At 37.3% G+C, this 57,671-nt stretch carries 49 protein-coding genes (1 of these 49 running past the window's edge); 26 read left to right on the forward strand and 23 right to left on the reverse strand.

All coding sequences use genetic code 11. From position 1 onward, the window contains the following. Positions 1-638 precede the first annotated feature (638 nt). The gene (locus IC610_RS18385; protein ID WP_191738149.1) at positions 639-866 is read left to right on the forward strand and encodes a hypothetical protein; all 228 of its coding nucleotides are present in this window, start codon (positions 639-641) and stop codon (positions 864-866) included. 724 nt (positions 867-1,590) lie between these two features. Here IC610_RS18385 and IC610_RS18390 read toward each other — a convergent pair. The 5 genes from IC610_RS18390 to IC610_RS18410 all read right to left on the reverse strand — a co-directional run bounded on the left by IC610_RS18390 (position 1,591) and on the right by IC610_RS18410 (position 7,907). After that, positions 1,591-2,067 (reverse strand): regulatory protein RecX, encoded by a 477-nt coding sequence (locus IC610_RS18390; RefSeq protein ID WP_191738257.1) that lies wholly within the window; start codon positions 2,065-2,067, stop codon positions 1,591-1,593. 191 nt (positions 2,068-2,258) lie between these two features. After that, on the reverse strand, positions 2,259-3,524 hold the full coding sequence (gene glyA, locus IC610_RS18395) for a serine hydroxymethyltransferase (RefSeq protein ID WP_191738150.1): 1,266 nt from the start codon (positions 3,522-3,524) through the stop codon (positions 2,259-2,261). Between the two features lie 266 nt (positions 3,525-3,790). Continuing rightward, the gene (locus tag IC610_RS18400; protein WP_191738151.1) at positions 3,791-6,052 is read right to left on the reverse strand and encodes a glycoside hydrolase family 3 C-terminal domain-containing protein; all 2,262 of its coding nucleotides are present in this window, start codon (positions 6,050-6,052) and stop codon (positions 3,791-3,793) included. A 419-nt stretch (positions 6,053-6,471) separates the two neighbouring features. After that, entirely contained in the window at positions 6,472-6,846 is a 375-nt protein-coding gene (locus tag IC610_RS18405; RefSeq protein WP_191738152.1) for a VOC family protein, read from the reverse strand. A gap of 38 nt (positions 6,847-6,884) precedes the next feature. Then, positions 6,885-7,907: a 3-oxoacyl-ACP synthase III family protein gene (locus IC610_RS18410; protein WP_191738153.1), complete on the reverse strand. Its 1,023-nt coding sequence runs from the start codon at positions 7,905-7,907 to the stop codon at positions 6,885-6,887. 357 nt (positions 7,908-8,264) lie between these two features. Between IC610_RS18410 and IC610_RS18415 the strand changes: the two genes are divergently transcribed. The 5 genes from IC610_RS18415 (at position 8,265) to IC610_RS18435 (ending at position 13,551) form a co-directional block, all read left to right on the forward strand. Next, positions 8,265-9,164, forward strand: a complete 900-nt coding sequence (locus IC610_RS18415) for a magnesium transporter CorA family protein (protein ID WP_056083913.1) — start codon at positions 8,265-8,267, stop codon at positions 9,162-9,164. 159 nt (positions 9,165-9,323) lie between these two features. After that, entirely contained in the window at positions 9,324-10,919 is a 1,596-nt protein-coding gene (locus IC610_RS18420) for a patatin-like phospholipase family protein (protein WP_191738154.1), read from the forward strand. A gap of 166 nt (positions 10,920-11,085) precedes the next feature. Continuing rightward, on the forward strand, positions 11,086-11,295 hold the full coding sequence (locus tag IC610_RS18425) for a GIY-YIG nuclease family protein (RefSeq protein ID WP_317173454.1): 210 nt from the start codon (positions 11,086-11,088) through the stop codon (positions 11,293-11,295). A 366-nt stretch (positions 11,296-11,661) separates the two neighbouring features. Next, positions 11,662-13,131, forward strand: coding sequence for an FAD-binding oxidoreductase (locus tag IC610_RS18430; protein WP_191738155.1), 1,470 nt, complete (start codon positions 11,662-11,664; stop codon positions 13,129-13,131). A 51-nt stretch (positions 13,132-13,182) separates the two neighbouring features. Beyond that, positions 13,183-13,551, forward strand: a complete 369-nt coding sequence (locus IC610_RS18435) for a glyoxalase (RefSeq protein ID WP_191738156.1) — start codon at positions 13,183-13,185, stop codon at positions 13,549-13,551. Between the two features lie 149 nt (positions 13,552-13,700). On the opposite strand, the gene IC610_RS18440 is transcribed toward IC610_RS18435, so the two are convergent. The 3 genes from IC610_RS18440 to IC610_RS18450 form a co-directional block, all read right to left on the reverse strand. Further along, positions 13,701-14,252 carry a DNA-3-methyladenine glycosylase I gene (locus IC610_RS18440; protein WP_191738157.1) on the reverse strand — a complete coding sequence of 184 codons (552 nt, stop codon included), beginning with the start codon at positions 14,250-14,252 and terminating at the stop codon, positions 13,701-13,703. Next, a complete protein-coding gene (locus IC610_RS18445) occupies positions 14,249-14,569 on the reverse strand; it encodes a nucleoside triphosphate pyrophosphohydrolase family protein (protein WP_191738158.1) in 321 nt (106 codons plus the stop codon). Before IC610_RS18445 ends, IC610_RS18440 begins: the two co-directional genes overlap by 4 nt. A 226-nt stretch (positions 14,570-14,795) precedes the next feature. After that, on the reverse strand, positions 14,796-15,695 hold the full coding sequence (locus IC610_RS18450) for an EamA family transporter (RefSeq protein WP_191738159.1): 900 nt from the start codon (positions 15,693-15,695) through the stop codon (positions 14,796-14,798). Positions 15,696-15,831: 136 nt separating this feature from the next. On the opposite strand from IC610_RS18450, the gene IC610_RS18455 reads away from it, so the two are divergent. Together IC610_RS18455 and IC610_RS18460 are read left to right on the forward strand one after the other, a co-directional pair. Then, positions 15,832-16,341, forward strand: coding sequence for a hypothetical protein (locus IC610_RS18455; RefSeq protein ID WP_191738160.1), 510 nt, complete (start codon positions 15,832-15,834; stop codon positions 16,339-16,341). 10 nt (positions 16,342-16,351) lie between these two features. Then, complete coding sequence (locus IC610_RS18460) at positions 16,352-16,834, forward strand: hypothetical protein (RefSeq protein ID WP_191738161.1); 483 nt, start codon at positions 16,352-16,354, stop codon at positions 16,832-16,834. A 38-nt stretch (positions 16,835-16,872) separates the two neighbouring features. Here the strand turns inward: IC610_RS18460 and IC610_RS18465 are convergent, their stop codons facing one another. Next, positions 16,873-17,403, reverse strand: a complete 531-nt coding sequence (locus IC610_RS18465; RefSeq protein ID WP_191738162.1) for an NAD(P)H-dependent oxidoreductase — start codon at positions 17,401-17,403, stop codon at positions 16,873-16,875. A 90-nt stretch (positions 17,404-17,493) separates the two neighbouring features. On the opposite strand from IC610_RS18465, the gene IC610_RS18470 reads away from it, so the two are divergent. Continuing rightward, entirely contained in the window at positions 17,494-17,856 is a 363-nt protein-coding gene (locus IC610_RS18470; protein WP_191738163.1) for a winged helix-turn-helix transcriptional regulator, read from the forward strand. A gap of 242 nt (positions 17,857-18,098) precedes the next feature. On the opposite strand, the gene IC610_RS18475 is transcribed toward IC610_RS18470, so the two are convergent. From IC610_RS18475 to IC610_RS18490, 4 genes are all read right to left on the reverse strand, one after another. Then, on the reverse strand, positions 18,099-19,676 hold the full coding sequence (locus tag IC610_RS18475) for a DHA2 family efflux MFS transporter permease subunit (protein WP_191738164.1): 1,578 nt from the start codon (positions 19,674-19,676) through the stop codon (positions 18,099-18,101). Positions 19,677-20,056: 380 nt separating this feature from the next. Then, positions 20,057-21,160, reverse strand: coding sequence for an HlyD family secretion protein (locus IC610_RS18480; protein WP_191738165.1), 1,104 nt, complete (start codon positions 21,158-21,160; stop codon positions 20,057-20,059). A gap of 22 nt (positions 21,161-21,182) precedes the next feature. Continuing rightward, on the reverse strand, positions 21,183-22,496 hold the full coding sequence (locus tag IC610_RS18485) for a TolC family protein (protein WP_191738166.1): 1,314 nt from the start codon (positions 22,494-22,496) through the stop codon (positions 21,183-21,185). Beyond that, positions 22,480-23,106 (reverse strand): TetR/AcrR family transcriptional regulator, encoded by a 627-nt coding sequence (locus tag IC610_RS18490; RefSeq protein WP_191738167.1) that lies wholly within the window; start codon positions 23,104-23,106, stop codon positions 22,480-22,482. The genes IC610_RS18485 and IC610_RS18490 overlap by 17 nt, the downstream gene beginning before the upstream one ends. A gap of 129 nt (positions 23,107-23,235) precedes the next feature. Here IC610_RS18490 and IC610_RS18495 point away from each other — a divergent pair, with 129 nt between their 5' ends. Further along, entirely contained in the window at positions 23,236-24,219 is a 984-nt protein-coding gene (locus IC610_RS18495; protein WP_191738168.1) for a hypothetical protein, read from the forward strand. Positions 24,220-24,260: 41 nt separating this feature from the next. On the opposite strand, the gene IC610_RS18500 is transcribed toward IC610_RS18495, so the two are convergent. Both IC610_RS18500 and IC610_RS18505 read right to left on the reverse strand, forming a co-directional pair. Next, positions 24,261-24,851: a hypothetical protein gene (locus IC610_RS18500; protein WP_191738169.1), complete on the reverse strand. Its 591-nt coding sequence runs from the start codon at positions 24,849-24,851 to the stop codon at positions 24,261-24,263. Between the two features lie 101 nt (positions 24,852-24,952). Further along, the gene (locus tag IC610_RS18505) at positions 24,953-26,068 is read right to left on the reverse strand and encodes a DNA polymerase III subunit (protein WP_191738170.1); all 1,116 of its coding nucleotides are present in this window, start codon (positions 26,066-26,068) and stop codon (positions 24,953-24,955) included. A gap of 226 nt (positions 26,069-26,294) precedes the next feature. Between IC610_RS18505 and IC610_RS18510 the strand changes: the two genes are divergently transcribed. The 3 genes from IC610_RS18510 to IC610_RS18520 are packed head-to-tail and all read left to right on the forward strand — an operon-like array spanning position 26,295 to position 29,231. Beyond that, the gene (locus tag IC610_RS18510) at positions 26,295-27,587 is read left to right on the forward strand and encodes a hypothetical protein (RefSeq protein ID WP_191738171.1); all 1,293 of its coding nucleotides are present in this window, start codon (positions 26,295-26,297) and stop codon (positions 27,585-27,587) included. A 7-nt stretch (positions 27,588-27,594) separates the two neighbouring features. Beyond that, positions 27,595-28,176 carry an LPS export ABC transporter periplasmic protein LptC gene (lptC, locus tag IC610_RS18515; protein WP_394368302.1) on the forward strand — a complete coding sequence of 194 codons (582 nt, stop codon included), beginning with the start codon at positions 27,595-27,597 and terminating at the stop codon, positions 28,174-28,176. An 8-nt stretch (positions 28,177-28,184) separates the two neighbouring features. Next, complete coding sequence (locus IC610_RS18520) at positions 28,185-29,231, forward strand: anhydro-N-acetylmuramic acid kinase (RefSeq protein ID WP_191738173.1); 1,047 nt, start codon at positions 28,185-28,187, stop codon at positions 29,229-29,231. Between the two features lie 28 nt (positions 29,232-29,259). Here IC610_RS18520 and IC610_RS18525 read toward each other — a convergent pair whose 3' ends face one another. Beyond that, positions 29,260-29,649 (reverse strand): hypothetical protein, encoded by a 390-nt coding sequence (locus IC610_RS18525; RefSeq protein ID WP_056083850.1) that lies wholly within the window; start codon positions 29,647-29,649, stop codon positions 29,260-29,262. A gap of 29 nt (positions 29,650-29,678) precedes the next feature. On the opposite strand from IC610_RS18525, the gene IC610_RS18530 reads away from it, so the two are divergent. Then, complete coding sequence (locus IC610_RS18530; RefSeq protein WP_191738174.1) at positions 29,679-30,290, forward strand: NUDIX hydrolase; 612 nt, start codon at positions 29,679-29,681, stop codon at positions 30,288-30,290. Here IC610_RS18530 and IC610_RS18535 read toward each other — a convergent pair. Beyond that, positions 30,283-31,554, reverse strand: a complete 1,272-nt coding sequence (locus tag IC610_RS18535; RefSeq protein ID WP_191738175.1) for a UDP-N-acetylmuramoyl-tripeptide--D-alanyl-D-alanine ligase — start codon at positions 31,552-31,554, stop codon at positions 30,283-30,285. The two genes, IC610_RS18530 and IC610_RS18535, sit on opposite strands and share 8 nt — an antisense overlap. Positions 31,555-31,618: 64 nt before the next feature. After that, the gene (gldJ, locus tag IC610_RS18540; protein ID WP_056083845.1) at positions 31,619-33,220 is read right to left on the reverse strand and encodes a gliding motility lipoprotein GldJ; all 1,602 of its coding nucleotides are present in this window, start codon (positions 33,218-33,220) and stop codon (positions 31,619-31,621) included. A gap of 162 nt (positions 33,221-33,382) precedes the next feature. Between gldJ and porU the strand changes: the two genes are divergently transcribed. The 3 genes from porU (at position 33,383) to IC610_RS18555 (ending at position 40,960) form a co-directional block, all read left to right on the forward strand. Continuing rightward, on the forward strand, positions 33,383-37,276 hold the full coding sequence (gene porU / locus IC610_RS18545; RefSeq protein WP_191738176.1) for a type IX secretion system sortase PorU: 3,894 nt from the start codon (positions 33,383-33,385) through the stop codon (positions 37,274-37,276). 56 nt (positions 37,277-37,332) lie between these two features. Continuing rightward, the gene (gene porV / locus IC610_RS18550; RefSeq protein WP_191738177.1) at positions 37,333-38,508 is read left to right on the forward strand and encodes a type IX secretion system outer membrane channel protein PorV; all 1,176 of its coding nucleotides are present in this window, start codon (positions 37,333-37,335) and stop codon (positions 38,506-38,508) included. A 190-nt stretch (positions 38,509-38,698) separates the two neighbouring features. Then, complete coding sequence (locus IC610_RS18555) at positions 38,699-40,960, forward strand: FUSC family protein (RefSeq protein ID WP_191738178.1); 2,262 nt, start codon at positions 38,699-38,701, stop codon at positions 40,958-40,960. Here IC610_RS18555 and IC610_RS18560 read toward each other — a convergent pair. Continuing rightward, positions 40,941-41,555 carry a 4'-phosphopantetheinyl transferase family protein gene (locus IC610_RS18560; RefSeq protein WP_191738179.1) on the reverse strand — a complete coding sequence of 205 codons (615 nt, stop codon included), beginning with the start codon at positions 41,553-41,555 and terminating at the stop codon, positions 40,941-40,943. The two genes, IC610_RS18555 and IC610_RS18560, sit on opposite strands and share 20 nt — an antisense overlap. 344 nt (positions 41,556-41,899) lie before the next feature. Further along, complete coding sequence (locus tag IC610_RS18565; RefSeq protein WP_191738180.1) at positions 41,900-42,430, reverse strand: HugZ family pyridoxamine 5'-phosphate oxidase; 531 nt, start codon at positions 42,428-42,430, stop codon at positions 41,900-41,902. Between the two features lie 163 nt (positions 42,431-42,593). Here IC610_RS18565 and ahcY point away from each other — a divergent pair, with 163 nt between their 5' ends. The 6 genes from ahcY to IC610_RS18595 all read left to right on the forward strand — a co-directional run bounded on the left by ahcY (position 42,594) and on the right by IC610_RS18595 (position 51,763). Then, positions 42,594-43,910, forward strand: coding sequence for an adenosylhomocysteinase (gene ahcY / locus IC610_RS18570; RefSeq protein ID WP_191738181.1), 1,317 nt, complete (start codon positions 42,594-42,596; stop codon positions 43,908-43,910). 503 nt (positions 43,911-44,413) lie between these two features. After that, positions 44,414-44,806, forward strand: coding sequence for an inner membrane protein YiaA (gene yiaA / locus IC610_RS18575; protein WP_191738182.1), 393 nt, complete (start codon positions 44,414-44,416; stop codon positions 44,804-44,806). A 130-nt stretch (positions 44,807-44,936) separates the two neighbouring features. After that, a complete protein-coding gene (locus tag IC610_RS18580) occupies positions 44,937-46,628 on the forward strand; it encodes a BspA family leucine-rich repeat surface protein (protein ID WP_191738183.1) in 1,692 nt (563 codons plus the stop codon). Positions 46,629-46,646: 18 nt separating this feature from the next. Then, on the forward strand, positions 46,647-48,455 hold the full coding sequence (locus IC610_RS18585; RefSeq protein ID WP_191738184.1) for a BspA family leucine-rich repeat surface protein: 1,809 nt from the start codon (positions 46,647-46,649) through the stop codon (positions 48,453-48,455). A gap of 18 nt (positions 48,456-48,473) precedes the next feature. After that, the gene (locus IC610_RS18590; protein ID WP_191738185.1) at positions 48,474-50,072 is read left to right on the forward strand and encodes a BspA family leucine-rich repeat surface protein; all 1,599 of its coding nucleotides are present in this window, start codon (positions 48,474-48,476) and stop codon (positions 50,070-50,072) included. A 17-nt stretch (positions 50,073-50,089) separates the two neighbouring features. After that, positions 50,090-51,763 (forward strand): BspA family leucine-rich repeat surface protein, encoded by a 1,674-nt coding sequence (locus IC610_RS18595; protein ID WP_191738186.1) that lies wholly within the window; start codon positions 50,090-50,092, stop codon positions 51,761-51,763. 289 nt (positions 51,764-52,052) lie between these two features. On the opposite strand, the gene purE is transcribed toward IC610_RS18595, so the two are convergent. After that, the gene (gene purE / locus IC610_RS18600; protein ID WP_191738187.1) at positions 52,053-52,556 is read right to left on the reverse strand and encodes a 5-(carboxyamino)imidazole ribonucleotide mutase; all 504 of its coding nucleotides are present in this window, start codon (positions 52,554-52,556) and stop codon (positions 52,053-52,055) included. A gap of 258 nt (positions 52,557-52,814) precedes the next feature. Between purE and IC610_RS18605 the strand changes: the two genes are divergently transcribed. From IC610_RS18605 to IC610_RS18615, 3 genes are all read left to right on the forward strand, one after another. Further along, a complete protein-coding gene (locus IC610_RS18605; RefSeq protein WP_191738188.1) occupies positions 52,815-53,723 on the forward strand; it encodes a DMT family transporter in 909 nt (302 codons plus the stop codon). Between the two features lie 109 nt (positions 53,724-53,832). Beyond that, complete coding sequence (locus tag IC610_RS18610; protein WP_056084753.1) at positions 53,833-54,402, forward strand: hypothetical protein; 570 nt, start codon at positions 53,833-53,835, stop codon at positions 54,400-54,402. A gap of 6 nt (positions 54,403-54,408) precedes the next feature. Further along, positions 54,409-56,529 (forward strand): cation:proton antiporter, encoded by a 2,121-nt coding sequence (locus tag IC610_RS18615; RefSeq protein ID WP_056084750.1) that lies wholly within the window; start codon positions 54,409-54,411, stop codon positions 56,527-56,529. A 36-nt stretch (positions 56,530-56,565) separates the two neighbouring features. On the opposite strand, the gene IC610_RS18620 is transcribed toward IC610_RS18615, so the two are convergent. Together IC610_RS18620 and IC610_RS18625 are read right to left on the reverse strand one after the other, a co-directional pair. After that, positions 56,566-57,036 carry a thiol:disulfide interchange protein gene (locus tag IC610_RS18620; protein ID WP_228462964.1) on the reverse strand — a complete coding sequence of 157 codons (471 nt, stop codon included), beginning with the start codon at positions 57,034-57,036 and terminating at the stop codon, positions 56,566-56,568. A 296-nt stretch (positions 57,037-57,332) separates the two neighbouring features. Continuing rightward, a protein-coding gene (locus IC610_RS18625; RefSeq protein ID WP_191738189.1) for a TonB-dependent receptor plug domain-containing protein crosses the window boundary here: on the reverse strand, positions 57,333-57,671 show its end. Its footprint extends 1,725 nt past the window's final position; the window shows 339 of its 2,064 coding nt (coding positions 1,726-2,064); its start codon lies off the right edge, out of view; it ends in the stop codon at positions 57,333-57,335.

Consider the following 57,671-nt stretch of genomic DNA (forward strand, 5'->3'; position numbering starts at 1 on the left):
TTTTAAAGTTTTTTGATGACCTTAATTTTTCTTATTTACATTCTCTCAATCAACTCCTGCGCTTCCCCTTAATTGGGTCTGCAAATATACAACTGTTTTTTATTCTTGCAAATTTTTCAGTGTGTATTTTTTCTGAAGTTTCTTTCTTATCTTTATCCTTCTGCGCTACTTACTTCCTCTCGTTTTCAGTGGTGCAAAAGTAGAAACTTTTACATTCCCCACCAAACTTTTATTCATATTTATTTAACATAATTGAGCAACAGCCTGATTGTGTGGAGAGAAAATGTGTTGGAGGGTTGGAGGGTTTTAGCATTGGAGGGTGCGGGGTGAGATTTGAAATTTGATGTTTGAGAAGCGGGATGCGGGGTGCGGGGTGAAATGCATGAGGATTGTGAGTTGGGAATGCGCGGCGCAAGGACGGGATGTAGAGAGATGTGCGAGATGTATGGGGTGTCATGCCGGACGGTGGGAGTTTGGAAAGAATCATTTTGCATGTTTACGTATTATTTTCTGCAGGCTGGTTGGGTGAATTGAGCCGGTTGAATGTGTGTTGTTGGGAATTTTTGAGCATCATTGTTTATTTTGTAAGGCTTTTCGGTGAAAATGATTGTGCATTGCATGATTTGAAAAAATACAAAATGAGTTTTCAGGTCGCTTTTGTGGATGTTTTTAAGATGGCACTCCTACGGAGTGCGGTTATTTTTGGAATGGTGGTTTCTACGCAGATGGCACTCCTACGGAGTGCTGTGGCGTTAGTTGTCGCTTTTGCTACACAGATTTTACTTCTCCGGAGTAAGGTGGAGTTTTTATTTTTGAAAGGTGTGGCCCAATTGCTGACAATATTTAAATGGATTCTTATTGGATGAAAAGTGTTTTTGGGTGAACGGGTGCGAGTTCGTTTTTAAATAGTATCGGTGGTACGTCCGCGGCAGAAGATGGGATGATTTGAAATTTGAAGTTTGAGATTTGAAATTCGGAGTGCAGAGTCCGGATGTGGAATGTGGAATGTGAAATGTGAAATGTGGGTACGGGCGGGACACCCGCACCAGCGGTGAGTGTTCTACTTTGTTGGCTTCATAGCTCGATTCATAAAAGGTTGGTTTTTGCGTGGAAGTGACCACCCCCGTCTAAAATCTGCGATTTCTGACATCCCCTCCAGAGGATGGGAATGGTTCAAAGGGGTATTTGAAATAAGGGAAGTTTGGTTTTTTACTGCTGGCCGAACTGAAAATGTAGTGAGAATCGATGGTTGAAACTTTTGAATTGAAGTTTTGGCTTTCCTATTATAGTTTTTGCTGCTTTTTTTAATGAGATTATTGTAGATTAATTACTTACTGGTGATTACTTATTACCTATTGCTCATTACTTATCAAAATTCAACAGTTCTTAAAAAGCGGAATCGTTACTAGCCCCGATGGCAGCGACATCCTTTTTTGTGGCGGACGTAGCGGAGTGGAGACCGGCACAAAAAAGATACAGCGGACAGCGGGTTCCCGGCTCCTGAAAATTATGTGGAGGATTGGAGGGTTGGAGAGTTTGAGCAGTTGAGGGGAGTGAAATGCAATACAATATGAGTAAGGCCTTCGGCTTTTATGCTTCGGATTCGAGATCTTCAATGGCAAATTGAATTTTGTCGTATTCGAAGCCGCGGCTGATGAGATATTTGATGGTTTTGGATTTTTTCTGGTATTCTTTTAAACCATGCTGTCTGGAAGAATAATCCTGATAGATTTTTGTGATGGTTTTCTGGTAATCTTCTTCGTGAATTTCGTCGAAGCATTTGCTGATCAGCTTATCTGTGATGCCTTTTTGTTTCAGATGGATTTTGATTTTGGTTTTTCCCCAATGTTTGATGTAAAACTTTCCACGGATATAACTTCTGGTGAAACGTTCTTCGTTGAGATAGTTTTCCTTTAATAAGTATAGATAGATTTCTTCCTTCGCCTCATCAATCAGCAAAAAATCTCTCATCTTCTGCTCTACTTCGGCATGACAGCGATCCTGATAAACGCAGTAGTTGACCAGTTTCTGTTTGATTTCCTGAAAGGTGTAGGATTTGCTCAAGATTTGAGATTAGAGATTTGAAGTTTGAGATTCGGGATTCGGGATTCGCGGTGCGAAATTCGGTTTCCGGGTTACGAGATGCGTAAGTTGATGTTCGAGGCTTTTGTTTTAATAAGATTAAAAAAGGTGCAAATAAATCTGCACCTTTATATTATATATAAGCTAAAAGCAATATGCCATCAGCCAGAAGCCTTCTAATAATTGAAAAGTGCTTTTCCTTCCATTAATTCATTTACTTTTTTCTTTACGGAAGTGATTACTTCTTCGTTTTTGATATTGTCAACAACCTCAGAAACCAGTTCAGCAATCGTATCCATATCGTTTTCTTTTAAACCTCTCGTAGTAATCGCTGCAGTTCCGAATCTGATTCCGGAAGTTGTGAACGGCGACTTGTCGTCAAAAGGAACCATATTTTTATTACATGTAATATCAGCCAAAACTAAAGCTTTTTCGGTTTCCTTACCGTTTACTCCTTTATTTCTAAGGTCTACCAACATCAAATGGTTGTCTGTGCCACCACTTACGATTTCAAAACCTCTGTCGATCATCGATTTTGACAAAGCTCTTGCATTGGACTGAACCTGTTTTGCATACGTTTCAAACTGTGTATCCAAAGCTTCTGCAAATGCAACTGCCTTTCCTGCAATTACGTGCTCCAACGGACCGCCCTGAATTCCAGGGAAAACTGCGCCGTCAAGAACCTGGCTCATCATTTTGATTTCTCCTTTTGGTGTTTTGTGACCGTATGTGTTTTCGAAATCTTTGCCCATCATGATCATCCCTCCTCTTGGACCTCTCAACGTTTTGTGCGTAGTTGTGGTTACCACATGACAATGTTCGAATGGATTATTCAGCAGACCTTTTGCCACCAAACCTGCAGGGTGAGCGATGTCTGCCCAAAGCGTAGCTCCGATTTCGTCTGCCACCTCTCTGAATTTTGCATAATCCAAATCTCTAGAGTAAGCCGAGAAACCTGCGATTAACATTTTTGGTTTTTCTCTCAATGCTACTTCTCTCATCTGATCATAATCGATCAAACCTGTTTCTTTCTGAACGCCATAAGAAACAACGTCATACTGAATTCCTGAGAAGTTCACCGCAGAACCGTGAGTAAGGTGACCTCCCATTGAAAGATCCATCCCCATGATTTTGTCGCCCGGTTTCAAAACAGCCAGATAAATTGCTGCGTTCGCCTGAGAACCTGAGTGCGGCTGAACATTAACGTAATCTACTCCGAAAAGTTCTTTAGCTCTGTCTATAGCCAAAGTTTCAACCTCATCTACGACTTCGCAGCCTCCGTAATATCTTTTTCCGGGATATCCTTCTGCATATTTGTTAGTCAAAACACTTCCCATTGCTTTCATCACGTTTTCAGAAACGAAATTTTCTGATGCAATCAGCTCGATACCGTGCGTCTGTCTCTGTCTTTCTTTTTCGATAAGGTCAAAAATAATGTCCATTTACTTTTTAAGTTTTAGATTACTTCAGCAAAAATAAGGAATTTTCGTGTAGATTTAAAATAATAATGTTTGAAGGGCGAGGTTAAGGTTGAGGCTTAGGTTGAGAAACAGGATAAGTGTAGATTTGAATGTTTTTTTCATCACATTAAAACTTTGTCAAAGTTTATCTGCGCTGTAAAAAAACTTTGACAAAGTTGTCTTTTAAAACAAGAAAAGTTCTGCGAAACGAATCACAGAACTTTTAAAAATAATCAATTGAAGAAATTTTATTTTAAAGTAAATTTTACTTTTGTAAGAATATTGTCTGAAGAGTTTCCGATCTGGGCTTCGAAATCTCCCGGCTCGGCAATCCATGCGTGTTTTTCCGCATCGAAGAAACTTAAGGCTTCTTTGTCTATTGTAAATGAAACTTCTTTTTCTTCGCCAGGATTTAAAAATACTTTTTCAAAACCTTTCAGTTCTTTTTCAGGTCTTAAAACGGATGATTTTTTGTCTGAGATGTAAAGTTGAACCACTTCTGCTCCAGCTTTATTACCGGTATTTTTAACTTTTACAGTAAAACTGATTTTATCATTCTGCGAAATGGTCGTTTTATCTGAACCTGCTTTACCAAACTGAAATGTCGTGTAACTTAAACCATGACCGAAACTGAATAACGGTTTGATCTTTTTGGTGTCATGCCATCTGTATCCTACCAAAATCCCTTCGTTGTAGGTAATGTTGATTGGATTTTTCTGATCTTTACCTTTTCCGGCAGCCAGTTCTTCCTTGTTTCCGGGATATTCACCCAATTTGTGAGCAGAATTATCTTCCAGTTTCACAGGGAAAGTGAAAGGTAATTTTCCTGAGGGATTGGCATCGCCAGACAATACTGAAGCTATGGAATTTCCAGCCTCTGAGCCGAGATACCATGCCTGGACGATTGTTGGAACTTCTTTTACCCAAGGCATAGCAACGGCATTTCCGGAAACCAAAACCACTGCCAGATTTTTATTGGCTTTTGCTAATGCTGAAATCACATTGTCCTGATTGTACGGTAATCCATAGCTTTTTCTGTCGTTGCCTTCGCTGTCCTGAAAATCGGCTTTGTTTAAACCTCCTACAAAGATGACATAATCTGAATTTTTTGCCAGTTCGACTGCTTCTTTTAAAATTTCATCGGCTGAACGGCTGTCTTTCAGATCCTGACCGGATTTTACACCGTTGTATTCTCCGCCAACATCGCCAACATAGCCTCTGGCAAACTGTACATCAGCATTTTTACCGAATCTGTTTTTAATTCCATCTAAAGGAGAAGTTTCGTACTTTACCTTTAGTGAGGAGGATCCGCCACCTACAGTCATTACTTTGATCGCATTTTCTCCGATCACTGCAATTTTTTTGGCCGTGTTCATATTAACCGGAAGAACGTTTCTGTCATTTTTAAGTAAAACAATTCCTTCTTCACCAATTTCTTTTGCTACAGCTTTGTGTTCTGCAGAAGCGACATTTCCGAAAGGTTTATTTTTATTTAAAGTCGTTTTATAAGCTAAATTTAAAATTCTTGTAACTTTATCGTCCAGTTCCGCGGTTCCGACTTTTCCTTCTTTAATCATTTTTAGATAAGGATGCGCCAGATAATAATTGTCGTAAGCGTTGGAAGTTCCGGCAGAAAGACCATTCGTCCAGCTTCCGAATTCCAGATCAAGACCGTTTTTGATGGCCTGTTCGGTACTGTTGACCGCTCCCCAGTCTGAAACCACTACTCCTTTGTAGTTCCATTCTTTTTTAAGAATATCATTTAAAAGATACTGATTTTGGCTGGCGTACTGATTTTTGTACATATCGTAAGCTCCCATAATCGTCCACGAATCCCCTTCCGTAACCGCTGCCTTGAATGCAGGAAGATAAATTTCGTATAAAGTTCTGTCGTCCACAGTCACATTGCTGGTATGGCGGAACATTTCCTGATTATTCAGCGCAAAATGTTTCACAGAAGTGGCAACGCCGTTGGACTGCACACCTTTTATATAAGGAACAACCATTTTTGAAGTCAGATAAGGATCTTCGCCCATGTATTCAAAATTCCTTCCGTTGAGCGGTGTTCTGTAAATGTTAACTCCAGGTCCCAGAAGAATATCTTTTTTTCTGTACCGGGCTTCCTCGCCAAGTGCTTTACCGTAATTCCATGACATATTTTTGTTCCAGGTTGCGGAAAGTGCTGTCAATGCGGGATAGGCAATGATGGAATCGTTTGTCCATCCTGCCTGATCCCATTCGTCCCAAAGCACTTCGGGTCTTACGCCGTGTGGTCCGTCTGTAGTCCAGAATTCCGGAATTCCTAAACGGGGAACTCCAGGCGAAGAGAATTTCGACTGAGCGTGAAGCATAGCCACTTTTTCTTCAAGTGTCATTCTTGAAAGTGCATCTTTCACTCTTTGCTCAACAGGTTTAGATTCATCGAGATAAACCGGTATCGTTTTGTTCTGCGCAAATGCAGAAGCGGAAAGTAGTATCGAAAAACTAAAGAGAGCAGCTTTTTTGATCATAAATCTTTTAGTTTGAATTGGTAACAAATTTAAGCATTTTAATTTTATTTGCTCAAAATGAGACAATGAATTTTAAAAAAATTTACTTTGAAGTAAAATTAATTGTTCTTTTGCCTTGAAGCAAAAGAATCAAAAATTCAAGACTTGGAAATCCTTGATTCGACAAAGTCAAACTCGGCTAAAATTTAAAAGAAATTCATAAAATTTCCAAACTCGGGCGGAAAGAAGATTGGCTTATCTGAAATGATTCTTGCCGCCACTAAAACAGTGAAATTTCTTAACGGAATTTTTTTTAAATTTTTTAACGCCTCCGTTTCCGAAGTCAAAAAAATATATAACTGTTTTTTTTACAAAGCCGTTGATTTATAAAAAATCTCTCCAGAAAACTGAAGAGACTTATTGATATTAAATACATGAATTTAATCGATCGGTTCCCAAAGCTGGATTTTATTATCTTCCAAATCAAGAATATGTACAAATTTGCCGTAATTATAAGTCTGGATTTCATCAAGAATCTTCACATTTTCTTTTTTGAGTTCTTCAACCAGCAATTCGAGATTTTCCACGCGGTAATTGATCATAAATTCTTTTTGAGAAGGCTCAAAATACTCGGTGGTGTCTGCGAAAGGTGCCCACTGCGTTGTTCCTGTGTTGCCGGTTTCTTTATCTTTCCATTCAAAGCTTACGCCGTATGGAGTGGTGTCTAAACCGAGATTTTTCTTATACCAATCATTGACTGCACTGGTGTCTTTTGCTTTGAAAAATATTCCTCCTATTCCTGTTACTTTTTTCATTTTTGTTGGGTGTTGGGTGTTGGATGATGGGTGATTATTTAATATTCAAATAAAATGCTTCCCCAGGTAAATCCGCTGCCGAAGGCTGAAAGAAGGACTAAATCTCCCCGTTTGATTTTACCTAATTCTATGGCTTCACTTAACGCAATCGGAATAGATGCTGCGGTTGTATTTCCGTACTTTTGGATATTGTTGTGTATTTTTTCGTCAGGAAGACCAAATTTCTGCTGTACAAACTGAGCAATTCTAAGATTCGCCTGATGTGGAATAAACATATCCAGGTCTGCAATTGTTTTTCCTGCTTTATCCAAAGCTTCCTTCATGGTTTCAGGGAATCGTGTTACGGCATGTTTGAAAACAAAATTTCCATTCATAATCGGATACACTTCTTTGTTGGTCACATTTTCCGGCTCTTTTCTCATTCTGTCACTCCAGCCATATTTTGATCCCGGAAACTGGGTACACAGTTCGTCTGCATATTTCCCTTCAGAATGCATATTCATCGCTAAAATATCTCCTGCATTTTCATCTTCAGTTGCTGAAAGCACGATCGCCCCTGCCCCATCACCGAAAATAACAGAAACTCCTCTTCCTTCATCAGAAAAATCGAGTCCGAAAGAATGAACTTCCGCTCCCACCACTAAAATATTTTTATACGTTCCTGATTTGATAAAAGCATTCGCCACACTCATGGCATACACAAAACCTGAACACTGATTTCTTACATCTAAAGCACCAATGGTATCACAACCTAACATATCCTGAAGCAGTACTCCACAACCGGGAAAATAATAATCCGGAGAAAGTGTTGCGAAAATAATGTAGTCGATATCTTTTGCTGTTAAGCCAGCCTTTTCCAGTGCCTTTTCTGAAGCCTTGAAACCTAAATAAGCAGTCGTTTCCTGAGCATCATTACGGTTTTCACGGTGTCTTCTCTCTTTGATTCCGGTACGTTCGGTAATCCATTCGTCATTGGTGGTCATCAGTTTAGAAAGGTCATCATTCGTGACAACATTGTCCGGAACATGAAAACCGATACCTTTAATGGTACTTTTAATCATAATGTTTTTATATTTTGGTAAAGATAAAATTTATTTGATATATATTAGGTTAAGGCTAAGGTTTAGGTTTAGGTAAAAATCAGAACACTTTTAATACTGAAGTTTGCCTGATGAATATTTTAGATGTTTGATTTTAAACTCAATAAAACTGACGATGCATAGATTCCTCCGGAATGACAAACAGAGGGTAAATATGACGCGTTTGCTCAATGAATATCTGCAGATATTTCCTTAACCGAACTTAACAACTTCAATATCTTAATGGTTCAATTTTTTTGATTTAAAATTATTCCTTTTATAACAGTAAATATTCATTTCAATATATCTTTGTTTTTCAAATATCATTACTTTTATAGTATGCCAATAGAAACCCTGTACCGAGACAAAAACTGTGAGTGGATAGACGTGGAAGCGCCGACGGAGGAAGACATGAAATACCTTCACGAGCGCTATGAAATCAACAATCTGCTTCTGGAAGATACTTTGGATCCCAATCACCTACCCAAATACGAAGCTGACGGAAACGTGAAATTTTTCCTTTTGCGCGAAAATACCGAGCTTGAAAGAAAAAATTTAAATACCATCAGCGATATCAGCACCAAAATCGGGATTTTTTTATTGGAAAATACGATCATCACGGTGCACAGAATGAAAGCCAAAAGTATTTCCGAGGCTAAAAAAGAGCTTGCATCCCGCCAGGAAGAATGCTCGCCGGCAAGAGTGGCACTGAAAATTGCACTGGTCCTGATGAAAAGTTTTGATGATGAAGCCATCAGCCTTTTTGAAACAATGGACAATATCGAAAATGAAATTTTCCTTAAAAACACCAACCACACCCATCAGATCCGGAGGCTGTATAAACTTAAAAGAAAATCAGGTCTGAATTCGAGGGTTCTGACGATCTCCACGGATGCGATTGATAAATTTAAACTGCTCAACCTTCCCGATTCTGAATTTACAGACTTAAAAGACAAACACAAAGATGTTGTTGCCGATTTTGATCATCTCAATATTCAGATTACCAACTTAATTTCGATGTTTCTGGCACTGTCTGATCAGAAAGCGAATCAGGTGATGAAGGTTTTGGCAATTTATTCAGTTTACTTTTTACCGATTACTTTTATTGCCGGTGTCTACGGGATGAATTTTGACAATATGCCCGAACTTCACACAAAACACGGTTACTTTTATACGCTTGGCTTAATGGGAGCGATTGTGATTTGCACGTTTATTTATGCTAGGAGAAAGCAATGGTAATATTTCACGCAGATTTAGGAGATAATGCAGATTTTTTTCATTCATTAATCTGCACAATCAGATCAATCCACGAGAGAACATAAAACTCAGAATCTTTTTAAAAGTGATTCTGGTTGCTGCACCTTTCAATGACATCAACCAAAAACACCACACCAAATCATGAAACCCGAAATTTTAAATCAAATTTTAGCCGATGAAACGCTTTCGGCAGAATCCAAAGAAAAACTCAAGGCACTACACGGAATTATCTCAGAAAAAGAGTTTTCAGACCTCTTGGATGCCAACGGAAATCAGTATGTGGAATTTGTGCAGGAAGGTGGCGGTGTGTGGGGAAGCGCACTGGTAGGTTACCTTTACGGACTTGAAATCTTCGGAATCCGCTTTCTGAAAGTGGCAGGAACGAGTGCAGGAGCCATCAACACCATGCTGATTGCAGCATGTAAAAATAAAGAAGACGCCAAAAGTGACGTCATCAAAGACATCCTTTTCAACTGGAATTTCGCTGATTTTATGGATGGCAAAGATTATGTGAAAACGACCATCCACTCGATTCTGAACAACAAACATTTCCTCCAGACCAATTTTATTTTAGCCGGAATTATGATGCTGGCACTTGTAATTGCTCCGTTTGCCATACCTACCGGAAGTATTCTGTATACTAAACTTCTGTTTTTAATTCCCATTATTCCTTTAATCATCGCCTTTCTCTATATCCGAAAACTGTATCGTGATTTTAAAAAAAACAACAGCGGCCTCAATCCGGGAAATACTTTTCTTGAAAAAATGACCGACGTTCTGAAAGCTTTCGGGATCAAAACCGTTGCCGACCTCAACAGAAAATTTTCGCAGAAAGAGGAAAATTTAAATTTGAACTATCGCCATGGTAACCATTCAGAATATTATGATCTGGCTCTTGAAAGCATTGAAAAGATAAAAGCTGATCATACGAAAACCGAAAATCACATCGACGAAACCCGCTACAGACTGTTTTTCGAGAGTGTGAAAAACAATGATTACTACAAAACCAATCCTTTCTATCTTTTAAAATCTGAATATGTAGTAATTACCACCGACATCAGTGCCAAAATAAAGGTCGAACTTCCAAGAATGGCCAATCTCTACTGGTCGGAAGAGGAGCTGAAAAGAAGCAGTCCGGCAGAATTTGTGCGGGCCTCGATGTCGGTTCCGTTTTTCTTTGAGCCGATGCAGAAAATCATCAACGGCAAAGACGATTCGGTACAATACGCATGGAAATACTGGCTCAACATGTCCCCCGAAGATATCTACCCTACAGGAATTTTCATAGATGGCGGAAGTCTTTCCAACTTTCCTGTTGATCTTTTTCACAACAACGATGTTTTCTACCCAAGACTCCCGATTTTTGGAGTGAAACTCACCAGCGATTCCGACATGCTGACCGACAAACAACACACTTCAGACGAAATTCTGAAAACTCCCCTTTCCTTTGCCGGAAATATCATCAGCACGATGAAAGGTTTTAATGATAAAGCATTTCTCAGCAAATACAGTTTCTACGAAATCTACAGCATCCAAAACGTGAATTGCGGCAAAAGCAACTGGCTGAATTTCTTTATGGAAAAAGAAGAAAAAGAAGATCTCTACAACCGCGGTTTTCAGGCAGCTCTCAATTTCCTCAACCGCTTCGACTGGGAAAAATACAAGTATGAAAGGATGATTGTTTCGATGAAGGAGAAAAAGATTATTAAGGAGGAAGATACGCCGACGGTGGGGTGAGTTGGGTTGGAGGGCTTGGATACTTGCAAACAAGAGTCATATTTTTGATATTGGAATTTCAATTTTTTATTTTTAACATGAATATTTTTGTAAATAATCTCACAAAAAATCAACAGTCACTTTGTCATTCCGTAGGAATCTCAGCAATTTATTTAATTATACACAAATGATAGAATTCACAGAAGGAATTTATACTTTTTATGTATACATCTTAACCAACAAAAGAAAAACTGTACTCTACACTGGCGTGACAAATGATTTACGCAGAAGATTATACGATCATTCTAAAAAAATTAATCCCAATAGTTTTACAGCAAGATATAATGTTGAATACTTGATTTATTACGAAAAATTGGATGGATTCAACAAGCTATAGAAGGTGAAAAAGAAATAAAAAACTATCCGCGAAGTAACTATAAGATATCTTAATCCGAATATGAATTTTCTAAATTATCTGTTTGAAAATATTGTGTGAATACTTTCTTAGATTACTGAGAAAATACAAGAATATATTCATATAGTCGACACATACATTTCGACTAAGTTAATGTTAGAAAATTTATTATCCATCTTTTATTTCAGATCAAAAACAGATACAGTACATGATATTTGCTATCATAAATAGTTTTAAAAACATCAACATTTTTGACCACATACCCAACCAAATAATGTGGCTAATACCGTTTAGATTCCTACGGAATGACAAACAATTTTTCCTATTTTCGTTTTACACCTATAAAAAATGACAAAAAAGCACCTTTTTATTATTGCAATTGTTGCGGTCCTGATATTCCTTTCAGTTCCCATCATTCATGTCCTTAAAACAAAATGGAATGAATCTGATGAGAAAATCATTAGTCCAAAAGGTTTTACCAACGATGCAAGTCAACTGAATCTTACGGAAATAGACACTCTAATCGTAGTTCCAAATAATAAAAAAGAGATTCAAAATCAGCTGAAGCTTGTTCTTCGCTATGCCAAAGAAAAGAATCTGAAAATTTCGATTGCAGGAGCCCAACACAGCATGGGCGGACATTCTATTTATCCCAACGGAATTCTTTTGAATATGCTTGCTTATAAACAGATGGAATTGGATGAAAAAAATAATATTCTGACGATTGGTTCGGGTGCTTTATGGGAAGATGCCATTAATTATTTAGATAAATTCGGTAAATCTATTTCCGTGATGCAGGCTTTCAGTTCATTTTCCATTGGTGGTTCTTTAAGTGTGAACGGTCATGGATGGCAAAAAAATCTTCCGCCCGTTTCCTCAAGTGTTATTTCTTTTACTCTGATGAATGCAGACGGCGAAATCATCAATTGCAGCAGAGAAGAAAATCCAGAATTATTTAAACTGGTAATCGGTGGCTATGGGCTTTTCGGAATTATTTTGGATGTGAGGTTAAAAGTCGTTGATAATATTGCTCTACATTACAAATCTGCTGCAATGAATTCTGAAGACTATGTTGCTCAGTATCAAAAAATAATTACAGATAACAATAATGTAAATCTTGTTTTTGGGAGACTGAGAATTTCTGACAAGAAATTTTTAGAAGAATCCACTATTATTTATTTTGAAAAATCAGATGAAAAACCGCTTTCACTCGAGAAACAAAGATCAAAAAATAAAGAAGTAAGACGTGTCGTTTTCAGAAGTACAGTCAACAGCGAATACGGAAAAAGACTTCGCTGGGATTTGGAAACAGGGATGAATTCGATTTTAAACAATACAGTTCTCACCCGAAATGAATTGTTGAACGGCCACGTTTCGCTGATTGAAAATAAAGATCCCAATTCGACAGATCTTCTTCATGAATATTTTATCCCTGACAGAAATTTTAATCAGTTTATAAAAGATATAAAACCGATCCTGAAAGATTCCGGAATAGATTTATTAAATATCACCATCCGTGCTGTAGACAGGGATGCAGATGCCTACATGAATTATGCTAGAGAGCATGTTTTCGGATTTGTTTTACTGTTCAATCAAAAGAAAACGGAAAAACAGGAAAACGCAATGAAAGCACTGACCAATAAACTGGTGGACGTCACGATTAAAAACGAAGGAACCTTCTATCTTCCCTACCGTTTACACATTGATAAAATGAAAATGAGAAAAGCGTATCCACAATCTGATTCTTTCTTTGAATTAAAAAGAAAATATGATCCACAGGAAATTTTTGAGAATAAATTTTACCTTTATTACAAATAAAAGTTTTCTATACAACTAAAAAGTTTTCTAAGATTAAAATTCGAACGATACATGACCACAAAAATAAACCTCAGAGAATCTCTCAACCTACCCAATTCAGAAGCAACCACACCCACTGAAATTTTTCAAAATCAAGCCCTGCGTCCCATTCTGAAATTGCAGAACGACTTGTACATTTCACTGTTTAGCAGCTACGCTATCCGTCAGAATTCAGATTTTAATGCGCTCTCTTCCGCGAAAAAAGCCGTGATGATCGAGCAGAGTCTTCAGAAAGACAACGTTTTGAAAAATACTTTCATCGGAATGACGATTGGAATGTTTACTGTTGAAGAAATGGAAGTTTATATTTCAGACAGCAAGGTTTTTAATAAAAGAATTGTTGCGATGTTGATTGAAAGGTTGAAAAGTCAGATTGCCTAATGGTTAATTATTTAATCGATCACTTAGGTTTTGGCTAAAGCCAATTTACCTCAATATGCATAAATGGGCTAAAGCCCATTCCTATTGAATAATTATAGCGACGCAACCTTAACCTTAACCTTAACCTTAACCTTAACCTTAACCTTAACCTACTCAACAAGCCACATCGGTTTCTCTTTCAAAATTTTCTTGTTTATTTCGCAACCCTCCGCATGAGCACCTTTCAGATAGCCAATGCTCATCAAAAATTCATTCACGATTTCGCCACCGGTGAATTTGAACGTTTTTTTGAAGAGCTTCATCCATTCTTCTAAAGTTTTTGGGTGATGATGCTCGAGCCATTTTTCGAACGTGCCAAATTCTTTTTGAAGTTCAATGATGGTTTTTGCATTTTCTATCGCAGCATTCACCTTCAGTTTATTTCTGATAATTCCGGGATCTGCGAGTAACCGTGCACGGTCTTCTTCGCTGTAAGCGGCTACTTTTTGAATATCAAAATTGTCGTAGGCATTTCTGAAACCTTCTTCTTTTTTAAGGATGGTTTCCCAGCTCAGACCTGCCTGATTGATTTCCATAACCAATCTTCCAAACAATTCGTTGTCATTATGAATCGGGAAACCATAATGATTATCGTGGTAATTTTTGTGAAGTTCTTTACGGCTTTCGGGCTGCATTCTTTCGATGGCTGAACAGTAACTCATGAGAAGAGGTTTTCAGTTTTGGTTAAAAATTGATCTAAAGCTTCTTTGATGTCAATTCCCGTGCGGTCAGCAAGTACAATCAGCCACCAGATGTTTTCGCCTAATTTATGTTCCAGTTCTTCAGCGGAATTCTTTTTTGGCCATGCTGTTTCGTGAGACATTACGTCTCTGCCAACCAGTCCGGCATCTGTAAGATAAGCCAGAGCATCCTGTTCCAAAGTCCATTCTTTTCCATTTTGCTGAACTTCCAGTTCGTGGTATTTTTTTCTGATCGCCAAAGAGCGTTCTATGATTTTGTCGAAATTATCTTGATCCATATTTGAATTTTAGGGAATAAAGATAATACAAACTGCTGACAACTGCCTGTCAGGAGATTCTTATTCTTTTTGGTTGTACAAAATTGATCAAAATTACTTCCCTAACCCTGAAGGCAGTAACAAAAATCAATTTTAATATAACTTTTCCTCTTCAAGACTGAATAAAGAATCCCAAAGTTTCAGGACATTTTTTTTCGTAGAAGATTAAATTACAGCCAAAATTCTTTTAAACAGCAGCCTCAGTTTTTAACCTGAAAATCTCCTTCGCATTAAAAATTATAACCGCTAAAAATATAATCGAATTAGATACAATCTGCAAACCTCCGAGCGCCTCGTTGTAGACTGCACCCGCCAGAATAAAGGCAATGATTGGGTTAATATTCAGGATCATTCCCACTTTAGAAGAAGCAATTCCTGATAAAGCGTACAAGTTTAAAAGTAACGGCACAATAGTGTACATCACCGCAATGATTTCGATGTAGAGATAAAACTTAAAATCCGTCGGCACCGGTCCTGAGTATGTCGGGAAAAACGGAAGTAGGATGAGAGCTGATAAAATCATGTGGAAATTAAGCACCAGAAATTTATCAAATTTAGAATTCACAGACTGGATAATGAGGTAGCAGGCATAAGTAGAACCTATAAGCGTGCTGTAAACCATATCTAAAAGATTGGCGTACGATAATAAAATGCATCCTGCCGCACTTAAAATCACTGAAATCCATTGAAGTTTGCTGAGTTTTTCGCGGAGAATAAGAAAGGCTAAAATGGTAGTGATAATCGGGCAAACCAAATAAGCAACAGAAGTTGCACGCACGCTGATATGATTCATCACATAAATAAATGAAAACCAGTTTCCGGTGAGCAAAATGCTGCTCAGAATATTCAAGCCGACAATTTTCCGTTTATCCTTTGGAATTAAAGTTTTAAAATAATTTACATTATTCCTCAACTTTACCTTTCGAAATAGCACCGTCACCAAAGTCATAATAACCGCACAGCTAAACACCCTGTAAAAAAGAATATCCAATGAAGGATATGAATGCAGTGGCTTTAAAACCAGACTGAATGTTCCCCATAAAGAGAAGGCAGTGATGGCGGCGATATAGTATTTCAGATTGTTCAATGTAAAGCTTCGTTTTTATTGCTTAAAAGCGAGGCAAAGATAGGGAATCCTCTAAATTTTATGGCTGAAAATTAATAGGGTTGAAAAGATTATTTCGTAAATTTAAATCACGAAAAAACCACCAAAACAAATTATTATGAAAAACTCAATTTCTTCTCTTTTGATTGTGATATGTTGCAGTTTCGGAATATTTGCCAATGCACAAAAAATTTCAGATGGTGAAACAGTTGATGTCAACGGACTGAAAGTCAGTTTCAACATTATGAATAAAGAAAGCGTACAGGTTGGAGGTAAAGCTTTTGACCGCTACAAAATTGCTGCTTCCGTAAAAAACACTTCAGACAAATCTTACAACATCAGACTCACCTCATATCCTCAAATTGTGATGGATACAGGAATTGTAGAGCTCGACTGTATGAATGCGACCGGAGCAAAACTGACTTCGAAAAAAATTCAGCTTAAAATGAAAACTCAGATGATCAATGTATCTTACTCTGCTTATGATAAATCCGGAAAGTCGGTGACCAACATTCTTCCTGTGATTGGCAGTTATTATTTTGACACTGGAGATACGATAAGTGATGATGCTGTTTTTATTGTTCCTGCAGGTGAGAAACCTGATGTGACTGTGAGGAGTTTGAGATAGAGTTTTAAGAATGATGAAGAATATCCTGTTTTTCGCATTCGCTATGATCTCTAGTTTTGTTTTCAGTCAGCACAAACTTGAGGGAATTTATCAAAATGATTTTGGAGAAACTTTAAAACTTAATCCAGATCATACTTTTGAATACAAATGGAATTTTGATCTTGCGTCAAGCTGGAATATTGGAACATGGAAATCAACCGACAACCAAAATATTTACTTAACAATAAATGAGATTATGGACACCGTTAAGGAAGATGGAAAATCTGTACTTTCTGAAGACAAAATTTCAAATACCATTACTCAGATGGATTATGTATTACAATCAATCACCTCTGGCGGACAAAGCAGAAACCCACCGCCAAAAAAACTTTTAATTAAAGGGAAAATCTTGTATCCATACTTTAATGATGGAAAACTTAGAGATCAAAAAGAGCCTTCACCTATGAATGGAACTCTTGAAGGAAAACCATGGTTTGAAAGGGTGGCTAGGTAATGATAAAAAAATCTCTGAAATTTTTCAGAGGTTTTGTTTTACAGATTATCAATAAATTCCAGATACATCGGAACACTTCTTTCAATCCATTCTTTAGAAACATTATGCTCTAAACCATAGTAAACAAACGCTTTTTGATAGTCTGCTCTGATGTACTCAAAACTGAGCTCAAAAGGTCTGGTAAATTCTATGACGGTGTGTCTGTATTTTCCATCGGCCCTGAAATCTTCATCATCCACACCTGCAGATATGGCCAGCGCAACCTTTTTACCGCCGACTTTATATCCGCTTTTGCTTCCGTATGCCCAACCGTGTAACAAGACTTCATCAAACCATTTTTTCAGTAAAGACGGACTGCTGAACCAATAAAATGGAAACTGGAAAACAATCTTGTCGTAAGCCTCCACCAGTTCCTGTTCTTTTTTTATATCTAATATTTCATCCGGATAAGCTTTGTACAGTTCGTGAACCACATATTTTTCGGGAAATTTATTCAGTTCTTCCACCCATCTTTTATTGATTAAAGATTCGTCCATAGTAGGATGAGTTACTATTATTAATGTTTTCATATTTTAAAATTTCTTCTACAAAAATAATAAGTGTAACTTACAATTCGGATAGTAGCCACCAATTGTACGGTACTATAAAAAATGTAAGTAATGACTAAAATAAAGGAAACCTCGACCAATTTTGCCAACAAAAAAGCACTTGTAGAAGAGTGTCCCGAGCTCTACGCTTCGAAACTGATTGGCGGACAATGGTCACTGGCTATCTGCAGCTATTTAATTAATGGAAAACTGAGATTCGGGGAACTGAGAAAAAGCCTTGGAAATATTACAGAACGTATGCTCACGCTTCAACTTAGAAAACTGGAGGAGGATAAAATCGTCACAAGAACCGTTTTCGCCGAAGTTCCTCCAAGAGTTGAATATGAACTGACTGAAATTGGCTATCAGCTAAAACCTGTTATCGTAGAACTGGATAAATGGGGAACGATGCATAAGGCAAGTCTTGAGGATTAGTTATATTACAATGGTCATCAGTGAGAATCTGTTTAGAGGGAAGCATTCCCAAGTTGGGACGAGGCAAACCTGTTTAGGATGATGCCGTCACAAGTTGGGAGAAGGCAAACCAGTTTCGGGGGATGAAGTCCCAGGTTGGGAAAGTTCAAACCACTATTGGTTAAGCAAAAACATACGTGGAACGGAATGATTTTTATAAAAAAAAACAAAAAACCTCTGAAAAAATTTCAGAGGTTTATATTTTAATGCATCGCCTCGCTGAGGTCGATTTTTTCTTTGCTTTTTCTTTCCCTTACAAATAAAATAAAAGGTATACAGACTAAAAATATGACCCCCAGATAGAGAAATACATCCATGTAAGAAAGTACTGCAGCCTGTTTAGTGACGGCAAGATCCAGAATTTTGTAGGCAGATTTTTCAGCGACATCAGATGACATTCCTTTCGCCATAAAACTTGCTTTCAGTCCGTTGATTCTCTCCTGAACATTTAAGCTGTTTTCATCCAAATGAGAAAGAAGATTTACCCTGTGCTTCTGGCTTTCATTGGCAATAAACGTGGTGATCCCCGCAATCCCGAATGAACCTCCGAGCTGTCTCATCATTCCTGTAAATGCCGCTCCCTGACCTATTTCCTGACCTTTCAGTGTACTTAAAGATAAAGAAGTAATCGGAATAAAAAGCAAACCAAGACCTGCTCCTCTCACGATCAGCATCCAGAAAAATGCATCTTCGCCGGTGTCCGGTGTCAGAATTTTATAACCCCAGAAACTGTAGATAAAGAAGATGAATAATCCCAATGCAACCAGAATCTGCTGTTTAGCACCTTTCGTTAAAAGTTTTCCGATAATCGGCATCATAAACGCCGTGGTAAGTGCGGCAGGAATCATCAAAGCTCCTGACTGTAAGGCCGTCCAACCCAAAATACTCTGCGTGTAAAGCGGAACAATAAAGGTAGAACCGTATAACCCAAATCCTAAAACAAAAGACATTATGGTTCCGATCCTCAGGTTACCGTTTTTCAAAACCCGAAGTTCCACGATGGGATACTTGTAGGTGAGCTCGCGCCAAAGAAACAATATAAATCCTAAAACTGCCGTGGAAGTAAACGTTACGATCATTCCACTTTCAAACCAGTCTTCTTCATGACCTCTTTCCAGGATAAACTGAAGTGAGCCAACAGTTAATGCCAATAGCATAATCCCGAGCCAGTCGACATCCGAGGCTTTTCTTTTTTCTGCATATTTTGGGCTTCTCACAAACTGAAGTGTCATCAGTACCGCAGCAATCCCAATGGGAATGTTAATGTAAAAAATATACGGCCAGCTGTAATTATCAACAATATAACCTCCCAAAGGCGGACCTAAAGTCGGGCCGATAATCACTCCCAAACCGTAGATCGCCTGAGCCATACTCCGTTTTTCGATGGGATAAGATTCTGTAATAATCGTTTGAGAAGTTACCAGAAGTGCTCCTCCTCCAATACCCTGACAGAGTCTGAAAAATACGAGTTCCCAGATATTGTCGGCATTACCGCACAGAAATGAGAAAACAGTAAATATAATGATGGAAGCAGCGAAATAATTTCTACGCCCAAACTGCTGTGAAAGCCAGCTGGTCATCGGTACCACGATTACGTTACCAATGGCATACGCCGTAATCACCCATCCCACTTCAGAAAGTGTTGCGCCCATGTTTCCCTTCATTTCGTTGAGGGCAACATTTACAATCGTAGAATCTACAATTTCCAGCAAAGCACAAAGGATCGCCGTGATGGTAATGATTACCCTTCTGGCTCCGTATTCTACTAATGAATCCTGCATTGATTTTTTTGTGTGTTTAAAGATGGTTGAGGTTGAGGCTGAGGTTAAGGTTAAGGTTAAAAGAAAATTCCTTTTTCCTATTTCAATATCAATTTTCCCCGTCTTTAAGATTTTTTTTATATTAAAAGTGAATTGTCAATAGTCAATCAACTCCGTTGTCAATTTTTCTTCTTCATTTCCAAATAGCATCAATCCTCCTGCATTTTCAATTCATAATTGACTTGCCTCTGCAAAATTGACAATTCACTGATATACTTTATAGATGTGAATGGTAAATTTGTTTCGTATCGATAGAGAGTTTTAAAGCAGTCAGTTTAAATTGACAGCGAAGCGAATTCACTATTGACAACGAAGTTTATTGACCTTTCATTATTTCAATATTATTTCAAAGAAACTTCTGCCTTCACATTCATCCCTGTTCTCAGTCTTTTGGCAACTTCTTTATCAAGGTTGACGAAATCTATTTTTACAGGAAGTCTCTGCACTACTTTTACGAAGTTTCCGCTTGCGTTATCGGGAGGAAGAATTGAAAATGAAGCTCCTGTTGCCGGAGAAAATGAACTTACAACACCATCAAATTCTCTGTCAGGAAAAGCATCAATTTCGATTTTCACTTTCTGGCCTTCCACCATTTTATCCACCTGAGTTTCTTTAAAATTAGCTACCACCCATTTCTGATCGTTTCTGATCAAAGCAAAAAGCTGTGTTCCGGCCTGCAGAAACTGTCCAGCCTGCGTAGAAACTTTCCCTACATATCCATCTTCCGGAGCGGTAATAACGGTATATGAAAGATTTAATCTTGCATTTTCTACATCTACTTCTCTCTGTTTTGCTACCGAACCGGCCACTGAAATCTGCTGAGAACTTGCCTCAGTTTGAGAAGAAGCAATTCCCGTCTGCTGTGCAATCTGATTTCTCTGTTCCACCAAAACCTGAAGCTGCTTGTCTGCAGACTGTTTTGCTGCCAAAACCTGCTCATACTGCTGTTCTGTAATCGAATGGTCTTTTACCAGAACAGAATATCTTTTAAGATCCTGAGCCGTTTTCCAGACATTTACTTTTGCTGCTTCAATCTGCGCATTTGCAGTAGATACCGCCGCTTCAGATGAGCCAATGTTTTTGGAAGTTGCTGTTGTAGTAGCCTGAGCATTTGAAATATTACTTTTTGCCGTAGCCAATGCTGCTTCTGCCTGAGCCAGAGTCATTTTCTGATCTCTGTTGTCGAGTACCACCAAAGTATCTCCTTTTTTCACAAACTGGTTGTCTTTCACCTTTACTTCCGCCACATAACCTGAAATTTTTGAAATAACCGGAGCCATGTTTGAAGAAATTTGTGCATCATCCGTCTCCTCGTGCACCTGACCGTAAGAGTACGTTTTATAGCCGTAAATTCCTCCACCGATGAGCACTACAGCCAATATAATCGGGAAAACCAAACTTTTTTTCTTTTTAGGTTCAGTAATCTGTGTTGTATTATTTTCCATTTTAAATAATGAGTTCTTTAAATTAATTGTTGGTTAAAGTTCCTGTGGTCTGCACCAGTTTTCTGTAGGCAAGTGCGGCGTCAGCTTTGGCATTGATCACGCCCACTGTTGCAGCAATTTTCGCAGCATCGGCATCCAGCAGTTCCGTCATGGTTGCCAGACCGTTGTCATATTTATTTTTTGTAATTCTGTAGTTTTCATCAGCCTGAACAGAAGATTTTTCGAAAACAGCAATTCTCTGTTTAAAATAATCTGCGTTTTGATATTCTCTGTTAACTTCCAGTTTAATATTGTCATTCAGCATTTCATCGGTGGCAGAAAGTTGTTTTTCTCTCGCCTGAGATTGTTTTAAAGCTGAATTTTTCTTCCACAGGTTTGAAATATTATACTGAATTCCCAAGCCTACGTTTACAGCGTTGTACATCGTGAAAAAGTTGGGAACATCTGCTGCAACGTATCCTCCAGTCAACGCGATGGTTGGTAGACTTTCTGCCTTGGCTGCTTTTGTACCGACAGATGCTGCTTTTCTCTGCTGCTGAAGTGCCTGAAGATCTTTTCTGTTTTCCTGCGCTGTGTTCAGATAGAAATCAACCGGTTTGGCCTCCTGCATTTCGTTGATATACGCTTCGTCTACTTCTATCTCAGTATTTTCGGGAAGTCCGAGGAGAAGATCCATATTGATGTTGGCGATGTTGTAATTGTTTTTAGCTTCCAGCAGCTGTAATTCAATATTTGAAGTCTGAAGGTTTGCTTTTAAACGGTCGTTTCTTGCGATCACTCCGTTATTTTCAAGCTTAAGAAAAGTTTCGTCTCTCTTTTGAGAAGCTGAAAGGTTTTCTTCTAAAACTTTTATAGATTGGTTGGCTTTGAACAAATTATTATAAGCCTGAGCCACGTTGTAAGCAATCGCAACTTTATCATTTTCAGTGCTTAATTTTGATGCTTCCACCAGATATTTTGCCGACTGAATACCATATTTAATTCTTCCGCCACTGTAAATCGGAACGGTAACATTGGCAGAACCATACGCTACCTGATGTACTTCAGGACTTCCCGCGGTTGAAACACCGGGAATCTTCAAATCAATCGTTGGTCTTACCGGAAGATAAAGATAGCTTGCTGAAACAGACAGATCCGGAAGCTGTCGGTTTTTTGCAGCCAACAGATCAGCGGTTGCTTCTTCTATTTTGGCGGCATCTATTTTTAAACTTTTACTGTTCTGGATTCCCAACTGTACGGCTTCATCAAGGCTGAGCTGTTTTTTCTCCTGAGCGTGTGTGTACATCATTCCTGCGAATAGGGACAGTACAAGAACTGAGTTATTTATTCTCTTCATAACCTAAAAGGTCTTTTAAAATATGTTTTATATGTTGTGTAAGCTCGTTGAAATACGTTTCTTCGAAAACCATTTCATCTTCCTCATTTTTAAGAAAATCTTTATACATCTGTTTGGCATTGGAAGCATAAAATAAAGTTCCGCTTACCGTAGAATGTAATAAATAAATTGGTGGATTTTTAGTGAAAATTCCTTTTTCCAAACCGCTTTCCAGAATTTTCGAATACATGGTAATGAAACTCAGTTTGGTTTCTTTCAGAAATTCTACAATCTGAGGATTATCGCTGTACAACTGCTCTCTCTGCATGATTCTGAAAAACATTTTGTGATGCCGCACCCTTCCGGCAAACTGATCAACAATTCTTTCAACCTTTTCCCATTCGTTGATGTCTGTACGCTCCAAAAGATCTTTTGAAAAGAACTGGCCTTCTTTCATTCTGTACTCGACGAGTTTCTCGTATAATTTTTCTTTTGAACCGAAATAATAGGAAATCATCGAAATATTCACGTTCGCTGCTTTTGAAATCTCTCTCGTTGATGTTCCGGAAAAACCTTTTTCAGCGAAAAGCTGTTCGGCAGCGAATAAAATATTTTCTTCTTTTGAAACCATTGTTGTGATTTTACGGGTGCAAAGATACATCACGGAATTCATAAAATCAAACGTTTGATTGATTTTTTAATTTTATTTTAATGCTTCATATATTTCCAATTAATTTTATATTTACTGAAAATCAATTGTATGGGCTTTTTCAGTTTCCTTTTCGGCAAAAAAAAACAGGCAGAGAAACTCATTCCTCCAAAAGAAGATCCGATAGTTGCAACTTCAGAAACAGGAGAAAAATTTGACAGAGAAATTGTAGAAGCTTATAAAAGATACCATTCTGATCCGGTTTCTGATATCAGTTTAATAATTGAAGATCAAAAAGGAAATATTGTACCTCCACATATTGCTCATCATCAGATATTTTCTGAGTGGGAAAAAATTCAGTCTAAATGGGACAGAATGTCTGTGCTTTATGAATTCTGGGACAGATCTCAACTGGAAAATCTTGAAGACTGGAAAGTCATGGAACGGTTTACGAAAGACCGTTACGCAACAAAATCTCTGAAATATTTCAGGGAGAAAGTTGAAGAGAAAAACCAAATGTCTGTGGAAGAACTCGTGGCGGCGTCGAAACTTCACAGAATTCTGCTAGACAATGATGCTGCTATGAATTACGCACAGAAAGCATACGAAAAATCCCCAAACAATGATTTGGTAAAAGTGGAATATGCCAGTGTGCTTCATTTATCCAAAGACACCGTGAAAAAAGAGAAGAGCCATCAGATCATCGGTGATGTTTTAGATAAAAAAATGACGGACACCAGCCTGAAAAGTGTATTCGACTGCTTTATCTTCTCTGAAAATTATCTCGATTCTTCGGTTTTTGCAATGGCTTATCTTATTAATACCGATGCCGGTCTGGAAACATGGGATTATGTAGCAGAAGAATATTATTACTGCCCAATCTTCAGGTACGAACATGCTGTAAAATTATCTGAATCTGAAAACGGAGGATTGCGGGCACTTGCAAAACTGACATCTCTAAGCCAGGAATTCCCGTGGTTTACAACTGCGGTGCAGTCTACTGTGAAAAATATAGAATCGATGCGTCTTCAGCTGGGGAAAGCTGATTTTATGGAGGAGGAATATGTGGAGTTTAAAAAGAATTTGGAGAAGTGAATTCTGCAAAGCTGGACTAAAGTTCTTTTATAAATAACCTTTTATCTGCTAAATCTCTGATTCAATCTGTATTTTTTAAAATCATCATCTTTAAAAAATATAGTCAAATTGTCTGCCCAATAATAGTTATTTCCATTGTCTTTAATCTCAAATGCGGAAATAAATAAAAATTCATTTTGAAAGTTTAATTTCCAAGATAATGGTAATTTAATTTGCTTTTTTTTGACATTGGGAATCACGAGTTCCAACATTTCCTGATATTCCTGACTTTCTTTTTTATCCCAATAAATATCAACTGATGTAATTGTTTTTCCAATTAATGAGTTCCAATTTGAATTTTGGGATACATTTACTGTTTTAAAACCTTTTCTTTTAATCAATGTCCTAATCTCTTCGAATCCTATCCCATAACAGTAAAATTCATTATCCCATTTAATTTGCAAAAGTTTTCCATTTTCAAATTTAAATATGACATTCATATCTACAGAATGTATATTGTCGGAATAATTCCAGTACTCAATGTCTGATTCATAATTTATTTCTTCGTAAAAAATTTCAGCAATTTTCTGTCCGATAAAATTTGAATTTAACCTCTTAATATAATTTTGTTCTTTATGAAGGATGTCAGTCATTGCTTGCAGAAATTACTTAATGTCCAAATAATTTAGAGAAAAATCCCTTTTTAACTGGCTTTTCAATTCCCCAGATTAATTCAGTTTCATAACGTTTTACATTAACTCTTATGAATATACCTCGACAGCTTTATCCCCAAATCCGTCCATACAATTTTTGGGTTTCCGTTCCGGGTTAAATGATGATCGGCTTCGTTGATTTCTTCAAGTATAGAAACGATATTGGCTCCGCTGATGTATTTTGAAAAACCGGCCCAGTTGAATCCGTTCGCATCAATTTTTTTGTATACCAAATCCTGCGAGCTGTAGTTCTGAAGCATCGCCAGTCTGAAAATTTCTGCACAGTAATTCAAAAAATTCTTCTGCTTCTCACGGTTCCATGAGGCAACTTCTCTCGCCCAGCTGATGATGGATTTCAGATACTCGGGTTTTTTCTTGACCATAAAAGCATCGCGGACCCACTGTACAAAAAGCGCCTCAAAGTCGCTGTTTTTATTTTGGGAATTTAATAATTTGAAAGCTTCATTCAAATCTCCCTGAGCCTGATGAACGATTTCGGTAATCCTGTTTTCATCCGCCTGCACATTTTCTTTCAGATATGACTGAAGATCCTCATCCTCAATTCGGGGAATATCTATAATCTGAGTACGGGAGAGAATGGTTGGTAAAATATCGTCGATCGTTTCTGTCGTCAGAAGAATTAATGTTTTTGCAGGTGGCTCTTCAAGAAATTTCAGAAATTTATTGGCTGCGGAAGTATTCATTTTATCTGCTCTCCACACGATGAGAATTTTTGTTCCACCTTCGAAACTTTTTAAGGCAAATTTTTGGTTTTGATCATCCATTTCGTCTGCCGAGATAAAAAGCTGTTTGTTTTCAGATTCCAAAACTCCCGACCAGTCATCAAAACTGGCATACGGAGAATCTAAAATCATAGATCTGAAATCGTCAAAATTTTTCTTGCTCAATGAATTGTTTTTCTCACTGAACACAGGAAAACAGAAATGGAGATCTAAATGATTAAGATGATCAACCCGCGAAGCAGAATGCTCATTTTCGTTATTCAGAATCTGTTTTGCATACGCCAAAGCTAACGGCAGAGTGCCATATCCTTCTTTTCCTACGAACAGCTGAGCGTGGCTCACCCTGTTATCTGAAATACTTTCCTGAAGCAGTTTTTTAAGATTTTTCTGCCCTGCGATGTTCTCCCAATTCATGGTTCAAAGATAAAAGAATTTTTGTGAAAAGGCGATTGGTCAATTGTCAATTTTGTTTCGCAGGTGAGTTGTGAATTTCATAAAAATTGAGCGAATAAAAATTGACAGCGAAGCTAATTCACACTTGACAATTCACTGTAAATTCCCCTTAACAAACTTTAACCTCGGTAAATTTTTACAATTCATTAATATTTAAGATATTTGCGCATTATTTTAAAAATCTAGAATGAAAAAAATCTTTGTACTATCATTCATTTCGGTGGGATATTTCCTTAACGCGCAAAGTATAAGCAATTCGCCATACGCAACTTACGGAATTGGAGATGTAAAGTTTGATAATACGATTGAGACATCCTCTATGGGAGGCATTTCAACAGCATACATCAGTGATTTCACGAGTAACTTCAACTTCGGGAACCCTGCCAATAATACCAATTTTGAGCTTACGAGCATAAAATTGGAGGCAACCAACGAAAACAATTACTTCAAAACAAATTACAACAATACTAAGTCTACCAAGCATTCTACGTATTTATCCAATATTTCACTTGCGTTTCCGCTTTCATCTAAAGTGAAAATGGGATTGCTTTATCAACCTTACAGCTCAAAAAGCTACGACGTATTGACTTCTGAAACGGTTACGAATCCTGAAACTAAGGAGGAATCAATTCATGCGAATAGATTTACTGGAAAAGGTACATTAAATACAGCACAGGCTGCGATTTCATATAACGTTGGGAAAGGACTTTCGGTAGGTGCTAAAGCTAATTTCTACTTTGGAAATCTTTATGACATTAATGAATTTACAGTTTCAGGAGCTGAGTTTATTAATGGTTACGAGACCAAAAACAGCATCAAGAACTTTAATTTGACTTTAGGTACAAGTTATCAGAAAATCAATACTTCAACTGATAATAAGCTTACTCTTGGTGCAACCGCTACGTTTGGTAATACAAGCAATATGACTACTGACTATAAAAACAGTACATATTATTATGGAACCGCTGAAACGAAGCTGAATGAAACCATCATTGAGCAGAAAAGCACGAGCTCTAAAAATCTAATCCCGTTACAGGCTTCATTAGGAGCAGGATATGGAAGTAATAATGAATGGTTTGCATCTTTACAGGTTGACTACAAAAAAGGAGAGACTATTTCTTATTTCGGAAAATCATTTGATTTTCAAGACACATACAGAATCTCTGCCGGAGGTTGGTATTTGCCAAACTACAACAACTTCAGAAACTATTTTTCAAGAGTAGTTTACAGATACGGTGCTTTCTATGAAAGAGGCGGTCTGAAAATTGCCAACAACAGCATCAACAGATACGGTATTTCTGCGGGCGTACTTCTTCCGTTTAAATCCAGCGGAATCCAAAGAATGAGCGGTCTTGAGATTGGTGTAGAAGCAGGAAAAAGAGGAACGCTTAATGATAATCTGATCAATCAGAACTACGTTAACCTTAAAGTCGGTTTCAACTTTGCTGACAAATGGTTCAGAAAGAATCTTTACAACTAAAATGTTTTTGACTTCAAAAAATATCAAATTTAAAAATATAGCATACCTTTTCAGTTGTGCTATATTTTTTATATTCACATCCTGCGAAGACGACCTCACAAAACAGAAAGGGACTGACAGTAAAAATTTCCCGTCTCAGGTAATCAACAATGCGAACATTATTCAGCGCGATTCCGGAATGATTACACTGAAGGCTTATGCTCCTGTTATTGAAAAATATGAGTTGATTGACAGTCCTTATGTCGTGGCAAAAAAAGGAATTAAAATCGATTTCTTCGATAAAAAAAATCCAAAACCGGGAACGATCACTGCCAAATATGCCAGAATTTTTGAGTACAAAAAATTTTATGAAGCAAAGGGTGACGTGAGAATTACGACCAATGAAGGACGTAGGTTTGTCACGCAAAGCGTCTACTGGGATCAGCGCAAGCAACGAATTTATACGCGCGACACCGTTTACCAGACCATGCCAGATGGATCAGTTTTGATTAATGCTCATGGTATGTGGGCGAAAGATGATTTTTCTGAATACCGGTTTTTCAAAAACTCAGGAGAAATTGATATGGGTCAAAATAAACTTGCTCAATAATTTTCAGCATGATAACCAGAGTCATTGGATTAATGTCGGGAACGAGCCTGGATGGGCTTGATCTCTGTCTTGCTGAGTTTGAAAAAACTGAAAACAGCTGGCAGTTTAAAATTATTGAAGCTGAAACCATTCCCTACCCTGAAAAATGGGAAAACGATCTTAAAAATTCTATTCATTTATCCGCTCAAGATCTTTTGGCATTAAATTCAGATTATGGATTTTATCTGGGTGAAAGAGTGAATGATTTTATCCGAACTAAAAAAATTTCAGGTATAGATCTGGTTGCTTCTCATGGTCATACCGTTTTTCATCAGCCTCAGAGAAAATTTACTCAGCAGATTGGAGACGGACGTGCAATAAAACTTGAGACCGGAATTCCTGTGATCTATGATTTCAGAAGTCAGGACGTTTTGATGGGTGGAAATGGTGCTCCACTCGTTCCAATTGGTGATGAACTCTTGTTTTCAGAATATGATGCCTGTCTGAATTTGGGTGGATTTTCAAATATTTCATTTAAAAAATCAGGGAAAAGAATTGCTTTTGATATCTGCCCGGTGAATATTGTTTTAAATAAAATCTCAAAGGATCTCGGAAAAAAATTTGATGAGAACGGAGATTTGGCAAGAAAAGGGAATATTGATTTAGATCTGCTTGAAAAGCTGAACAATTTAGAATTTTACAATCAACAACATCCGAAATCTTTAGGAATAGAATTTTGTAACCAAAATATTTTTCCGCTTTTGGAAAATGTAGATTCTCTTACAGCTTTGGCAACATTTACAGAGCATGCGGCTGTTCAGATTTCAAAAATATTCAGTGAAAATCACTTGAAAAAAGTTCTGTTTACCGGTGGCGGAACTTACAATTCTTTTTTAATCGAAAAAATCAGATCGAAAACTTATTCAGAAATCATAATTCCCGAAAAAACCATCATCGATTTTAAGGAAGCTTTGATTTTCGCCTTTATGGGCGTTTTAAGAATGAATAACGAAATTAATGTTCTTTCTTCTGCAACTGGAAGTTCCAACGATCACAGCTCAGGGATTATCGCATAAAAAAGCCTTCATTTCTGAAGGCTAAATATTATTTATAAGTTTCGATCTTATCTGTAAGCGTATTGATAAAATTCTGAAGCGGTTTCTCAACCATCATTTTAATAAAAGGATTAAACTTTCCTTCAAACAGCATCTGCACTTCTGTCTGATTTTCATTTAAAGGTTTCAAAGCAGCTGTCAGAGCAAAATCTAGGCTTGAACTTGCTGATTTTAAAACAGCTTTCTCTTCAGTTACTTCATCAATTTTCAAAGCGATTTCGGGCATGCCCTGAAGTCCGAATTTGAAGCCGTCTTCACGCGTTTCAAACTTCTGCAGACCATCCGGCATAAACTGTTTGTAATTTTCCGGTGTTTTTAATACTTCTGAAAGCTCTTTCGCAGATTTATTAACGATTATTTTTCGTCCTTCTAAATTCATTTTTTATTTTTGTATTTAAATTATTACAAATGTATAAAGTTTTTGTCAACGAAAAAAAATTATTGCTCTCTAAGAATCCCGAAAACTTAGAAAAAACAGTCGGTTACGAAAACTCTACAACGCTGGAAATCGCTTTGGATCTTCTTCAGAATACATCAACATCAGAGATGAATGTTTATGGCGAAAATCTGGACACCATCTGGAATGAATTTAATTTACTTTTCAGAAAAATAGAAGCGGCCGGCGGAATTGTAAATAATCCTTCGGGCGAAATTCTCTTCATCAAAAGACTCGGAAAATGGGATCTCCCAAAAGGTAAAATGGAAAAAGGTGAATCGCGTGAAGAATCTGCCATCCGTGAAATTGAAGAAGAAACCGGACTAAGAAATGTTGTGTTAAAAGATTTCATCAACACAACATACCATATTTATGTTGAGAGAAATGGTGACAAAGTATTAAAATATACGCATTGGTTTGAAATGTTTTTTGATGGTGAAGACACCTCAAAACCGCAGATTGAAGAAGGGATCACCGAAGTTGCATGGAAAAACGACGTGATGATCACCGAAGAAGTTTTCCCGAATACTTTTAAGAATATTAAACTGATTCTGTCTGATTTTAAAGAATCTAAAATTAAATAAAATCCAGAGCTTTTTCTAAAGCGATTCCTCTTGAAGCTTTTAAAAGAATATTTTCTGAATTGATTTTGTTTTTCTCTAAATAATCAGTCAGTTCTGCTGTGTTTGCGAATGCTTCGGCAGAATCATTTACATTTTTGAACTGACTTCCGACAGTAATAATTTGGTTAAAATTTAAACTTTTAGCCAGATTTAAAATATTCTGATGTTCGGTTTTGCTCTCATCTCCCAATTCAAGCATATCACCAATGATTATTGTTTTCGTTCCCTCAAATGTGACGAAATTATTCAATGATGCTGTCATAGAACTTGGATTGGCGTTGTAGGTATCTAAAACAAGCGTTTTCCCACCCTTTTTTACAATCTGCGAACGCATATTTGTTGGAGTATAGTTTTCTACAGCATGTTTTATCTTTTCAGAATCAATTCTAAAATGAAGTCCCAGACTTGCTGCTGCACAGAGATTGGTAAAATTATATTCGCCTGTAAGTTTTGAAACAGCTGTTGTATTGTTAAAACTTAGACCAACAAAATGTTCAGAAGAAATTAATTCAAACTGATAATCAGAATTTTCTTTCCCGAAACTTATTTTTGGAGAATAATTAAGCGTTTTTTCAAACTGAATGGTATCATTATCATTAACCAAAATTGTTTGTTGATGATTTACTAAATAATCGTACAGTTCAGATTTGCCTTTAATTACACCTTCAAAACCTCCAAAACCTTCCAGATGCGCTTTCCCGAAATTGGTGATGTAACCGATAGTTGGCTTTGCAATGGAGCAGAGTAATTCAATTTCTTTCTGATGGTTGGCTCCCATTTCAACAACCGCCATTTCATGTTCAGGTTTAATGGAAAGAATGGTTAACGGAACTCCGATATGATTGTTCAGATTCCCAAAAGTGTACTGTACATTGAATTTTTCAGATAATACAGCGTGAATGATCTCTTTGGTCGTAGTTTTTCCGTTGCTTCCAGTAAGGCCTATTACAGGGATTTTCAGCTGATCTCTATGGTGAATTGCCAGTTCCTGAAGGAAGTTTAATGTAGATTCAACATAAAAAATATTTTTTTCTGTATTTTCAAAATTTTTCTGCTCAACGATTACTGCCAGGGCGCCTTTCGCAGCGGCATCTTCAGCCAGTGTTGCAGCGTTGAAGTTATCGCCTGAAAAAGCAAAGAAAATGTCGTTCACTCCAACTTTTCTGCTGTCAATTGTTACGTTATTTGCTTTTAAATAGATCTGATAAAAATCCTGTACATTCATAGCCCAAAAATAAAAAACCTTCTGAATATTCAGAAGGTTTTTTGTATAATATTTTGATAATAAATTATCTTCTCGTTCTACCTTTGTTTTTTGAACTCGCATCCTGCGCTACACGGAATCCGATCCATCCGTAACCTGCGTTTTCAGCTTTATATCTTCTTTGTCCCGGATCTAACCAGTACGCTGAATCCTGCCAAGAACCACCTTTCACAACTCTGATATCGTTAGAAATCTGAGAAGTTCTCTTCCCGGTATCTTTCTGTAATTTTACTTTACCGTTTGCATCAACGAAGAAGTTTTGTTTTGCTCCATTATACATATTGTAAGATGAAACAGAATCAGAAGCATTTCTGTAACTTAGAGAAGACTGTTGATCTCCGTCTCTGAAGTTTGCGTAGTTTGCAATCGTTTCTCTGGAATATTGACCAGGTAAATTTCTTGCAACCAATCTTCCGTCTCTTAAAGTATCATATTTCATGTTTGTTTCATCTACCATCTGGTAAGTTCCGTCTCCGTTTCTTACGATAGCCTGAGGAGCATTACCTCTGTAGTAGTTGAAATCACTGTATTCGTCATCTACAATTGGTCTGTAAACATCAGCAGTCCATTCAGCAACGTTTCCGTACATTCCGTAAATACCGATAGCATTTGAAGGATATTGTCTTACGTCTGAAGTTTTAGCTGAACCGTCGTTTTTCCAACCTGGAAGACCTGAATAATCCCCTTGACCTTGCTTGAAGTTTTCAAGAAGCATACCTCTGTCTTTACCTTTAGTACCTCTTAGAGACTGGATTTCAGGGGCTTTACCTAAGTACATATTGTACTCTCTGTTTTTCTCCATTCCCAAAGCAGCGTACTCCCATTCTACTTCACTTGGAAGTCTGAATTTCGTAACCATATCAGCACCAGGAGCTCTGTTTGCAGCGATAAGTCTTTGGTTAGTAGTTTTTATACCAGTTTTCTGTTGTCTTCTCTGTTCGTTGATATAGCCTTGCATTTCAGGATCATTCGATTTGAATTTATCCATATTGAAAGCAGTACCACCCTGGTTGTTAGATTCATTAATATATAAATCTTTAGCAATGATACCGGCATTCATTAATGCTTTCTCGTTTGCTCTGTCTGTCAACCATTCACAATATCTGTTTGCCTGAGCCCAAGCCACACCTACTACAGGATAGTAGTCGTAGTTAGCATCTCTGAAATAAGTTTCGTTGAAATCATTTCTAGAAAGCTTATTATCCCACAATAAAGTATCCGGCAAAGCACCGTTGTAGATTTCTTTAAAGCTAGGATCACTTGGTGGGAAAACATACTTCAACCATGTAAGGTATTCACGGTATTCGTAGTTAGTAATTTCTGTTTCACCGATATAGAAAGAGCTTACCTGCATTCTGCGAGGTGAGTTATTCCAATCGTGCATTACATCATCTTTCACTAATCCCATTGTGAAAGTTCCACCTTCTACATAAACCATTCCTGGCCATCCCTTCTGCTCTTGCTGCTTTCCAGCAAAAAACCAACCCTGTTTTTCGTTTGGTTTCCAGCCTGTCTTAGAGACAAAACTTTTCGTACCGCCTCCTTTGCCGGTCCCGGAACCACCACAACTGGTTAATGCAAGTGTAGAACTCAATGCTATTAATGAAAACAACTTTAGTTTTTTCATAGTCGATATAAATATTATTCAAAGTACAAAGAAAAGTAAATTATTCAATAAATCAAATAAAGATTTGTTTTTTTTGATAAATCACATGAAATTAATTTTATTGTACACTATGTAATTATAAAATTTTCATTTATTTTGTAATTCGGAAATTCATCTACGAACATGAGACTGAAAATTATATTTATATCCCTCTTCTCTTTAGCAACAACATTACAGGCACAACGTGTTGCCATAGAATGGAATGGTTCTAAAACTGAAGATTTTGGTACTATAAAGAAAGTGCTGCCTGCATTTAAAAATGAAGGATTCTCTTTCGCGCGAGACAATATTTTTATTCACAATAAAATACAGACGGCAGCAAACCAGTTGAAGGTTACCAATCTTCAGTGGGAAAATGTTTCTCAAAAAGATTTATTTGAATTGAATGCATCACAGCTTCCGGAATATGAGATTAAGGATATCACCTATGTTGATATTGAGGGTGAAAGATTTGCAAGCTACAATGTTTCTTTATTTAAAAGAGTAAACGGAACTGTGCAAAGACTATCTTCTTTTCAAATTACGGAAGATGGAGCGCCACAAAATCTTAACGCAGCCAAAGTAGGTACTACAGTAAATCCTCTTTCATCAGGAGGTTTTTATAAAATAAGAGTTGATAAATCGGGTATCTTTAAAATTACAGCACAGTTTTTAAGAGATATAGGAGTAAATCCTTCGAGTGTAAATCCTAAAAACTTCAGAATTTACGGGAATGGCGGAATAATGCTTCCCGAATTTAATCAGGATACGAAATACAGTGCACTTCAGGAAAATGCTATTCAGGTTTTTGGTGAAGAAGACAATGTGTGGAATGATAATGACTACGCTTTGTTTTATGCACAGGGACCTAATGGCTATAATCTTTACAGTACTGCAAACGGGAACGGTTTCAAAAGAAAAGATACAAGAATCGATGATGCCAATGGTCTGAAAAATATTTATGATGATTTTTCTTATTACTATATCAATTTTGATAAAGGAGCAGGAAAAAGAGTACAAAATGTAGATGTCAATTTACCCGCAACTCCTCTGATCACAAGATATGATGACTATCAGGTAATTAATAATGACCAGAAAAATCTATTGAAAGTAGGTCGAATCTGGGCAGAAGAAGCACCTTTCTCAGCTGACAAAAGTATTGTAATTAATGTAGCAACTCCTATTCAGCCCGGTGATGTTATAAAATACCGCACGCAGGTTATTGGTTTTGGAGCGCAGCAAAATAGTGTAACTTTTAACATAAACAACCTTAATCCTCTTGCATTAGCTGTTCCTCCGAATTCGACAAATTATGTGTATGAATTTTATCCACTGAGATACTTTGGTAATATCTCAAATCTTACAGGAAATCAAATTACTTTTAATTATCTTCCTAATATCAGCACCAATCCAAACGGTGCTTTCCATTTTGATTACCTTGAAGTGCAGTATAAACAGGATCTTACATACAATGGTTCTCAGCTGAGCTTCAGAGATTTTTCACTTCAAAGCGGAAGCAACACCACGTATGGTTTCGGAATTGCAAATTCTGGAGCCCTGGAACAGGTTTGGGATGTTACTGACATTACCAATGCCAACAGAAGAGTAAATAAAGGAGGAGCAGGTACATTTAATTTTGCTTATACTACATCAAATCTGTTTTTTAATAATGAATTTGTTGCATTTAAGGCTGATGCCGCATTTGCACCTCAGTTTGTTGAAAGAATAGGCAACCAAGATCTTTCCGGATTGCAGAATGTAGATTATCTGATTATTACTACACCTGAAATGATGGGACAAGCGCAGAGATTAGCCAACTACCATCAAACCAAAAACAGTTTTAATGTACAGATTGTAGATCCTGCAAAAATTTATAATGAATTTGGAAGCGGAAGCCGTGACCTTACCGCCATCAGAGACTTCATTACTAAACTGAATACTCCTACCGGAAGATTAAAATATGTAATGATAATAGGTGACGCATCTTATGATTATAAAAACAGAATCGCAAACAACAGCAATGTAGTTTCCGGATATGAGAGTGAGGAGTCTGCAGATGTGGTAAGTTCATTCATTACTGATGATTACATAGTGATGACTACGCCACAAACCAATATCATGCTCGCCAGTAATTTGCCCAATATACCAATCGGCAGATTACCTGCTGCCAATGCAACGGAAGCAGCTAATATGATTGATAAAACATTGGCTTATTACAATTCATTGCCGGGACAATCCAACTCTTTCGGAGAGTGGAAAATGAAACTTGATTTCGTTGTAGATGATGATAATGAAGGCGGCGCTCCGTTCCACACGGTGATGAACAATACTTTGCAGAATGTTTTCGAAATTCCTGCAAATACCAATCTGAAAGAATATAATGTAAGAAAACTTTATCTTGATTCATTTCAGGGACAGAGTACTGCCGGTGGCCGTCGATACCAACAGGTAAATCAGGCCATCTCTAATGATATGGGAAACAGTCTTTACCTTTTCTATTTCGGACATGGCGGAATCAATGGCTGGGCTCAGGAAAGAGTTTTCACAACAGATGAAATTCAGGCTGCCAATAATTTTTCTAATATCTACAGCAGATTCCCTTTTGTATCGACAATTACCTGTGAATTTACATTGTGGGATGAGCCGGGAACTTTTTCCGCAGGAGAACAGCTTATTAAATTAAAACAGGGTGGCCCCGCTTCGATGATAACATCCAGCCGTGCGGTTGGTGTAGGATATGGAGTTGACTTCACAAATCTTTATACGAGAGAAATGTTTAAATTGACCAACGACGATTTTATAACCATCGGAGATGCTCATTTAAATGCTAAAAAACTAAAACCAAGTGACCCAAATCACTTAAAAGTTAACTTTCTTGGAGATCCTGCGATGAAACTTTCAAGACCGACAAGACGACTGGTAATTGATAATATAGAATCTCCGGTTCCGGGATTGATTAGAGGTTTGGATTTTGTGAAAGTGACAGGACATATCAATAATGCCAACGGAACTTTAAACAATACTTTCAACGGTCGTGTAGTTATTAATATTTTTGATAAAAGATTAAACAAAAACACTTTAAACAACCCAGGAAATCTTACTCCTATTCTTAATTATACAGAAGAAGGAAGTGCAATCGTAAAAGCATCCGGAATTGCTACCAACGGACAGTTTACCGTAGAGTTTTATGTTCCGAAAGATATTAATTACACAGTTGGCGAGGGTAGAATATTAGGTTATGCAGACAACAAAGTTTCCGATGTCTTCAACAATCAGGCTGTACAGGTAGGTGATATTAATCCGAACGGAATTAATGACAACGAGCCACCGAAAGTAAAATTATACATGAACAATACCAATTTTGCCAATGGCGGTATTACCAATCAAAACCCTACTTTACTGGCTTGTTTAACTGATGATACCGGAATAAATTCTACAGGATCAGGGGTGGGACATGATATTACAACTTATCTTGACGGGCAGATTATCAATACTTTAGTTCTTAATGATTTTTATGCTTCAGGTGAAGGTAATGGATGTATCAATCCTGCATTGGCAGAATACCAGAAAGGTAATGTAACTTACCCATTCAGAAACTTAGCAATCGGGCAACATCAACTTACTTTTAAAGTTTGGGACATCAACAATAATTCTACTGTCTCTACGTTAAACTTTGAGGTAAAAGATCAGTCTGACCAGCATTTGATCATTAACAGACCAATGAACTGGCCAAATCCGTTTACCAATAAAACTTATATTCACTTTGAGCACAATTGCGACGATATTCTGGATGTAAATGTTCAGATTTATACGATAACAGGAAAACTTGTAAAAACAATCACCTCGGCTGTAATCGCAGAACCGTTCCTACAGGGCTACAGAACGCCAAAACAGGCAATAGAATGGGACGGAAAAGATGATTTTGGAGACACAGTAGCAAAAGGTACGTATATTTTTAAGATATTTGCAAAAAGTCAGAATCAAGAAAAATGCAAAGGAAGTGCTACAGCTGTAGAAAAAATGGTACTTTTGAAATAAAATTATAAATTAATCGAAATATATCTATAAAACTGATAATATATAAAAGACAACATATGAATTTAACTACTAAACTGCTTTTAGGAATAGGTCTGAGTGCCGGCTTCTTAAGCTACGCTCAGGATTTAAGCCAGGTAAGACCTGTATTGACAGGAGCACCTTTCCTTAGAATCGCACCAGATGCAAGGTCAGGAGGTATGGGAGATCAGGGTGTGGTAACTTCACCGGATGCGTTCTCTCAATATTGGAATGCGGCAAAATATCCTTTCAGCAGAACAAGTTCTTCTTTTGGTTTGAACTATACACCATATATGAGTAAACTTACGAATGATGTATTTTTATTGTATGGTGCTTTTCATAAATTTTTAGGTTCAGAAGAAAGATCTACTATTTCCGCAAGTATTTATTACTTCAATATGGGAGAAGTAGACCTTACACAGTTGGTAGGAAATGAAGTTACTTCTATGGGTACTTCAAAACCAAACGAATTCTCCATTGATGTTGCTTACGGTCTTAAGCTTTCAGATTCTTATTCAATGGCTGTTACAGGTAGATTTATCCGTTCAGACTTAGCCGGAGGGTTCAACACAGATACTACTTTGAAGCCGGCAAACTCTTTCGCTGTTGATATTTCAGGTTACTATACTTCACCAAGATTTCAGAGTTTCGGAAATTATGAAGGTAAAGTAAACGGAGGTTTCTCCATCAGCAACTTAGGTCCTAAATTGGATTATACAGGAAACGAAGAATCAAGATCTTACCTTCCTACAATGGCAAGATTAGGTTTAGGATATGATATGTATCTTGATGATATGAACAGAGTTGGAATTTCTGTAGAAGGTTCTAAAATTCTTGTTCCCGGATCTGAGTTATTAAGAACTGAATTAGATCCAAATACCAGAGAAACACGTTACATCTATGGTATACCAAACGTTGGAGTAATGGAAGGTATCGGAAAATCATTCAACAATACCAATTCTATCATGTACAGCGGTGCTTTGGAATACTCTTATGACAACGCATTTGCTTTGAGAGGAGGTTACTTCCACGAAAGTGAAGAGCAGGGAGCAAGACAGTTTGCAACGGCTGGTATCGGTTTGAAATACCGTTCATTCGGTTTAGATATTTCTTATCTGATCAACATGTCTAAAATCAACACCGCTTTAGATAATACCCTTCGTTTCGGTCTTACCTGGAACATCGGTGCAGAAACATCTAATGTAGATTATTAAGATTATAAAAATCAAAATATTCAAAAGCTCCATTCATGGGGCTTTTGCTGTTTTAACCTAAATAATAAAATCCACTTCCAATCTAGAAGTTCCATCTTCCTTCATCAAACAACCAACACCCAACCAAAAAAATAACATTTAGTCCAAAAACAAATCCCACCAATTCACATATAACCCCTATTTTTGCAGTATGAATTATTCTTCTGAGCTCAAAAAATTTGTAACCAGCCAATACGTATATTCTGCCATCAGAATTACATTGTCTACGGTGCTTCCGTGTCTGGTTCTGGCACATTTTGGGATGCTCAAAGAATATTTTCTTTTTCCACTGGGAACCAGTTTTGTTGCACTCACCGATCAACCCGGGCCATTTATCCGAAGAAGAAATTCATTAACTTTTGCGATTTTCTGCTTCGTCGCTGTCGCTTCTATTGCCAGTTTGGTTAAAGGGATCGTTCCACTGGTAATTCTGGAAATTGTGGCTTTCGGAATGTTCTTCTCTCTGATTGGAGTGTACGGACAAAGATTAGCGGCAGTTGGTTCACTGGCATTGGTTGTACTTGCGATTTTTATTGACGGGCATTTAACGGGAGCAAACATTTTTAAAAGTTTAATGATTTTCGCAGCGGGATCTGTTTGGTTTTTGCTGATTTTTCTTGTCGTAACCACGATTCAGCCTTACAAACTGGCAAGTCAGATGATTGGAGAAAATTATCTTCAGCTTGCCGAATTTTTAAAGATAAAAGCTAGTTTTTATCAGAAAAACCCTGATTTTAATAAACTTACAACGCAGGTTATTGCCAAACAGATCGAGATCAAAAATCTTCAGGAGGAAACACGTGATACCGTTTTCAGAACCAGAACTATCGTCAATGAATCAACAACAATCAGCCGTTTACTGATGCTGATGTTTCTGAATTCTATGGACTTGCACGAAAAACTGATGACCTCAGAAAGTGATTACAAAAAACTACAGGAAAGTTTTGAAGACTCGACAATTTTAGTAAAAATTCATGACTATCTCAACATCCTCTCTGAAGAAATCGCCAACATTGGAATCTCACTCCAGAGCAGCACCAGAGCCAAGCCGATCTTTAATCTTGAAGTTCGCTCAGATGAATTAAATGTAAGTTATTTTGAACTGAGAAACAGAGAAATGACTCCAGAAACTCTGGAAAACTTCATGATTCTCCGTCAGATTATGATGCGGATTGGTGAAATCACGAAAGAGATCAATGAGATTTATAAAGTATTCTCCCAAAACGTAAAACTGGCAAAAAGTCTTTCAACAGGTTTAGATTTAAAAAAGTTTATGCCCAATGAGGAAAAGATTAATTTTAAAGTTCTCAGAAGCAACATTTCGCTTACCTCATCTCATTTCCGTCATGCTATACGGGTGACAGCGGCGCTGTTTTTAGGATATCTGGTTTCCCTGCTTCCGTTTATAGAAATCGGTCATACCTACTGGATTTTAATTACAGTTGTTGCTATATTAAAACCTGCGTACTCCATTACCAAACAGAGAAATCTCCTGCGTTTTTACGGTACTGTTGCCGGTGCAGTCATTGCGTATGCCATTTTGCATTATGTCCATATCAATGCTGTTTTGTTTTCTGTGCTTTTAGTCAGCATGATTCTGTGTTTCAGTTTTCTGAAAGGGCGCTATTTCTGGGCTGTTTTATTCATGACAATGTATGTTTTTCTGAGTTTTAATTTCCTGAATCCCGGAAACATTAATGTGATCTTTAAAGACAGAATTGTAGATACCATTATCGCAGGAATTATTGCTTTTCTGGTTTCGTACCTTATATTGCCTGTTTGGGAGTACACACAGAATTTAGATCTGATGAAAAAGTCTGCAGAATCTAACCTCACTTACTTTCACAGCGTGATGTCTAAGTTTCTGAATGAAGATTTTGATATCGAAGACTATAAAGTAAAAAGAAAAAATGCCATTATTTCGCTTGCCAATCTTTCGGATAATTTCCAGAGAATGATTACCGACCCGAAAAACCAACGGAAAAAACTGGAAGTAGTGCATCAGTTTGTTGCGACTTCACATCTGATAACCGCTTACACCGCCTCTCTTTCTCAATATTCAAAAAAAGAAAAGAAATACACCGAAATAGATTCTGAAAGCTGGACGAAAAAAATTGAGGCAGAAATGAATCAGGTTTCCGTTTTGCTGAATGGCGAAAAAATTCCTGAAACTTTAAGAATGGACAGCCGTCTGGAGCCAGAAGATTCATCCATCGAAGATCTCCTTTCAAAAAGAAAAACCGAACTTCTGGAAAACGAGCACTATGACACCAGAGATCCCAACAAAATTTCTCATTTAACGGAACTGAAAAACATTCATGATGTTTTGGAACTGATTTATGATGTAGCCAAAGAACAGCGAAAAGTAATTGAAACGTACAGAAACGAAGAGATTATTCCTCAACAATCGTAAAGCAGTAATCATCGAAAAACTCTACTCTTGCTTTCAGTTCATCCGAAATTTTGTCGTCGTGAACCCTGCATTTTATGGAGCGGAGAGATTTTAATTCAAAAGGTCTTACCTCATAGTGTTTTTTCAGCGACCAGTGTTTGGAATGATGAATTTTATACATACTCTCTTTCACACTCCAAATAATCGTGTAAAAAACCACTTCCGTATCAAAAGGGATAAATCCACGCTCGTTTTCGTAGGTAAATTTATCAATAACCCTTAATATTTTAGGATTAAATTTCTCAATATCAATTCCAATTTTATTTTTTGAAATTGCAATCGCTGCGAACGGAAAAGAATGGGTGATTGAAATTTCGGCATCTTTTGGTGATAAAAATGGCTCGCGTTCTCTGTATAAAATTTTAGAATATGGTTTTAAACTTTTCAGAAGTTTTCTTACCATTAAAACCTCCTGCAATTTTTTCGGATGATAATCTTTTACTTTTTCAGCATTTTCAGGCTCTAAAAGTTCTTCCATATTCAATTCTTCATTCTCGTCGTATTTCCAGACCAGAATGGTGGCATTGTCATCAGAAAAATCGCGGTAAAGAGGCATGGGTTTGAATTATTGGGTAAAAATAAGAATTTTTTTTATGCCGGAAGCTGAGTGATGGAAGTTGAAAGTTTTTGGGTGCGGTGTTGGGTGATGGATGCCGGATGTTTATGGATTCGAATTCTGATGCGGAAATTCTTGATTGATATTCAAATTTAAAACATAAATTAAAATCTACACGCAAACAACCTATACGCAAACATTTCAACATCCAGCACCCAGCTTCCTAAATCAAAAAAAAATCCACTCAAATCCTAAGATTCAAGTGAATTAATATTATTTAAAAAAGGCTAGTTGTAAACTTCCAGCATCATGCATCCCTCAACCAACCTACAAATTCCAGCTTCCTATTTACTCTGGTGATTCTGATCATTTCTGTGCTCCATAATTTCAAGATTTTCATCTACGAAATAAGCACTTCCGAAACCATTTACATAAGCACCTTTTACAGGAGTTAATGCAATCAGAATAAAATCCTTCATTTCAGAAATTACTTCCACTACTTTACCGTGAGTTTCCTTTAACTGAGCAACAACCGTATTCCATTTTTCAGAATCTCTTTCAATTTGAGAAGTTGATGCTTCAATTGTCAATCTTTCTCTTGCATAAATCTGTTTTGTAGCAGATTCATCTTCAATAAACATAATGGATGTTTTTCTTCCTTCAGAAAGATTTTTTGTATGTTTTGCCATGAAAGACACTAAAATATAGAAAGAATTGTCAACCTGTACAAACGGCGCATAACTTGAGTTTGGAGTTCCTTCTGCATCTACGGTTGCCAAAATAATACTTTGGGTTCTTGCAATCAGTTCTTTCACTTTTGGAGCAAGAGGCTTAGCTTGTCTCTGAGCTTCTTCCTGAGTTGAGGTGTGGTTCATATATAAGATTTATTGTACCACAAAAGTACGTTAATTAGAATTAAAACAAATAAAACAAAGGCTGTAAAATCTCATATATGGGAAAATTTCAAGTGTTTTTTTATCTAAATTATATGTTGTAATTTTGCACTTTAAATATTTGAATTTAAATCATTCATAAGATATGAGTACAACTACACAATACGTTCCTTATAAAGTTAAGGACATCTCCCTTGCAGAATGGGGAAGAAAAGAAATTACCCTTGCTGAAGCAGAAATGCCAGGATTGATGTCTATCCGTGAAGAATACGGACCGTCTCAGCCATTGAAAGGGGCAAGAATCGCAGGATGTCTTCACATGACGATCCAGACTGCAGTTTTGATCGAGACTTTGGTTGCTTTGGGAGCTGAAGTTACATGGTCTTCTTGTAACATTTTCTCTACTCAGGATCACGCTGCTGCTGCTATTGCTGCTGCAGGAATCCCTGTTTACGCTTGGAAAGGTCTTAACGAGGAAGAATTTGACTGGTGTATTGAGCAGACTCTTTTCTTCGGAGAAGACAGAAAGCCGTTGAACATGATTTTGGATGACGGTGGAGATTTGACCAACATGGTTTTCGACAGATACCCAGAATTCACAAAAGACATCAAAGGACTTTCTGAAGAAACTACTACAGGAGTTCACAGACTGTACGAAAGAATGAAAAACGGAACTTTGGTAATGCCTGCAATCAACGTAAATGATTCAGTGACAAAATCTAAGTTCGACAACAAATATGGTTGTAAAGAATCTGCAGTAGATGCGGTAAGAAGAGCAACTGATATTATGCTAGCTGGTAAAAGAGTTGTAGTTTGCGGATACGGAGACGTTGGTAAAGGTACTGCTGCTTCTTTCAGAGGTGCCGGTTCTATCGTTACTGTTACTGAAATTGACCCAATCTGTGCTTTACAGGCTGCAATGGACGGTTTTGAGGTGAAAAGATTAGATACTGTGGTTGATAACGCAGACATCGTAATCACTACTACCGGTAACTTTAACATCGTAAGAAAAGAACATTTCTTAAAATTAAAAGATAAAGCAATCGTTTGTAACATCGGCCACTTCGATAACGAAATCGATATGGCTTGGTTAAATGACAACTACGGTCACACAAAATCTGAGGTTAAACCTCAGGTTGACATCTATACTTTAGAAGATGGTAAAGAAGTGATCATTCTTGCTGAAGGTAGATTGGTAAACTTAGGCTGTGCAACGGGTCACCCATCATTTGTAATGTCTAACTCTTTCTCTAACCAGACTTTAGCTCAAATCGAACTTTGGAACAATTCTGAAGCTTACGGAAACGAAGTGTATATGCTTCCTAAACATTTAGATGAGAAAGTAGCAGCTCTTCACCTTAAAAAATTAAGCGTTGAGTTGGAAGTTCTTTCTACAGAGCAGGCTGAGTACATCGGTGTAGAAGTAAAGGGACCATACAAGCCGGAATATTATCGCTACTAGCAGTTGGCTTTTGACTAATGGCTTTTAGCATTTTGCTATACAACGCTTCGGGAATTTTTCCGGAGCGTTTTTCATTAACAGAATTCTCTCCCCGCTCAAACCGTCTTGCTCTAAACATTACCTGCCCCATTACTCATTATTAATTACTTATTGCTTATATTTTAAGGAGCTATTTCCCGCTAGTTGTTTATCCTGAGCTTGACGAAGGGCTGTATCTTTTACTCTTCGTTCCTCATCACAAAAGGATGTCGCTGCTATCGGGGCTAATCAAATCTTCTATTCCAATATTTTAATAACTTACCATAGATTTCTCCTAAAGAATTTAATACCGATTGTAAAAAGCAAATCATTATTTCCATTTTCTTTTTTGCATAAAAATTCCACGTTAAATGATAATAATCTAAAACAATTTTCCAGTAAGAGTGATAAACTTAAGTTTTAATAATATTCATTCACAAAAAAATAATATATTTGATATCGATAATAAACAAAAATAGCAATTAATGAAAAAACAGGGAGTTTCAACTGCATTCGTAGCCGCATCGTGGGTGGCGTTGGGTGCAGGAATGATCGGATTTATTGTAGGATTGGCGAGAGCCGAAATGCAGCTTAACGAAAAAGGATATTATTTTACCATTTTACTTTACGGTTTATTTGCTGTAGTTTCACTGCAAAAAGCTGTTCGTGACAGATTAGAAAACATTAAAGTAACTGATATTTACTACGGAATCTGTTGGTTTGCGACACTTTCCTCTATTGTTTTACTGGCAATCGGACTTTGGAACGCAACCATTTTACCAAGTGAAAAAGGATTCTACGGATTTGCATTTTTGTTGGCATTGTTTGGTGCCATCGCCGTCCAGAAGAATACCCGAGACAATATGACTCAGGAATAAATACCACAAAACCCACCAAATTCGGTGGGTTTATTTTTTTTTGCTATCTTTATTTCACAAAATAATGAAAATTAAAAGCTGTATTTTTGATTTTTCATTTCTTAATACACCAAATTGAATTTTGATTAATATGATTGCAGAAAACTACTCTTTAAAAAGAAAACTTACAACTCTTCTTCTTTTGATATTTTCAATCCAGCTCATGACAGCTCAGAATGAATTTATCACCACCTGTAAACCCGGTAACATTCAGACTCAGCAACCATCCAATACTCCCTTTCCGTCATCAAATACTCAAGCCTGGATACCAATTCGGGGAACCGATTTCACTGTTTATTGGGAAGAAGTAGGTTTTCCTGCACATAACGCAACGGTTACCAATCAAAATTCTACCCAACACATTTTATTGGATTTTGGCACTCCATATAATCCTGTTCATGCCAATGCCACTTACCGCGTAAAGATAAGTAATGGAAATGTGCACCGCATCCTGTTTCATGAGGCAATTGCCGGTACTACTATTAATGATCTTATGGGAGACAATTCCAAAATTACTGAAATCAATCAGTGGGGCTCGCCAATATGGTCATCTATGGCTAACTCATTTGCAGGCTGCACAAATTTAGATTTAAAAGCCACAGATTCTCCAAACCTTTCCATGGTGACCGATATGCAGTATATGTTTGCAGGCTGCATCTCACTGGTTGGAAATCCATCTATCAACAACTGGGACACCTCTCAAAACACCACATTGGATGCTACTTTCCATGGGTGCGCACTTTTCAATCAACCATTAAACAATTGGAATACTTCTAATGTTACCAGCATGGGAGTAACGTTTATGATGGCTCAAAATTTCAATCAGCCTCTCGGGAATTGGGATACTTCTGAAGTTACAGATATGACTTCAATGTTTTTTATGGCGAAAGCTTTTAATCAGCCTATCGGAAACTGGGATGTTTCGAAAGTGGCGGATATGGAATTTATGTTTTCAAATGCATGGCAGTTTAACCAGGACATCAGCGGTTGGAATACAGGAGAAGTTATTTTAATGAATCACACTTTTCAAAATGCAAAAGCATTTAATCAACCTATCGGAAGCTGGAATACGTCAAAAGTAACAACCATGCACGGAATGTTCGCGGGTGCAACTGCTTTCAACCAACCCATAGGAAACTGGACCACCTCAAGTGTTATTAACATGAACAGCATGTTTCAGAGTGCCTCATCTTTCAATCAAAATCTTGCAGGATGGAACACTTCACAGGTGAACTATATGCAGAATATGTTTACAGGAGCTATTAATTTTAATCAAAGTCTTGGCACGTGGAATCTCAGCTCACTCCTTCTTGCCAGCGGTATATTACAAAACTCAGGTCTAAACTGCCAGAATTACGACAGCACACTCTACGGATGGAGCTTAAATCCTGCAACTCCCAATAATATTAACATCAGCAGTGTATCACCAATGATTTACACGCATCCTGCAGCGGTGATTGCGAGAAATTATCTTATCAATAATAAAGGATGGACGATAACCGGAGATTCTTACGATGACAAATGTATTTCTGCGCTTTCCACACAAGATAATGTATTAGAAAGTGATTTTAGTATTTATCCTAATCCTGCATCAGATTTTATTTATTTTAAAAATATAAAAGATGGTGTGAGCTACATAATTTTCGATAACAGCGGAAGAATTGTTTTGCAGAATAATTTAGATAAAAATCAAATAGACGTCCGAATATTGATGAAAGGAAATTATATTATTCAGCTGAAAACCAAAAGTTCCGTGAAGAACTTTAAATTGATAAAGAATTAACACCAACCAAAATAGAATATGAAAAAGTCACTGTTTACTTTAATCATCACTTTACTGTGTTTCTTTCCGAAGGCACAAGACGAGTTTATAACCACATGGAAGCCAGGGAATGAATCTACACAACAGATATCCAGCGGCGTTATATCCACCTCTACACAGATTTGGTTTCCGGGCAGAGGAAGTAATTTTAATGTTTCTTGGGAAGAAATAGGACATCCTTCGCATAACGGCAGCTTATCAAACATCTCTTCTACTCTGAATTTTCTAATTGATTTTGGAACTCCGCTAAATCCCATAGGAGCAAATGCGACTTACCGCGTAAAGGTAAGCAACGGAAATGGAACTTTTCAAAGGGTGAAATTTTATCAACCTGTAGGTGCCATTTTTTTTGGAGATGCAAAAAAAATATTAAAAATTGAACACTGGGGAAATATTATATGGGACAATATGGATTTTGCTTATGCATCATGCCCAAATTTGGATATGACCGCAACAGATATTCCAAATCTAACCCAGGTTACGAGTTTTGAAGGCGTATTTTTTTCCTGTAGTTCTCTTGTAGGTAACAGCAGTTTTAACAATTGGAATACATCAAATGTGACAGATTTACAGGCTTCATTTTCAAACTGCCCATTATTTAATCAACCTCTTGGCAATTGGGATACTTCTAATGTGACAAGAATGATCCTTACATTCGCAATGTCACCATCTTTTAACCAGGATATTAACAGTTGGGATACTTCGAGTGTTCAATTTTTTAATGCAATGTTTCTTAATGCAAACGCATTCAACCAACCATTAGAAAATTGGGATATGTCTAGTGCAATAGAGATCGAATTGATGTTTTCTGGGGCTGTTTCATTTAATAAACCTATAGGAAATTGGAATACTGCAAATGTTACAGATTTTCAAAGGACTTTCCTGAATGCAACCGCTTTTAACCAACCTATAGGAAATTGGGACACTTCGAGCGGAATTTACATGAATTCCATGTTTCAGAATGCTACAGCTTTTAACCAGAATATCTCAGATTGGAATACCGGAAACGTTATACACTTAAACAGTATGTTTCAGAATGCAACATCCTTTAATCAAAATATCAGCAATTGGAATACTTCAAATGTAATATTTATATATTCTATGTTTCAAAATGCGACATCTTTTAACCAAAATATCAGCAATTGGAATACTTCAAATGTAACATTAATGAATTCAATGTTTCAAAATGCAACTGCATTCAATCAGAATATTTCCAGCTGGAATACTTCACAGGTAAGTAATATGAACAATATGTTTACCGGTGCTACGGTTTTTAATCAAAATCTTGGCAACTGGAATCTATCATCACTGACTTCCGCTTCCGGAATACTTCAAAACTCAGGTTTAAACTGTCAGAATTACGACAGTACACTTTACGGATGGAGCTTAAATCCTGCGACTCCCAGTAATATCAACATCAGCAGCACATCACCAATGATTTATACACATCCGGCAGCCGTAACGGCAAGAAATTACCTCATCACCAACAAAGGATGGACGATAACAGGTGATTCTTACGATGACAAATGCGTTTCTGCTCTTTCCACAAAGGAAAATACCATTCAAAGTGATGTTAGTTTTTATCCAAATCCTGCATCAGATTTTATTTATTTTAAAAATGTAAAAGATGGTGTGAGCTACACAATTTTCGATAACAGCGGAAGAATCGTTTTACAGAACAATTTGGATAAAGATCAGATAGACATCCGAATGTTGATCAAAGGCAATTACATTATCCATCTGAAAACCAAAAGCTCCGTGAAGAACTTTAAATTTATAAAGAATTAACACCAACCAAAATAGAATATGAAAAAGTTACTGTTTACTTTAATCGTCACGTTACTGTGTTTTTTTCCGAAGGCACAGAACGAATTTATCACGACATGGAAGCCAAGCAATACGCATAATATTCTTCCTAACAATCCACCATTCCCATCATCTGCCACACAGGCATGGGCACCTTTCCGTGGAACAGATTTCACAATCTACTGGGAAGAAGTGGGCTATCCTGCACACAATTCTACTCTGAACAATGTCACTTCACAATATCACGTTTTGCTGGATTTTGGAACACCCTTCAATCCTGTGCCTGCCAATGCAACATACACAGTAAAAGTAAGCAATGGCAATGGTAATTTTCACCGCATTGCATTCAGAGATAGTGATTTAGGAACCAGTTTAAACACCGGAATGGGCGACTATTCAAAAATTGTGGAAATTAATAATTGGGGCACTACTGTCTGGTCTTCTATGCATAATGCATTTAGCGGATGCCTTTACTTAAATATGACCGCCACAGATAGTCCCAATCTTTCTATGGTAACCGATATGTCGTCTATGTTTAGCGGCTGCTCCTCTTTGACAGGCAATAATTCTATCAATAACTGGGACACCTCCACAGTCACCAATTTACATGCCGCGTTCATGTCATGTATTCTTTTTAATCAGCCTATCGGAAACTGGAATACCAGTAATGTACATAACATGGGTACAATGTTTCTGATGTGCCAGAACTTCAATCAACCCATCGGAAACTGGGATACTTCTAAAGTAATTGCTATGGATGCAATGTTTAATAATGCCAGAAACTTCAATCAGCCCATTGGGAACTGGAACGTTTCAAATGTTGACGAAATGGAATTTATGTTTTCAAACGCATGGGCTTTTAATCAACCTATCGGAAACTGGGATGTTTCCGGCGTGTGGCAGATGAACCATATGTTCGCTAGTGCAAAAGCCTTCAACCAACCTGTCGGAAACTGGAATACCTCAAGTGCAACAGTCATGAACGGAATGTTTCAAAACGCAACAGTTTTCAACCAACCCATCGGGAGTTGGAACACTTCACAGGTGAACAATATGACGAATATGTTTACAAATGCTGCGAATTTTAATCAAAATCTTGGCACGTGGAACCTTACATCACTGTTATACGCTTACGGAATTTTTCAAAACGCTGGTTTAAACTGCCAAAACTACGACAGCACACTTTACGGATGGAGCCAGAATCCTGCAACACCAACTAATATCAGTATCAGCAGTGTCGCCCCTTTGATCTACACCCATCCAGCAGCTGTTATAGCAAGAAACTACCTTATCAATAATAAAGGATGGACGATTACAGGAGATTCATATGATGACAAATGCATTTCTGCACTTTCCACAAAGGAAAATACCATCGAAAATGATTTTAGTATCTATCCAAATCCTACATCAGATTTTATTTATTTTAAAAATTTAAAAGATGTTGTGAGCTACAAAATTTTCGACATTAGCGGAAGACTGGTTTTGCAGGGCAATTCAGAAAATGACCGAATTAATATTGAAAATTTAGCAAAAGGAAGCTATATGCTTCAAATTATAACGAATAAAACAATAAAAATCCTTAAAATTGTAAAGAATTAACATTAAATAAAAACGATATGAAAAGGTCGGTCTTTACTTTAATCATTTTGATGTTTTGTTTCTTTCCAAAAGCACAGAACGAGTTTATTACCACTTGGAAACCTGCCATTTACCCAAATCAATCTGCCGCAAATGCATCATCCCCATCAACCACATCACAGGCATGGGCACCTTTTCGTGGCAACAATTATACTATTTATTGGGAAGAAGTGGGCTATCCATCGCACAACATGACGATGAATAATGTAACGTCAACCCATCAGGTACTTTTAGATTTCGGAACTCCGCTAAATCCTCTGATACAAAATGCCACTTACAAAGTAAAGGTCACCAGCGGGAACGGTAATTTTCACAGTATTACTTTCCGGGATGATTTTCAGAATATGAGTCAGAATCTGTTTCATGGAGACAGTTCCAAGATTATAGAAATTAATCAATGGGGTAATACTGTGTGGTCTTCTATGAGAGGAGCTTTCTTTGGATGCAGAAATGTGAACATGACCGCTACCGACAGCCCAAATCTTAACAATGTTTCAGATATGTCTTATATGTTTGGAAATTGTGAAGCACTTACAGGAAATGCCACTATTAATAACTGGAATACATCTGCCGTTACTACTCTCGCAGGAACATTCAGTGGTTGTTTACTCTTTAACCAACCTATCGGAAACTGGAATACATCTAATGTGCAGAATATGACAAGTACTTTTACATCTGCTCAAAATTTCAATCAGCCCATCGGAAACTGGAACACTTCGAACGTGACCACAATGGCAAGCATGTTCAACACTGCCAAAAGTTTTAATCAGCCCATCGGCAGCTGGAATACAGCCAATTTAACAAATGTAAGTTATATGTTTTCCAACGCCTGGGCATTTAACCAACCCATCGGAAGCTGGAACACTTCTCAAATTAATACGATGGAAGGAATGTTTGCATGGACCAAGGCCTTCAGCCAGCCCATCGGAAACTGGAGTACATCTAATGTAACAACTATGAATTCTATGTTTTTTACGGCTACCGCATTTAATCAACCCATCGGAAACTGGAATACCTCTAAAGTAACTACAACCAATGCCATGTTTTTCACAGCAACTGCTTTCAATCAGGATCTCAGCAACTGGAATACTTCACTGATCACCAATAGTCAAAGTATGTTCAACGGAGCTTCAAGTTTTAATCAGAATCTGGGAAGCTGGAATCTCTCATCTCTTCTATTGGGACAGGGAATGTTTTTTAATTCCGGTTTAAACTGCCAGAATTACGACAGCACAATCTACGGGTGGAGTCTCAATCCCGCAACACCCAATAACATCAGCCTCCAAAGCGCATCACCATTAACGTACACTCACCCTGCCGCAGTAGCAGCAAGAAACTACCTGATCAACACAAAAGGCTGGACGTTCATTGGAGATACCTACAATCCAACCTGTGAATCAGATTTATCAACCTCTGAAGTTACTCTGGCAAATGAATTGTCAATTTATCCAAATCCGGCATCAGAGTATATTTATTTTAAAGGCGAAAAAAATATTGACAGCTATAAAATTTTCGACAGCAGCGGGAGAATTGTGTTGCAGAAAAAATTGAATGAAGAAAAAATTGATGTAAGAAATTTAATCAAAGGAAATTATCTGCTTGAGATCAAAGGTAAAGTTTCTGTGAAGAATTTTAAGTTTGTTAAAAAGTAGCATTTATATCTTCCCATCTCTGGATAAAGGCTCAAAATTTTAAGTTAGCACAAAAACTCAGGGGAAAGTTTCAAACACCCTTGCAACAGACTTTCCCCTTTCGGGGAAAAACCCAAACACCCATGCAATAAGCTTTCTTAGATGGGGGAAAATGCAAAGCAGACGTGAAACAGACTTTCCCGGAAGTGAGAAAACGCAAAGCACCCGTGCGACAGAATTTCCCATCAATCCGTCAGCTAATTCTTAAAAAGTAAACAAAAACCCGCTAAGCAAGCGGGTTTTGTATAATTTATAGATCGAAATGATTGGGATGTTTAGACTTAATGTCATCCACTGTTCCCAAAACTTTATCTTTCAGGGCATCCTGATATTTCTGAAGGTTTTCAGAAACTGCTTCGTCTGCACTTGCAATGATTTTCGCTGCTAAAATTCCTGCATTCAGAGCACCGTTCAGAGCAACTGTCGCAACCGGAATTCCACCCGGCATCTGAAGAATCGACAGAACAGAATCCCATCCATCAATAGAATTGCTTGATAAAATCGGAACTCCAATCACTGGTAAAGTAGTACAGCTCGCCACCATTCCCGGTAAATGTGCAGCTCCACCAGCTCCGGCAATAATTACTTTCAGACCTCTTTCCTTAGCTGTTTTGGCGTAATCAAACATTCTTTCAGGTGTTCTGTGGGCAGATACCACTGTCAGCTCGTAAGGGATATCCAGAGATTTTAAAAATGTTGCTGCCTGTTCCATGATCGGCAAGTCGCTCTGACTTCCCATTATTATTCCTACCATTTTGTCAGTTTATTAGATGGTTCAAAGATAATGAATTTTGCTGGGCAAGTGAATAGGTGAATTGTCAATTCGCTTTGCTGTTAAGTTATTTTTAAGCAAAAAATTGACGGTTGACAACTCATTTGCGAAGCAAAATTGACTTCTCCTTCATCTGTTATTTTAATAAAAGATAAAATTCACATTTGACAATTCACTTGCGAAGCAAAATTGACTTCTTTCGTTCCAAAATAAATATCTTTGCCGCAACAATCTGCCATCTTGAAAGATCTCAAACTCACTTTAGCCATTCTTACCGTTGCCATCGTCTGGGGAACGACTTTTTTATCCATACGCGTAGCAGTTGAAACCATTCCGGGATGGTTTGTTGCAGGAATCAGGCAGTTTTTGGCAGCAATGATTATGTTGCTCATTCTTCTTTACCGGAGAGAATTCAAATGGATCGGCTGGAAAAATCTGAAATACCAGCTTATTTTTTCAACGCTGATGCTGATTGTTGCCAATGGTATGACGACTGTGGCGGAAGAAAATGTAACAAGCAGTCTGGCGTCCTTAGTAAGCGCGTGTTCGCCGATTGTGGTTTTTCTGGGAAGCATTGCGATTGGTCTGCAAAAGTTCAGTTTCAAAGCTCTGTCGGGGATTATCCTCTGTTTCAGCGGTATTCTTTTCATTTTTTGGGATGGTCTGAATGATCTTACCAATCCTGAATACCTGATGGGAGTTATTTTCCTGTTTATCGCCATTTTTGGATGGGCTTCCGGGACGATATTTACCAAAAAACTGAGTCTTCAAAGCGGAAATATTACGCTGAATCTGTTTTATCAGTTTCTTTTTGCAGGAATTGTTCAGCTTGGTTTTGCTTTTCTCTTTTCAGAAGAATATAATTTCGGAAACTGGAGTTTAAAAAGTATTTCGGCAATGGTCTATTTATCGGTTTTCGGTTCTGTGGCTGCATTTTTTGCATTCCATTATGCTCTAACCAAAATTTCTCCTGTTCAGGTTTCTATCTTAACTTATTTCAACACCATTATTTCGATATTTCTCAGTTGGCTGCTTCTCAACGAACGGATTTCAGCTAAATTCTTAGTAGCTGCTATTCTTATTATTGCCGGTGTTTTTATTATTAATTACAGTCCGGAAATGTTTAAAAGAAAGCAGATTCAGGAATAATTAACATCATAAAAGTATTGCATTTTGAGTTTAAAATCAGCTAAAATCTATTCAGCAGTTTGCATCTGTCATAATTTTTGCCTATATTTTTAGGACTAAATTTTGGATTATGATAAAAAGATCTCCTTTTATACTTCTTGTTTTATTTTTAATTTTTCAAAGCTGCAACGACAAAGAAAAAAATCTGCAACTCACCGAGCGTGAAAATGCACTTCTGGAAAAAGAAAAACTTTTTGCTACAAAAGAAGCAGAATACCAGTCTCTTTTAAAAATGAGAGACAGTATTTTCACTGAAAAAGATTCTACTGAAGTGATAAAAAAATGGCCGGCAGAAGTTTTTGGTGAATGGACAGGCAAAGTAATCTGTACCGAATCATCATGCAGTGACTATGTAATCGGCGACCAAAGAATTGACACATGGGAATTTGACAGTGATTCGACACAGCTTTTCTCAAAAATTGTCAACAAAAACAAACTGGTAAGACTTTACTCAGGAAAATTTGAAAACAACGAAGTTAAACTCAGTTATAAAACCGATTCTACAGCAGAAAAAACAGTGGAAATGAATGTTCTCCTGAATGAGTTTTCACCCAATAAAATCCGCGGTCAGCGCACGATTAACGTCGACAACAAATGTATGGCAAAGTTTTCTGTAGAACTGACAAGAAACTCAAAATAAACACTTATGATTTTAAGCTTACACAATCTCAGCCTGCCTCTTGAGGATCCGGTTCTGAAATTTTTGATTGTTCTCATCATTATTTTAGCAGCTCCGATTTTGCTGAACAAAATAAAAGTTCCCCATCTTCTGGGATTAATTATTGCCGGTGCCGTGATCGGTCCCAACGGTTTCAACGTTCTTTCCAGAGACAGCAGTATCGTGGTTACCGGAACTACAGGGCTGCTCTACATCATGTTTCTCGCGGGTCTGGAAATAGACATGGGAGATTTCAAAAAAAACAAATGGAAAAGTCTGACGTTTGGACTCTACACATTTATCGTTCCTTTTGTTCTGGGATTTTTAGGAGGTTATTATATTTTAAATTTCTCCGTACTTACTTCGATACTTTTTGCGAGTCTCTTTTCATCGCATACCCTTATCGCTTATCCTCTTGTCAGTAAACTGGGGGTTGCGAAAAATCTTTCCGTCAATATCACAGTGGGCGGAACGATGATTACCGATGTACTTGCCCTTTTGGTTCTCGCTGTGATTGTTGGAATGTCTCAGGGAGAAGTCGGAACGGCCTTCTGGCTTCAGCTTTCAGGCTCTTTCCTTGTATTTGCTGTGATTGTTTTAATGGTTTTTCCACTTATCGGAAGGTGGTTCTTCAAAAAAGTGGACGATAAAATTTCACAGTATATTTTTGTTCTGGTGATGATTTATCTGGCTGCACTTCTCGCAGAGCTGGCGGGTGTAGAAGCGATTATCGGTGCATTTTTCGCCGGGCTGGCTTTAAACAGACTGATTCCGCATACTTCTTCATTAATGAACCGCGTGGAATTTGTTGGAAACGCTATTTTCATCCCGTTTTTCCTGATCAGCGTAGGAATGCTGATTGATTTTAAAGTCTTTTTTAAAAGCTGGGAAACACTGGAAGTTGCAGCAGTCATGCTCGTAGCATCCATTGTCGGGAAATATATTTCAGCGGTTGCGACACAGAAAACATTCAGACTTACAAAAGAAGAAGGAAAACTGATCTTCGGTTTAAGTTCTGCCTCTGCTGCTGCAACTTTAGCGGCAGTGATGGTAGGTTACAACATTATCCTGTCTGAAAGTGAAACCGGTGAACCCGTGAGATTACTGAACGAGCATGTTCTGAACGGAAGTATTTTACTGATTCTGATTTCATGTACGGTTTCCTCATTCGTTTCGATGTCGAGTGCACAGAAAATCGCTGAGAGCGAGAATGAAGATACAGTTTCCGGCAACAATCATGAGGAAGAAAATATTCTTTTAGCTTTAAATTACGAAAAAACTGTTGACAGAATGGTGAATATGGGAATTCTGATTAAAGCCCATTCCAACACCAAAGATTTTTTTGCACTGAACGTCATCAATGAAGATAAAAATGAATCTTCTGTAAAAAATGCAGAGAAACTATTGCATCAGGCCACAGACGCGGCAGCAGCGGCAGACGTTAATCTTCAGGCATTAAAAAGATACGACAACGATGTGATCAACGGTGTGAACAATGTGATTAAAGAACAGAAAATTACAGACCTGCTCATCGGACTTGAGGATGAAAAGGGTTTTTCGGCTTCATTTTCACACAACCTTTATAATGGCTATCTACAGAACGACAATGTAAATGTTTTTGTATATCACGCTGCACAGCCACTTTCCACCATCAAAAAATACGCAGTCATTATTCCTGAAAACGCTCACAAGGAAGCAGGATTTTTCCATGCGCTTGTGCGTGTGTGGAATATTGCCAGAAATTCCGGTGCAACGGTGGTTTTTTATGCAAAGGAAAATATTCTCGATATTTTACAGAAAATCGTTAAGAAAGCCAATATCGAAGCTGAATTTGTCATTATGAACAACTGGAAAGACGGTGAAGAAACAGCTGCCAAACTCAAAGAAAATGAAGGTCTGATAATTTTTATGGCCAAACGCGGCATGAAGTCTTACCTTCCCAAGATGCGGACAGTGCCTGATCTTCTGAACAGAGATTTGCGCGACAACAATTACCTGTTAATATTTCCGTATTCTGAACTTCAGGAAGACAATACAGAAAAACGTTCTGTAGGAAATCATGATGATTTTGTAGAAATTGGGAATGTGATTATGAAGATTTTTAAATAGTCTAATTTGACATTTAAAAAAAGATATAAAAAATAGTTAGAGAGATTTTTTTGGAATAATTTCCATTAATTTCTCTTTAATTTTTTCAGTTTTAAACTGCCCTTCATGATAGTAAATCAACTCCTGATTTTCATCTAAAATAATCCACAGCGGATAAACGGGCTGACCTTTATTTTTTGATAAAGCCAACGCCAACTCGTGGATTCCTGAATTTCCGTTGGATAAATAATTAAATTCTTTGCCTTGAAAAATAATTTTTTCTTTGGTTTTTTCAGCTTCAAAATTGATGAAATGAAAATTTTCATTGATGGTTTTTACTAAATCTCTGTCTTTATTTAAACTGAAAGATTCAATTTTACAGATGGAGCACCAATCGGTGTAGATGTGAATGATGGTCGGTTTCGGATTTACTTTTTCCTGCATTTCCAATTCCGTAAACGAGATCGACTTTATTTGCGAGAAATAAAACTGTGGACTTAATAATATTAGAAAAAAAGCAACTTTCATAATTTTCATTTGAACCATTAAGTTTTATAAGTTGATAAGATTTTATTAAGAAAATAGCTGAGATATTCATAAAGCAATTTACTTAAGTCAGATTGATCTGAATCTTAACATACCTAAAAACTAAAATTTTAATGTTTTAAGAGCCTGCTTAAAAATGATAAAAAAACAAATTTTAAAGTCATTTTTCTTTTCCCCAACCCTAAAGGGTGGAAAAATGCCTTGTAAATTTCATCAAAATTAACTCCCTTTAGGGTCGGGGAAATTAATTTTAATAAAATTTGAACAATTAAGATCATTTACTTCAAATTATACTTCACACCCAAAAACCCTCTAATTCTCTGCATTGGCGCATATCCATACGTTGTATCAAAAGTATAGTTGTTGGGATTATTGATCGGATCATTGACATTATTATCAAACGGATCAAATGGTCGCATCAACGGATCTTTCGGCGTAAAATTGAATAAATTCTTCACCCCGCAATACACTTCAAACCCTGAATCAAACCCTTTTGAAACCTGAATATTCGCCAACGAATACAGAGGAGAATATTCCGGTCGGTAATCATTTGGCAAAACCGGTAACCGCATCGGTCCGTAAAACTGTCCGGTAAAATCTATGGCAAGATTATTAGG

The organism is Chryseobacterium caseinilyticum (assembly GCF_014837145.1).
Lineage (GTDB): Bacteria > Bacteroidota > Bacteroidia > Flavobacteriales > Weeksellaceae > Chryseobacterium > Chryseobacterium caseinilyticum.

Bases quoted from the DNA above. Each gene is read 5' to 3' on its own strand.
- IC610_RS18385 (WP_191738149.1), top strand. From the start codon at position 639: ATGAGTTTTCAGGTCGCTTTTGTGGATGTTTTTAAGATGGCACTCCTA.
- glyA (WP_191738150.1), bottom strand. From the start codon at position 3,524: ATGGACATTATTTTTGACCTTATCGAAAAAGAAAGACAGAGACAGACG.
- IC610_RS18400 (WP_191738151.1), bottom strand. From the start codon at position 6,052: ATGATCAAAAAAGCTGCTCTCTTTAGTTTTTCGATACTACTTTCCGCT.
- IC610_RS18405 (WP_191738152.1), bottom strand. From the start codon at position 6,846: ATGAAAAAAGTAACAGGAATAGGAGGAATATTTTTCAAAGCAAAAGAC.
- IC610_RS18410 (WP_191738153.1), bottom strand. From the start codon at position 7,907: ATGATTAAAAGTACCATTAAAGGTATCGGTTTTCATGTTCCGGACAAT.
- IC610_RS18415 (WP_056083913.1), top strand. From the start codon at position 8,265: ATGCCAATAGAAACCCTGTACCGAGACAAAAACTGTGAGTGGATAGAC.
- IC610_RS18420 (WP_191738154.1), top strand. From the start codon at position 9,324: ATGAAACCCGAAATTTTAAATCAAATTTTAGCCGATGAAACGCTTTCG.
- IC610_RS18425 (WP_317173454.1), top strand. From the start codon at position 11,086: ATGATAGAATTCACAGAAGGAATTTATACTTTTTATGTATACATCTTA.
- IC610_RS18430 (WP_191738155.1), top strand. From the start codon at position 11,662: ATGACAAAAAAGCACCTTTTTATTATTGCAATTGTTGCGGTCCTGATA.
- IC610_RS18435 (WP_191738156.1), top strand. From the start codon at position 13,183: ATGACCACAAAAATAAACCTCAGAGAATCTCTCAACCTACCCAATTCA.
- IC610_RS18440 (WP_191738157.1), bottom strand. From the start codon at position 14,252: ATGAGTTACTGTTCAGCCATCGAAAGAATGCAGCCCGAAAGCCGTAAA.
- IC610_RS18445 (WP_191738158.1), bottom strand. From the start codon at position 14,569: ATGGATCAAGATAATTTCGACAAAATCATAGAACGCTCTTTGGCGATC.
- IC610_RS18455 (WP_191738160.1), top strand. From the start codon at position 15,832: ATGAAAAACTCAATTTCTTCTCTTTTGATTGTGATATGTTGCAGTTTC.
- IC610_RS18460 (WP_191738161.1), top strand. From the start codon at position 16,352: ATGATGAAGAATATCCTGTTTTTCGCATTCGCTATGATCTCTAGTTTT.
- IC610_RS18465 (WP_191738162.1), bottom strand. From the start codon at position 17,403: ATGAAAACATTAATAATAGTAACTCATCCTACTATGGACGAATCTTTA.
- IC610_RS18470 (WP_191738163.1), top strand. From the start codon at position 17,494: ATGACTAAAATAAAGGAAACCTCGACCAATTTTGCCAACAAAAAAGCA.
- IC610_RS18475 (WP_191738164.1), bottom strand. From the start codon at position 19,676: ATGCAGGATTCATTAGTAGAATACGGAGCCAGAAGGGTAATCATTACC.
- IC610_RS18480 (WP_191738165.1), bottom strand. From the start codon at position 21,160: ATGGAAAATAATACAACACAGATTACTGAACCTAAAAAGAAAAAAAGT.
- IC610_RS18485 (WP_191738166.1), bottom strand. From the start codon at position 22,496: ATGAAGAGAATAAATAACTCAGTTCTTGTACTGTCCCTATTCGCAGGA.
- IC610_RS18490 (WP_191738167.1), bottom strand. From the start codon at position 23,106: ATGGTTTCAAAAGAAGAAAATATTTTATTCGCTGCCGAACAGCTTTTC.
- IC610_RS18495 (WP_191738168.1), top strand. From the start codon at position 23,236: ATGGGCTTTTTCAGTTTCCTTTTCGGCAAAAAAAAACAGGCAGAGAAA.
- IC610_RS18500 (WP_191738169.1), bottom strand. From the start codon at position 24,851: ATGACTGACATCCTTCATAAAGAACAAAATTATATTAAGAGGTTAAAT.
- IC610_RS18505 (WP_191738170.1), bottom strand. From the start codon at position 26,068: ATGAATTGGGAGAACATCGCAGGGCAGAAAAATCTTAAAAAACTGCTT.
- IC610_RS18510 (WP_191738171.1), top strand. From the start codon at position 26,295: ATGAAAAAAATCTTTGTACTATCATTCATTTCGGTGGGATATTTCCTT.
- IC610_RS18520 (WP_191738173.1), top strand. From the start codon at position 28,185: ATGATAACCAGAGTCATTGGATTAATGTCGGGAACGAGCCTGGATGGG.
- IC610_RS18525 (WP_056083850.1), bottom strand. From the start codon at position 29,649: ATGAATTTAGAAGGACGAAAAATAATCGTTAATAAATCTGCGAAAGAG.
- IC610_RS18530 (WP_191738174.1), top strand. From the start codon at position 29,679: ATGTATAAAGTTTTTGTCAACGAAAAAAAATTATTGCTCTCTAAGAAT.
- IC610_RS18535 (WP_191738175.1), bottom strand. From the start codon at position 31,554: ATGAATGTACAGGATTTTTATCAGATCTATTTAAAAGCAAATAACGTA.
- gldJ (WP_056083845.1), bottom strand. From the start codon at position 33,220: ATGAAAAAACTAAAGTTGTTTTCATTAATAGCATTGAGTTCTACACTT.
- porU (WP_191738176.1), top strand. From the start codon at position 33,383: ATGAGACTGAAAATTATATTTATATCCCTCTTCTCTTTAGCAACAACA.
- porV (WP_191738177.1), top strand. From the start codon at position 37,333: ATGAATTTAACTACTAAACTGCTTTTAGGAATAGGTCTGAGTGCCGGC.
- IC610_RS18555 (WP_191738178.1), top strand. From the start codon at position 38,699: ATGAATTATTCTTCTGAGCTCAAAAAATTTGTAACCAGCCAATACGTA.
- IC610_RS18560 (WP_191738179.1), bottom strand. From the start codon at position 41,555: ATGCCTCTTTACCGCGATTTTTCTGATGACAATGCCACCATTCTGGTC.
- IC610_RS18565 (WP_191738180.1), bottom strand. From the start codon at position 42,430: ATGAACCACACCTCAACTCAGGAAGAAGCTCAGAGACAAGCTAAGCCT.
- ahcY (WP_191738181.1), top strand. From the start codon at position 42,594: ATGAGTACAACTACACAATACGTTCCTTATAAAGTTAAGGACATCTCC.
- yiaA (WP_191738182.1), top strand. From the start codon at position 44,414: ATGAAAAAACAGGGAGTTTCAACTGCATTCGTAGCCGCATCGTGGGTG.
- IC610_RS18580 (WP_191738183.1), top strand. From the start codon at position 44,937: ATGATTGCAGAAAACTACTCTTTAAAAAGAAAACTTACAACTCTTCTT.
- IC610_RS18585 (WP_191738184.1), top strand. From the start codon at position 46,647: ATGAAAAAGTCACTGTTTACTTTAATCATCACTTTACTGTGTTTCTTT.
- IC610_RS18590 (WP_191738185.1), top strand. From the start codon at position 48,474: ATGAAAAAGTTACTGTTTACTTTAATCGTCACGTTACTGTGTTTTTTT.
- IC610_RS18595 (WP_191738186.1), top strand. From the start codon at position 50,090: ATGAAAAGGTCGGTCTTTACTTTAATCATTTTGATGTTTTGTTTCTTT.
- purE (WP_191738187.1), bottom strand. From the start codon at position 52,556: ATGGTAGGAATAATAATGGGAAGTCAGAGCGACTTGCCGATCATGGAA.
- IC610_RS18610 (WP_056084753.1), top strand. From the start codon at position 53,833: ATGATAAAAAGATCTCCTTTTATACTTCTTGTTTTATTTTTAATTTTT.
- IC610_RS18615 (WP_056084750.1), top strand. From the start codon at position 54,409: ATGATTTTAAGCTTACACAATCTCAGCCTGCCTCTTGAGGATCCGGTT.
- IC610_RS18620 (WP_228462964.1), bottom strand. From the start codon at position 57,036: ATGAAAGTTGCTTTTTTTCTAATATTATTAAGTCCACAGTTTTATTTC.